Origin of the sequence: Wocania arenilitoris (assembly GCF_021728535.1) — a bacterium.
Taxonomy (GTDB): Bacteria; Bacteroidota; Bacteroidia; order Flavobacteriales; family Flavobacteriaceae; genus Wocania_A; species Wocania_A arenilitoris.
Genome location: NZ_JAKKDU010000020.1, coordinates 1 through 57,671, shown reverse-complemented (window position 1 = coordinate 57,671; position 57,671 = coordinate 1). Strand labels below are relative to the sequence as shown.

The window sequence follows — 57,671 nt, the reverse complement described above, 5'->3', positions numbered from 1 at the left end:
ACTGAGATAACTGGTTTGTGCCAAAAAACGAGTTGATTACAGACGATAAAGTCTTAGCATTAATCAAATCGATTGGCGTAAACACCTCATTATCACGCACATTCATTCGTTCTCGTATAGTACGCGCCATACGTGCTAAACCAACTCCAAATTGTTGTGATAATTGCTCACCTACTGTACGTACACGACGGTTTGATAAGTGGTCAATATCATCAATCTCTGCTTTTGAGTTGATTAACTCTATTAAGTATTTTATAATGGTAATGATATCTTCTTTAGTAAGCACTTGCTTATCCATCCCGATATCTAAACCTAATTTTTTGTTCATTCTGTAACGCCCAACTTCTCCCAAAGAGTAACGTTGGTCTGAGAAGAATAGCTTATCTATAATTCCACGTGCTGTTTCCTCATCTGGCGGCTCAGCATTACGTAATTGTCTATAAATATGTTCAACTGCCTCTTTTTCAGAGTTTGTTGGATCTTTTTGAAGTGTGTTGTGAATAATGGCATAATCACCCTGTTCAGACGTTTCTTTATGTAAAAGAATCGTTTTAACTTCAACTTCAAGTATTTCTTCAATATTTTCTTTATCAAGAACGGTATCACGATCAAGCACAATTTCGTTACGTTCGATAGATACTACTTCTCCTGTATCTTCATCAACAAAATCTTCATGCCATGTATTAAGTACACGTGCTGCTAATTTTCGTCCTAAATATTTTTTCAATCCAGATTTTGATACTTTAACTTCTTCAGCTAAATCAAAAATCTCTAAAATGTCTTTATCTCTCTCAAATCCGATTGCTCTGAAAAGCGTTGTAACAGGTAATTTTTTCTTTCTGTCGATGTAAGCATACATCACTTGATTGATATCTGTAGCAAATTCAATCCAAGAACCTTTGAACGGAATAACTCTTGCTGAGTATAATTTAGTTCCATTTGCGTGAAAGGATTGACCAAAGAATACACCAGGAGAACGGTGTAATTGAGATACTACAACACGCTCCGCACCATTAATACAAAATGTACCAGAAGGTGTCATGTAAGGTATAGTACCTAAATACACATCTTGAACAATGGTCTCAAAATCTTCATGTTCAGGGTCTGTACAATATAACTTTAATCTTGCTTTTAACGGAACACTGTAGGTTAAACCACGTTCAATACACTCTTCAATAGCATATCTTGGAGGATCTACAAAGTAATCTAAAAATTCTAAAACAAATTGATTACGTGAATCTGTGATTGGAAAATTTTCCATAAAGGTGTTGTAAAGACCTTCATCACCTCTTTCTTCTGATTTAGTTTCTAATTGGAAAAAATCCTGGAAGGATTTTATCTGAATATCTAAAAAGTCTGGATATTCTGTTCTATTTACAATAGACGAGAAATTTAATCTTTCAGCTTGTGTTGATAACATCAATGGACGGAATTATGATTAAAAAAATAGTGATAGTGCTTTTATACACTAGTAAAAAAACCAAAAAATTATTTGGTAATTACGAGTTTTTTTTTGTATATCATTATATACGCAAAATGGTTTAGGTCTTAGAGTGACATACTCCAGACCTAAACCTTTATGTTTTTGAGATGGTAAGCTTACTTAAGCTCAACCTCAGCTCCAGCTTCTTCTAAAGATGCTTTTAAAGCTTCTGCTTCATCTTTAGATACTGCTTCTTTAATAGCACTTGGTGCTTCATCAACTAAACCTTTAGCTTCTTTTAATCCTAAACCAGTTAATTCTTTAACTAATTTTACAACTGCTAATTTAGAACCACCTGCTGCTTTTAAAATAACATCAAATTCAGTTTGAGCTTCACCAGCGTCTTCTCCTCCACCAGCAGCAGGACCTGCAACAGCTACAGCTGCAGCTGCAGGTTCGATACCATACTCATCTTTTAATATAGTTGCTAACTCATTTACTTCTTTTACTGATAAGTTAACTAATTGTTCTGCGAAATCTTTTAAATCTGCCATTTTTCTATCGTTTTAATAATTTTTTAATAATATAATTGTAATAAAGTGCGTACTGTTTAATACTATCCTTCTTTTTCAGATAGTGTTTTAATTATTCCAGCTAATGTTCCTCCACTTGATTTAAGTGCAGAAATAACATTTTTAGCAGGAGACTGCAACAATCCAACAATCTCTCCTATCAATTCTTCTTTAGATTTGATATCAACTAACATGTCTAATTGCTCGTCGCCAATATAAACAGCTTCCTCAATAAAAGCCCCCTTTAATAAAGGTTTCTCTGATTTTTTACGAAAGGTTTTAATTAACTTAGCTGGTGCATTACCTGTTTCAGAATACATCACAGATGTATTTCCTTTTAAAACAGATGTAAGATCTCCAAACTCTTTATCTGAAGCTTCCATTGCTTTTTCAAGTAATGTGTTTTTAACTACTGCCATTTTTACGTTTGCTTTAAAAGCAGCACGTCTCAAATCTGAGGTAATTCCTGCATTTAATCCCGAAATATCTGTTAAATAGATATTGGTATTATTGGCTAATTCTGCAGTTAAGTCCTCAATTACTTGCGATTTTTCTTCTCTAGTCATAATTTAAAGTTTTAACTTAATTAACCAATTTTAGGATCAACAGCTATACTAGGGCTCATTGTAGAAGACATGAATATGCTTTTTACATAAACTCCTTTTGCAGTTGTTGGTTTTAGTTTCATTAATGTTGTTAATAATTCATTTGCATTACCTGCAATTTTATCAGCACTAAATGATGCTTTACCAATAGATGCGTGTACAATACCTGTTTTATCAACTTTAAAGTCAATTTTACCAGCTTTTACTTCGCCTACTGCTTTTGCAACATCCATAGTTACCGTACCAGTTTTAGGGTTTGGCATTAAACCACGAGGGCCTAACACACGTCCTAAAGGACCTAATTTACCCATAACACTTGGCATAGTAATAATTACATCTACGTCTGTCCAACCACTCTTAATTTTATCAAGATACTCGTCTAAACCCACGTAATCTGCCCCAGCTTCTTTAGCTTCTGCTTCTTTATCTGGAGTAACTAATGCTAATACTTTCACATCTTTACCAGTACCATGCGGAAGCGACACAACGCCTCTTACCATTTGGTTTGCTTTTCTAGGGTCTACTCCTAAGCGTACTGCTAAATCTACTGACGCATCAAATTTTGTATTAGTAATATCTTTTACTAATGCAGATGCTTCATCAAGAGAATATACTTTCCCTTTTTCTATTTTCGCTAAAGCTTCTTTTTGCTTTTTTGTTAATCTTGCCATTTTTTAATGTCTTTAATAGATTATGATGGAAATTTTCCTGTTACGGTTATTCCCATCGATCTTGCTGTACCAGCAACCATTCTCATAGCAGACTCAGTAGTAAATGCATTTAAATCTACCATTTTGTCTTCTGCAATAGTTTTAATCTGGTCCCAAGATACTTTAGCTACTTTTTTTCGGTTTGGTTCTCCTGAACCTTTTTTCACCTTGGCCGCTTCTAATAATTGTACTGCAGCTGGAGGCGTTTTTATAACAAAGTCGAATGACTTGTCTTTGTAAACAGAGATAACTACTGGTAATACTTTACCAGGCTTATCTTGGGTTCTAGCATTAAATTGCTTACAGAACTCCATAATGTTAACTCCAGCAGCACCTAAAGCGGGTCCAACCGGTGGCGATGGATTCGCTGCACCTCCCCGAACTTGTAACTTAACTACTTTACCTAATTCTTTTGCCATTTTTAATAATTTAGTTTGATATGCTTTTAATTGGAAGCAAAAACCATATCATTTATATAGTGTAACAATTATTATACTTTTTCTACTTGCATATAACTTAATTCTAACGGTGTTTTTCTTCCGAAAATTTTAACCATCACTTCAAGTTTACGCTTTTCTTCATTTATTTTTTCAATGGTACCATCAAATCCATTAAACGGTCCATCAATAACCTTAACAGTTTCTCCTTTAGTAAAAGGTATGGCAACATTTGCACTTTCTTCTACTGCTAATTCATCTACTTTACCTAACATTCTGTTTACTTCAGATTGTCTCAACGGCACAGGATCTCCACCTTTTGTTTCTCCTAAAAACCCAATTACATTGGTAACAGAACGTATAATGTGAGGAACTTCTCCAGTTAAATTAGCTTGAATCATAATATATCCTGGGAAAAACACTTTTTCTTTGTGTATTTTTTTTCCGTTACGAATTTGTATAACTCTTTCAGTTGGAACTAAAACTTGATCAACATAATCGCTAAGACCTAAACGAGCAATTTCATTTTCTATATAAGTTTTAATCTTGTTTTCTTGACCACTTACAGCACGAACAACATACCATTTTTTTTCACTTACTTCAGACATAATCTTTATTTATTTAATTAAATCAAAGTAAGCTGTTATCACCCTACTAAAAACTGTATCAACGCCCCAAATAGCAAGAGAAAATATAATAGAAAACACAGCTACTAAAACTGTTAAACTTTGTGCTTCTGCCCATGTAGGCCATGACACATTATTTTTTAGTTCTCCGAATGATTCTTTTATATAAGTTATAAATCCAGCCATTTTATTATTTTCTTTTAATTAAATTGAAATAATTTCAATCTATATTGCACGGGTTGGGAGACTTCCTTCGACAAACTTCGTTTGCGACTTTCAAAACAAAATATATTTTGCTTCTCAGTAATACTCAGTATAGACTTCTCGTCTCGCTTTTTCAATTTGCACGGGTTGAGAGACTCGAACTCCCGACACCTGGTTTTGGAGACCAGTGCTCTACCAACTGAGCTAAACCCGTAAATATAAGTCAAAAGGCATCACGTAAAAACGTGATACCTTGACTCTATATTTATTAAACTTTTATTTTAGTCTAAAATTTCAGTTACCTGACCCGCACCTACTGTTCTACCACCTTCACGGATAGCAAAACGTAAACCTACGTTCATTGCAATGGTGTTAATTAACTCAACAGTAATTGTTAAGTTATCTCCTGGCATAACCATCTCAACACCATCTGGTAATTGAATATTTCCTGTTACATCAGTTGTACGAACATAGAACTGAGGACGGTAATTATTATGGAAAGGAGTATGACGTCCACCTTCTTCTTTTTTAAGGATATAAACCTCAGCTTTAAATTTAGCATGTGGTGTTACAGAACCTGGTTTACAGATTACCATACCTCTTGATATTTGAGTTTTCTCAATACCTCTTAGTAGGATACCGGCGTTATCTCCAGCTTCACCTCTATCTAATATTTGACGGAACATTTCTATACCAGTAATAGTAGATGTTAATTTCTCTGCACCCATACCTATAATTTCTACAGGATCTCCTGTATTAGCAATACCTGTTTCAATACGACCAGTAGCAACAGTACCACGACCTGTAATAGAGAATACATCTTCGATAGGCATTAAGAAAGGCTTATCAACCTCACGTAATGGCTCTTCAATCCAAGTATCACAAGCTTCCATTAATTCCATAACTGTATCAACCCATTTTTGCTCACCGTTAAGTGCACCTAAAGCTGAACCAGAAATTACTGGACCGTTATCACCATCGTATTCGTAGAAGTTTAATAAGTCTCTAACTTCCATATCAACAAGCTCTAAAAGCTCTTCATCATCAACCATATCTACTTTGTTTAAGAAAACAACGATACGAGGAATTCCTACTTGACGACCTAATAAGATGTGCTCACGAGTTTGCGGCATAGGACCATCAGTAGCAGCTACTACTAAAATTGCGCCGTCCATTTGCGCTGCACCAGTTACCATGTTCTTTACATAATCGGCGTGACCTGGACAGTCAACGTGTGCATAGTGACGATTTTCTGTTTGATATTCTACGTGAGATGTATTAATTGTAATACCTCTTTCTTTTTCTTCTGGAGCGTTATCAATTTGATCAAAATCTCTCGCTTCTGATAAACCTGCATCAGCTAATACTTTAGTAATAGCAGCAGTTAAAGTTGTTTTACCGTGATCTACGTGTCCAATAGTACCAATGTTTAAGTGTGGTTTTGAACGATCGAAAGTTGCCTTTGCCATGTTTTTTAAATAATTTAATCTTAGTTATATAATAATATTAGTGTGTCCTAAATTTTAGCTTTAAAATAGAGCCAATGACGAGATTTGAACTCGTGACCTCTTCCTTACCAAGGAAACGCTCTACCCCTGAGCTACACCGGCGTAAAGTTTTTATTTCCTATCCTTTTAAAAAACAATCTTTAATTATTGATTGTACTATTTTAAAAGAAGAGATTCCTGCCTTCGCAGGAATTTTAGAGCGGGAGACCAGGTTCGAACTGGCGACATTCAGCTTGGAAGGCTGACGCTCTACCAACTGAGCTACTCCCGCATTTTTTTGATAAACTTACATTTACCAAGGTTTCAAAATTTCAACAAAAAATAAAAAAAAAAAAAATGGATTAACTCCTGTTAGTCGTTGATCCTGATTGGTTACCCAATCCAAATAATTTAAAAACATCATTTTACAAAAGCGAGCTTTTGACAACTCTTAATTTAAATTATTTGTGGGGAGAGCAGGATTCGAACCTGCGAAGACGTAGTCAGCAGATTTACAGTCTGCCCTCGTTGGCCGCTTGAGTATCTCCCCAATTATTTTTTACTTTTTTAAAAGAACGTTCTCAAAACAGGTTTTTTTTCTACTTTAAGACCCCTGCTTTTGCAGGATTTTAAGAGCCGATGGAGGGACTCGAACCCACGACCTGCTGATTACAAATCAGCTGCTCTAGCCAGCTGAGCTACATCGGCTTTTTTTACATTTTTTACGCATAAAAAAAGCCCGCTATTTCTAACGGACTGCAAATGTATAGATTTTTTATTTTATTCAAAACATTTTTTGAAAAATTTTATTATAAATGTGCTCTTAATTTTTCTTTTCGCTTTTTTAGCTGTCTTTCTAATGATGATACTGCCATATCTGCTCCTTCTTCAAAACTTTTACATTGTTTTTTTACTACAAAACTATCTCCTGGAACACTCACTCTTGCTTCAAATACTTTATTTTCTTTATCGCTAGTGTTCTCTATTTTTAAATAAACATCAGACTTTATAACTTTATCATAAAACAAATCTAACTTATCCATTCGTTTTTGAATAAAATCTATTAATTTTTGATCTGCACTAAAATTAACTGATTGTGTGTTTACCTTCATACTTTTATTTTTTGGTTAGACAATAAAACTCTTATTCTATTTTTCGCTTCTTGGGTGTGCTTTTACATGCACTTTTTTTAGTTCGGCTATACTATTGTGTGTATAAACTTGTGTTGCTGCTAAACTTGAATGCCCTAAAAGTTCCTTTACCGCATTTAAATCGGCACCTTGATTAAGTAAATGAGTTGCAAATGAATGCCTTAATATATGTGGACTCTTTTTTACCTTGGAAGATGCTAAACTAAAATACTCATTTATTATTCTGTAAACAAGTGTTTCATATATTTTAATTCCTTTTTTCGTTAAAAATAAAAAATCAACATCCATAATGTTTTCTAATTTATTTCTCGAAATTAAATACTTACTTATGGTTTGCACTACTGAATTTAATAACGGAACGATGCGCTCTTTATTTCTCTTCCCGAGCACTTTTAACGTTTTATTATCTAAATTAACACTTGTTAGTTTTAACTCTACTAATTCTATGCGCCTTATTCCTGTTGAGTAAAATAATTCTATGATGAGTTTGTTACGGATGCCTTCAAAATCATTTTCAAAATCTATATCATTTAAAACCGTCATTATTTCGTCTTCAGAAAAAGGCACTTGAATCTTTTTGCTTGTTTTTAGGGCTTTGTGTTTTGCAAGTGGGTTAGTTATAATATCACCTGTTTTTAAAAGGAATTTAAAATAGGTGTTTAAGGCTGAAACTTTACGATTTATACTTCTGTTGGAGAGTCCATTTTCTACCATGGAAACTATCCAACTTCTTATTTGAGGATAATTAACCTTATTGATGGTATTAGTTCCGTATTCGGTTTTTATAAATTCGTAGAAACTTTCTAAATCGGTTTTGTACGCATTTACGGTTAATGCAGAATAGTTTTTTTCTAGCAATAAATAATCTGTAAATGATTTGAAAGGCAAAGTTTAAATTGATTAGATCGTTAGACTAGATTAGTTAGATTTTCTCTACTCCAGATAAAAGTACAACCTTTTTATTTAATAATGAAGCAAAAAAAATCCCGCTATATGCAGGATTTTTGTTTTATAAGTAGCAGATGCTATACTTCTTCTGCATCTCTTAACCTTTGTATGTACTGTGCTTTTTGAATTTGAGCTCTACGTACTACAGAAGGTTTTTTAAACTGCTTGCGTTCTTGCAATTGGTTTTTAATTGTTGTTTTTACAAACTTACGTTTGTAACGTTTTAACGCTCTATCTATATTTTCTCCTTCTTTTACTGGTATTATTAACATAGTGTCTTAACCTCCTCTCTTTTAAAATTTTCAGGGTGCAAATATAAAAAGTAATTTAAATTTTACAATTATTTAGATTGATATTTTTTTGGTCAATTTTATATTTAAGTTTTGACTTTGTTAGAAAAAATGATAACTTCGTTTAACGGCTGATATAAAACATTAAAACGATTTCATATCAGTTGAACGTTAAACGAACCTTTCTAAAAAATAATTTCTTTTTGATTAATCACAAAAACTAGCAAACAAGTGCGTTAGGGATTGCAATGGAAATTCTTTTTGTGAAGCACGAGCAAAAAGATTGTAATGTAAAGCCCGACCCGTTAGGGTAACGCCCAACTTCTCGATAGTTCTGTTGAGCTTGGCGAAATACAATTTAGATAAAAAATAGAAATCACTCGAAGTGACGATTAATTAATAATTATAGACTTATTTAAGTTGCTGATTTATACTCCTTTTTATCGATAATAATTTTGGCTAATATCTCGCAGAGTATCTCTGAGGTTCCTCCTCCAATTGGTCCTAATCTGCTATCGCGTAAAAGTCTTGCCATTGGGTAATCTTCCATATAACCATAACCGCCTAAAAACTGAAGGCATTGGTAGATAACCGCGTCTGCCATTTTTGTAGATTTAAGCTTAGACATAGTGGCTTCTTTTACCGCATACTCGCCTTTACTTAGTTTGTAAGCTACTGCGTAGTTATACGTTTTACAGATTTCCATATCGGCATACAATTCAACTAGTGAGTGCCTTAACGCTTGAAACTTATTTATTGTTTTACCAAAAGCCATACGCTGGGACATGTATTGCTGTGCATACTCCAAAGCATATTCTGCTCGTGCATGTGCATTAACACCCATAACTAAACGCTCTAAAGAAAAGTGCTGCATAATGTATGGGAAGCCTTTATTTTCTTCGCCCAATAAATTGCTTGCTGGCACTTTTACGTTATCGAAAGCTATTTCTCCAGTATCAGATGCTCTCCAACCCAACTTATCTAATTTGGTTGCCGATACGCCTGGTGCTGCTCTATCAATAACAAAAATGCTAATCCCTTTATTACCTATTTCTGGAGTTGTTTTAGCTGCAACTACCAAATAATCACTACTAACCCCGTTTGTTATAAATGTTTTTGAGCCATTAATAATATAATGGTCTCCATTTTTAACAGCCGTAGTTCGCATACCTGCTACATCGCTACCGCCAAAGGGCTCTGTTATGCATAGGCAGCCTATTTTATCACCCGAAATACTTGGAGCTAGGTAACGCTCTTTAATATCTTGACTTCCTTCTGCGTTAAGATGCGTCATCGCTAAATAACAGTGCGCCCAAATTGCTGCAGCAAAACCACCAGAATTTATTTTTTGAAGTTCTTCTAGAAGAATAACGGTATAGAAAAGGTCTAAATTTAACCCACCATAAGCTACAGGATAATTGATGCCAAAAAAACCCATATCTCCCATTTTTTTCCAAATAAAGCGTTCAATATTTCCATCGTTTTCCCATTTTTCTATATGAGGAACTACTTCTTTACTTAAAAAATCTTGTAAACTTTTTCTAAATAGTTGATGCTCTTCGGTGAAGTACATTGAATTCATTTAATTTTCTTTTTCAAGATGCAAATATAATTTAATTATCTCTATTTTATTTACAGGAAAGTCTTTAACTTTTGTTAATTCATCTAATGCCTTATAGCCATCTCTCAATTTTCTTTGCTCAACTATTTGGTACGCTAAATCGTAATCGATATGTTGAATGGTAACAAGCTCTTCAATATCAGCTTTATTTACATTAATTTTTTTGATGCTTCGTGGTGTTTTAACGGTAAACTCCTCTGTGATTTTCTCTATGAGTTCTGGTGTTAACCCGTAAACATCTTGCAGCTGAATATCGGCTATAAAACCGCCGAGGAATTTATTCCTAAAGTTCACAATTCGTTCTGAGTAATATTCGCCAACACCTTTTACTTTTTGCAATTGCTTTACTGTTGCCGTATTTAAATCTTGTTTTTGGGCGAAGGTTTTTGGTGTATTATTATAGAATGTTGAATTGGTTTTAGACCTAGGATTTGCCACCCAATCTGGAAATTTAAAATATGGAGAAATGGCTTTTAAAAGCGAATCTGATATTTTAGTAATCTGCTGAAATTCTTTTGTAGAATTAATCCATTTATTATATTTTCTAAACGCATGTAATCTATCTATTTCTTCATTCGACATACCTAATGAAGCTCCTTTATAATCGGTAATATAATTGGGGTTAAATGAAAGTTGTTTTGGCTTTCTTTCTTGTAGTTCAATAACTTTTAGTGAATCAATTTCTTTTTGAAATTTGGCAAGTTCTTCTTGATTTATTACAATGTTTTTTGGCTGTTTATTAATAAAAAAACAAACACATTGCAATATTATTATAAGTAGTATTAATAAAAAAATCCCATTTCGTTGCTCTTTAGAAAACGTGAAATAGGATTTCATTTTTATTTGCTTTTTATGTTATTATTTCTCTTTGCTGGTTCTTATAGCTCCAAGATACTTCCCCATTTCTTCTCTTACTTTAGGAAATAAGAAAAATAGACCAATCATATTTGGGAATACCAATGCAAGAATCATAGCATCAGAAAATTTAATTACGGCATCTAACGTAGCTGCTGCTCCAATAACAATAAAAATTAAGAATAATACTTTATAAACAGTATCTGCTGTCTTCCCCTTTCCGAATAAATATTTCCATGATTGTAAGCCATAATAAGACCATGAAATCATGGTTGAAAATGCAAACAAAACAATAGCTACTGTTAGTATATAAGAGAATCCAGGAATTACAGAATCAAAAGCCATAGAGGTTAAATCTACACCTCCAATTGAACTTCCGTCCGAGTTTAAAACTACATTGCTAGCACCATCTCCTCCATATTGAAAAACACTTTGCATGTTTCCGCCATCAATATTAAAAAAGATAATAACTAAAGCTGTCATTGTACAAATAACAACCGTGTCAATAAATGGCTCTAGAAGCGCCACAACACCTTCTGATGCTGGGTAATTAGTTTTAACTGCTGAGTGTGCTATTGCAGCAGAACCTGCTCCAGCTTCGTTTGAAAACGCTGCACGTTGAAACCCTACTATTAAAACTCCAACTAAACCTCCAAGTCCAGCCATTGGAGTAAATGCTCCTTCAAAAATTAATGTGAAAGCTAATCCTATATCGCTTATGTTTGCAAAAATAATTACTAATGCAGCAAGCACATATATTCCTGCCATAAAAGGCACAATTTTTTCAGTAATACTTGCTATTCTTTTAATACCTCCTATAATAACTACACCAACTAAAATGGCTAAAATTACACCAATCACAAATCCCATAGAGCCTCCTTGAAGTCCTAACATTGATGTTAACTGAACTGTTGCTTGGTTAGATTGAAATGCGTTACCACCACCAAAAGAAGCTCCAACACAAAGTATAGCAAATAAGCCTGCGAGTACTTTACCTATTGCTGAAAAACCTCTTTCTTTAAGCCCTTTAGACAAATAATACATTGGACCTCCATAAACAGTACCATCTGCTCCAACATCTCTATATTTTACACCAAGTGTACACTCCACAAATTTTGTAGACATACCTATTAAACCACAAACAATCATCCAGAAGGTAGCTCCGGGACCACCAAGTGCAATAGCTACAGCTACACCAGCAATATTACCTAAACCTACAGTACCAGATACTGCTGTTGCTAAAGCTTGAAAGTGACTAACTTCTCCTTCTTTACTCTCATCACGAATAGTATCTGGAATATCACCATCAATTGCCATATCTGGATCTCCAGATGCATGCCCCCCTTCTATTTCATCAAATTTCCCTCTAACGGTATTTATTGCTAATCCAAATTTTGTAAAACTTGGAAACTTAAAAAATATAGTAAAAAAGGTTGCTCCGCCTACCAAAAGTAAAACAACAAAAGGCACATTGTAAGCCCCTATTGGCACCGTAGAAAGAACAAAGCCTTCCCACCAAGTAGCAACTGGCATAAACGCATCGTTTATCTTTTCATCTATACCTTTTTCTGCTTCTTGAGCAAATGTTAAAATTGGTAATATTAATGTAAAAACAGAAAGAAGGGATTTCTTCATAATTGTATATTGTTAGTTAGTTTTATTAAAAAATTTAGGTGCTTTAAGCTAGCAAGATGCTAAAAAAAAATCATTTTATAAAATATACCTCGTTAAAATAGAGAATCCTTTAATCTATATTGTAAACAGAATTAAGCTTATCTATTTGCTCTGGGCGACCTAAAACTATTATTTTCGAATTAGGTTCGAGTTTCATTTCGGCTTCTGGATTTACCAAATATTCTCCCAATTGATTTTTATAACCAATAATTGAACAACCCGTTTTTTTACGTAAATCTAAGTCCTTAATAGTTTTAACATCGTTAGTTAATTTTTCAACTGCTATTTCTTCTATGTTAATGTTAGATTTTCCAACTATTGAAAGATTATCAACAAATTCCATTAATCCTGGCACAACAACCAATGAGGCCATGTGGTCGCCTCCAATTTTATCTGGTAAAATAACATTATTAGCTCCTGCAAGTTTTAATTTTTTATAAGATGTTTCTTGAGATGCTCGACTTATTATATTTATGTTTTTATTAATTTGTCTTGCTGAAAGAACGACAAACAAATTATCGGCATCGCTTGGTAGTGCAGCTATTAAACATGATGCTCTATCAATACCAGCTTGCAATAAAGTTTCATCTTCACTTGCGTTTCCTAAAACAAAAGGTGTTTGGTTATTTTCAATTTTATCAACCAATTCCTTGTTCTTTTCTATAATAACAAATGGCTTATTATAGGCTAATAATTTAGTTGCAGCTTGTCTGCCATTTCTTCCGTAGCCACAAATTATAATGTGATTTTTTAAACTATCAATCATTTTCTGCATCTTTTTTTGTTTTAATTTTTCTAAATCATTTTTACTTAAAATATATTCGGTAATTACAGACAAGGCATACCCTAAAATAAAAACGCTTGTTAAAATTAATGATATTGTAAATATTTTAGTGGCATCGTCTAGCGGATGTACTTCTTTAAAGCCAACTGTGGTAATAGTTATTACAGTCATGTAAAGCGCATCAATCCATGTATAGTTAGACATAGATTTATAACCAACAACCCCAACAAGCAATAATAAAACTAGCAAAATTACTGCTGTGTAAATTTTAGTTCTAAAAATTTTAAATAGTGGATTCATAAATCAAAAACCGATGAGCGTTTTGTATAAACTAAATCTTTAATACGCATCCAAAATGCCAAAAATAAATATAGTGCAAAGCCAAAACCAACAGTTACAAAAGTAAGATACATAAAAGATGTACGTACCACTTTAGCTCTAATACCAAACCTATCGGCAATACGCTGGCAAACATAATACCCATGTTTTTGAAAAAATAATAATGGTTTGTAGATGTTATTCATGTTGCAATTTAACACTTACTTTTTTAGTTTAAAAGTTTCTAAGTTTATTTGTTTAAAAGTGTATTACCAACAGCACATTGTAAGCATGCATTATTATTACAATATTCATTTTTTAGTTGGAGTAACCCTTGCGATTGTAAAGCAGAAGCTGACACTTTTTTTAATGAATTAAATTTTTCGATAATGCTATTTTTTTCTGAAGTTATTTGCTGAATTAATTTTATAATATCTTCTTCTATTTGTTTACATTGATACTTTGCATAAGCAAATTTTATTGGAATAATGGTGTTAATCATCAATAAATCTATAAATGCTATTGTGAGTTGTTTTTTTGATTTTTTTGAAACCTTATCGAAGGTGTAATGAAACTCCCAAAACGGCGACGTTTCTATCGAAAAAAGCAAATAGAAATCTTTAATGGTATTTAATTTATTAATTTTTGAAAACAAATTTTGTTCTTTATAATACAAAGTTGCTAACTGGGATAAACGAATAGTTGGAAAATTTGATGGTCGTAGTCTAAAAAATTGAATAGGCGTAATGCTTTTGTTGGATAATTTAAATTTCTGTTTTAAAAATTGATATTCTTCAATTAAACTTTGTGAGTAAGGATCTTGAACTTCTGCATTTAATAAATCAGCTTGACCAAAAAATAAAGCCTCTAAACTGGTTTGATTGTTTTGTAATTTTCTAATTACTGAAAAATCTGTTGAATTTGCCAAACTTAAAAATGCATCAGCGTTAACTTTAAGTCCGAAATTTTTAGTAAGCATTTTAAACAAAACGGCTTCCCAATCATTTTTTGATGTTTTTAATAGTTTATCTATATCTTCAGCCTTTCGTTCTAAACGCTCAAAATACAAACGTTCTAACCAATTTTGGACTATAAAATCATCAACACTATTAAAATCATTTTCACAGTTAATCCATTTTTTAGTTTTAGAAAATAATTGCTGATAATTATTTAAAGCCGATTTAGAGACACAATTCTTTAATTCTAAAGTTGGAATTGTTGTGTTATCTTTTCTGTAAACATTAGTATCGTGTTCCCAAACCACATGTAAAATAACATTATCGTAAGCCTTATCTTGCTCATGATTATGTAAAAACCAATCGGAAGATTTTATATGAATTTCTACATTACCAGCCCAAAGTTGGTTATTAATTTTAAGTTGTGCATTAAAAAAATCTGGGCCAGAATTTGTGTTGTGCTGACCAACTGAAACTACAACAATATTCTCTCCACTTGTAGTTTTTAAATGATTAGTTTTAAATTTTTTAAGTTGCCATATATGGTTTAGAAAATCTTCTTGCATGCCACTAAAATAAAAAAATCATAGTAAAAAACGATTAGGATTTCCGTTATTAATTGTTAGTTTATTTTTTTAAGTTTTCAGATAATAAACAACAAGCTTCATTTGCTCGAATCTCCTAGAGCTATTACAAAAAATTATATTAACTCGGTTATGGCTTGGGTTCTGGTTACACAGATTCGTTAATCCCATTTCCTGATGCAAAAAAGAGAGCGAACTCCTTTTGATTTATGGAAATATGGAGGCAAAGGAAAATCTTCGTTTATAAATCCAAATTTTCCTATGGAATGGTAAGAATGGCTTAGTTTTAATAAAAAAATATGAAATGGCAAGAAATACAGGTTTATTTATTAGTAATGATGGTGTCATACTAATTAACAATCAGTGGTCAATACTTATTGATCGAATTAAGGAATTGATATCATCTATAAGAGTAAAGAAGATCAAAACCATAATCAAATCAAAAAATTGCAAAAAAAGACTATCTTTTCATACAGTCTCATTTCACTCACTTATAAACGAACCTGAATTTTCAAAAACTACAAAGCACTAATAATATCGTACTTAGTAATAATTTGATGAACTCCATCATCTAGCTTAACTAAAACCGCATTATTATCTCTGTTGAATAGTTTAGAAATATCTTCGATAGCTGTATTTTTACTAACTACCGGAAATGGTTTATTCATTACCTCTTTTATTGGCAAATCTGAAATATCTTTATTTTCAATATACATACGTAGCAAATCTGCTTCATCAATAGCGCCAACAAATCCTTCAGAATCTTCAACTGGTATTTGAGATATTTTATACTTTTTCATGCGCTCTATAGCATGTGATACTAACTCTTCTGTTTTTACAGTTACCAAATCTTGATTTTTAGTATTTTTAACAAGGTCTTCGGCGGTGGTGTTTTCATCTTCTATAAATCCACGTTCGCGCATCCACTCGTCGTTAAACATTTTACCTACATATCTGCTTCCATGGTCATGGAACAATACCACCACAACATCATCTTTTGTGAAATGTTCTTTTAATTGCAAAACACCTTTAATGGCAGAACCTGCCGAATTACCTAAAAACATACCTTCCTCTTTGGCTAATTTTTGTGTGTATATAGCTGCATCTTTATCGGTTACTTTTGTAAACCCATCAATAATAGAAAAATCTACATTTTCTGGTAAGATATCTTCGCCAATACCTTCTGTGATATATGGGTAAATTTCATTCTCATCGAACTCCCCTGTTTCATGATATTTTTTAAATACCGAACCATAGGTATCTACACCCCAAACTTTAATATTTGGGTTTTGTTCTTTTAAATATTTACCAACACCAGAAATGGTGCCTCCAGTACCAACGCCAACCACAAAATGCGTGATTTTACCATTGGTTTGTCTCCAAATTTCTGGACCTGTACTTTCGTAATGTGCTTTGGCATTACTAGGGTTATCATATTGATTTACATACCAAGAGTTTGGTGTTTCTTGGCTTAATCGTTTTGAAACAGAATAATAGCTTCGTGGATCTGTTGGTTCTACGTTTGTTGGACATACTATCACTTTTGCACCTACGGCTCGTAAAATATCCATTTTTTCTTTGGACTGCTTATCGCTAATTACAAAAACACATTTGTAACCTTTTACAATAGCTGCTAAGGCTAAACCCATACCGGTATTACCCGAAGTGCCTTCTATAATTGTGCTCCCAGGTTTTAAACGACCGTCTGCCTCTGCATCTTCAATCATTTTAAGAGCCATTCTATCTTTTGTAGAATTCCCAGGATTAAAGGTTTCGTATTTTGATAGCACTAAACACGGTAAGTTTTTAGTTAGAGTATTTATTTTAACCAGTGGCGTATTACCAATAGTTTCTAATATATTTTTTGCGTAATCCATGATATATTTACAGTGCAAATTTAAGGTTTTACTACGATTATTTTTATAAGTTAATGTTAATAATGCGAGTTCTAGTTTGCGTTAACGATTGAAAGGTTTGACTGCGCTCATCGCAGGCTAAATGTTTGAAATCCTTTTTGCTTTTTTTTTGCAAAAAGATTGAATAGTAAAAGCGTGTTAAAACGCCCAAAAAGATTGCCTCTTTCCCTTAAACTACAGGTTAATAATTTTCTAAAATATTAATTTTCAGAAGTTTTCTTTTAAATTATTCAAACCGCATTGCTTTTACTGGCGATATTTTTGTAATAATGTAAGATGGCACTAAAAGCATGAGCAAACAGAGTACGAGTGTGCCAATGTTTAAAGCTACAATATAGCCAAAACTAATAAACACTGGTGCTTCGGTAACATAATACACACTTGGATCGAGCGGAAATAGTTTGAAATATTTTTGGGCAAACAATATGCCTAAACCTAAAATATTACCCCACAACAAACCTAATAAAATAAGGTATGAGGCGTTGTAAATAAATAGTTTACGAATACTAAAATTAGTGCTACCTAAAGCCTTTAAAACACCTATCATTTGGGTGCGTTCTAGTATTAAAACAAGCAAAGCAGTTATCATATTAATACCCGCCACAAGTATCATGATAACAATAATACCATAGATGTTTTTATCGAAAATTTTAATCCATTCTAAAATTGAATAGTATTTTTCGGCTATGGTTTGTGTATTTAATGTTGATGGCGTATTTTTATAAATTTCGATACCTTTTTGTTGCAACTCACTATAATCGTTAATAAAAACTTCGAAACTACCAATTTGATCCTTTTCCCATTTATTAATGCGTTGTAAATGACGAATGTTTCCTATTAAATATTGTTTATCAAATTCTTGAAATCCCGAATTATAAATACCAACTACAACGCATTTAACCCTACTTGGTATATTATAAGGGTCGTCTTTAGTAAATAACATTTGAAAGTCGTCGCCTATTTTGTATTGCAATCTATTTGCTAAATATTGAGATATTAAAACTTCTTCACTCCACTTTTTGCTAAAATCTGGTAATCTTCCTTCTACTAAAAAATCTTTAAAATAGCTCCAGTTGTAATCTAATCCAACCCCTTTTAAAATAGCAGCTTCCCAAACGTTTTCGTCTCGAATAACACCATATTTTGTTGCTACAGCTTGAATATGATTAATCCCTTCAACCAATTTAAAATCTGGATAAAACTCTTGGTTTTTAGATATTGGGACTGCGCTTTCTTGCGAATTATTACTATCGTAATTTGTTATTGTAATATGCCCGTTAAACGCCACTACTTTATCGCGTATTTTTTGTTGCAAACCAATACCTGTAGCTATAGCAATCATCATTACCACAATACCAATGGCAATAGCTGCAATACCAATTTTTATTATTGGAGCAGATATGCTACTTTTATACGCTTTACTTCCAATAATGCGTTTAGCTATAAAAAACTCGTAATTCAATTTATATGGTATCGTTTAATGTTTTCAAAAATACAGTTTTATTATTTGTTTTAGTAATGATTTCTTGCGGAAGTAAATCGAAACCTAAAGATAATTTAGGTACTAATCAAGATGAGATTCTGAAACAAGTTAAGAATGACAAAAAAATTATTGTTGGTGCAAATCAAACTAAAAATTATTTAACCTTATTAAAAGGAAAGCGTGTTGGTGTTGTTGCAAATCAGACTTCAGTAATTTTTAAAGATGAATCTAATAAAATCTACACACACCTTGTTGATTCTTTAATGGCTTTAAATATTGATATTAAAAAAGTATTTGCTCCAGAACATGGTTTTCGTGGTAATTTTGATGCTGGCGAATCTGTTAAAGATGATATTGATACAAAAACTAATTTACCTCTTATTTCACTTCATGGCAAAAGCAGAAAACCATCTAAAGAACAACTTGAAAATATCGATATTATGATTTTTGATATTCAAGATGTTGGTGTTCGTTTTTACACATACATTTCTACATTACACTATATTATGGAGGCTTGTGCTGAAGCTAGTACTCCGTTATTAATTTTTGATAGACCAAATCCTAATGGACATTATGTTGATGGCCCAACCTTAAAGATTGAAAACAAAAGCTTTTTAGGCATGCACCCCATCCCTTTAGTACATGGTATGACAATTGGCGAGTATGCAAAAATGGTAAATGGTGAAAATTGGTTAACAAAAGCATTAAAGTGTGACATTACCATTATACCTGTTAAAAACTACACACACGATACCTTTTACAGTTTGCCTATAAGACCTTCACCTAATTTACCAAACGATCAATCTATAAAGCTATATCCAAGTTTAGGACTTTTTGAAGGTACAACTGTTAATGCTGGTCGTGGAACAGAGTTTCAATTTCAACGTTATGGCGCACCTTTTTTAAATAAAAAAAAGCTTAAATTTACTTATACACCTGTTGAAAATTTTGGTGCTAAAAATCCAAAACACAAAAACGCATTATGCTATGGCGAAGATTTAAAAGATGAAACTATTAATGGTTATATGACCTTAAAATGGATTATAAAAGCTTATAAAAATTCAACCGATAAATCTTCATTTTTTCTTACTAGCGGATTTACAAGACATGCTGGAACAGACAAACTACAAAAACAAATTGTTGATGGATGGACTGAAGAAGCCATAAAAGAAACATGGCAAGATGACTTAAAAGCGTTTAAAAAGGTTAGGGCAAAGTATTTAATTTATAATTAACTTCTCGATAGTTCTGCTAAGTTTGTCGAAGTACAATTTCGATAAAAATCGGAATTACTCTAACTGACAATTTTATTATTTAAGTAGATTTATCAATCTATCTGGGTAATCTGTGATTATGCCATCTACTTTAAAATTAATCATTTGCTGCAAATCTTTTACATTATTGACTGTCCAAGGAATCACTTTAAAATTTTCAGCTTGCAAGTTTCTTACCTTTTTTTTATCTAAGAGTTTGTAATCTGGACTTACTATTTCTGGACAATAACTCATTAAAGCTAGTTTGTCCCAAATATTCTCATTAGCTTCAACCAAAAGCGCAATTTTCATTTTTGCCGATTGCTTTTTAGTTTCTTCTAATATTCTTAAATCGAAGCTCTGAATATTAGTGTTTTTAAAAACCTTATTATCATTTACTACTCTTAAAACAAGAGCAACAAATCCTTTTGGATTTGGTGTAAATATGTTGTCGTATTCAGGGTTAGATTTAAGCTCTATATTAAATTTAATATTTGGATTTATTTTTTTAGAAATTTTTATAACTTCATCTAAAGACGGTTTATACGTTTTAAGTTTTTGTTGATTTTTAAATCTCGGATGAAATTTTGTGCCACAATCAAACTGCTTTATACTATCAAAAGTCATTTGATAAAGATTGTACTTTTTATCGTCTTTTTGGTGTATTTCAAATCCGTTTACGTCCAAACAAGTCGTTCTACTCATGAAAGGTTCATGAGATACAACAACAATGTTATCTTTAGAAACTGCCACATCTAATTCAATGGTATTTACACCTAGCTGTATGGCTTTTTCAAAAGCTTCAATGGTGTTTTCTGGCATCAAACCACGACAACCACGATGTCCTTGAATATCTATAGCTTCATTGCAGTTCATAAAAAAATTACAAAAAATAATAATTAAAACAATTCTTAATTTATTAATCATCAAATTTAATTATTGGGTTTTCTATATTTCTGAAAAGGTTGTTTCAATAAATCTTTAATATTGTTGTTTTCTTTTTCATCTGGAAACACATCAACACCATATACAATTTTATTGGTATCTAATTCCATATACGTTCCAAATAATCTATCCCAAACTGAAAAAATATTGCCATAGTTAGAATCAGTAAAAGGCATTTTATAATGATGATGTACTTTGTGCATATCAGGTGAAACTAATACATAACTTATTAATTTATCTACTTTTTTAGGTAGTCTAATATTGGAGTGATTAAACTGGGTTGCTATAATTGATAAAGATTGATACAACATAACAATACCAATAGGTGCACCTATAATAACAACACCTATTAAAGTAAAAATATAACGAATAATGCTTTCAATAGGATGGTGCCTGTTAGCTGTTGTGGCATCTACTTTATGATCGGAATGATGCACCAAGTGTACCATCCACAAAGGTGGTACTTTATGCTCTATTAGGTGTGGCAAATATGCTCCAAAAAAATCCATTAATAACACCCCAAAAACTGTATATAATGTTAAAGAGATGTCTGGCAACCAATTTAAAATGCCAAAATTATTAGCAATTACCCAATCGGACGACATTAATAAAAGAAATGCCATTGGCAAATTAACCAAAATGGTCGTTATTGTAAAAAAGATATTAGGAATCGCATGTTTCCATTTTTTATAGTTAAAATTAAACAATGGAGTCACACCTTCTAAAAACCAGAAAAAAGTTAAACCTACAACAATTATAAGTCCGCGATGTAGCGGCGGAATGGTTTCGAAATATTGTAACAATGTTTCCATGAACAAAGATTTTTTTTTTAAATATAGGAAAAATAAAGATGTTCTCGAAAAACGCTTAGACGCAAAGTATTACACACTAAATTGCAGGAGGTGAAACTAGAAACTAAATCTTAATTTTCTTTTTCATGCCCTCAACAATATTAAAAGCCGCAGGACATATAGCCACATTTTTTAATGTTAAATTAGAGATTTGCTGAAACTTTTTTCTATCCGTATGCGGAAATTCTCTACATGCCTTTGGTCGTACTTCATAAATGGAGCAATAATTATCCCCTCCCAAAAAGGAACACGGTACTTTTTGTAACACATAATCGTTATCCTCGTCTATTCGTAAATACTGTCCAATAAATTGTTGTGGTTTCTGTCTAAAATGTTTCGAAATTCTATCAATATCTTTATCGGTAAACAATGGCCCTGTAGTTTTACAACAATTAGCACAAGTTAAGCAGTCGGTTTTTTCAAACGCTTCGTCGTGCAATTCTTGCATCACATAATCTAAATTTTTTGGTGGTTTCTTTTTAAGCTTCGCAAAGAATTTTTTGTTTTCGTTATGCTTATCTTTGGCTTGCTTTGGCAGGCTTTCTATTTTGGATTCAATATTCAATATTCAATATTTATTATTGGAGCTAAATTACGAAAACTACTCAACCCATAATTTTAAACTTTAAACATTGAATTTAAAAGACCTTTTCGGAAACGCATTGTTAGATTACCAAAACGGAAATTACACTGAAGACATTATTACTTCAACCAGCATTTCTGATGAAGATGTATTGCCTATCCCCTATTTATTTAGGGGTTTTAAGGATATGCCAAAGTTGGAAAAAAAAGCACTTAAATTAGCAAAAGGTTCGGTTTTAGATGTTGGCTGCGGAGCAGGAAACCATAGTTTGTATTTACAAGAAAAAGGTTTTAAAGTGAAAGCTATCGATATTTCAAAAGGTGCTATTGAAGTAGCGAAACAGCGTGGTATTTTGCGTGCCGAAGAAAAAAATATTTTAAATGAAACTGATACGTTTGATTCCATTTTATTACTAATGAATGGCACAGGAATTTTTCAAGAATTATCACAAGTTTCAAAACACTTATCACATTTAAAAAATCTTTTAAAATCAAACGGACAGATTTTAATCGATTCGTCAGATATTAAATATATGTACGAAGATGAAGATGGTGGTTTTTGGCAAGATATGAATGCGAATTATTATGGCGAACTCGATTATTTTTTGAGTTATAAAGATAAAAAAGAAAGCCCAATGAAATGGTTGTATTTAGATTTTAATACGCTATCAACTGCTTGCACTTCTGTTGGACTTAAATGCGAGTTAATTTTTGAAGGTGAGCATTTTGATTATTTGGCTAAATTGAGTTAGTCTGATAATGCCCTATAATTTTAAAGTTAAAAAGACAATCTTCTATAACCTGACCTGCACCAATATTATGAACGATTAAGTTACGCTTTCCGTCTTTTGATTTTTTATTTACTACAATACCAATGTGTGTTGTTGCTCCTCTTAAATTCCAACACACCACATCACCAGGTTTATAATCGTTGGCATTTTTAGTAATTGGCTTTTCTGCACCTTGGCGTTTAAAATACACCATTAAATTTGGCACGCGTCTGTGGTCTATATTTTTATCGGTAGTTTTTAACCCCCATATTTTTGGGTACACATTAAAGTTAGCTTTCATATCCTCGTGTACTTCCTTTTGTAAATCGATACCTAATTTTCTATACGCTCTAATTATAACATCGGTACAAACGCCTTTATCACTTGGCACATCGCCATTTGGATAATCTATTGAGAAATAACTTGGGTCGTAAGTCACTTTTTGGTTTGTTAATTCTAAAGCAGCATCATAAAGATTTAATGTTTGAACTTCACTTTGTGAAATACAAAGATTGAAACAGAAAAGAAGTAGAATAAATTTTATCTTTTTCATGTGTTTATATTTATTGTTATTCAACGGTCACATGTAACATCCTAAATAATCATTTGGTTGTGTGATTAAATATTAATCATGGATGTTTTATTAAACTATTGATTTCAATTTGAAAAATTACAGCGTCGTTACACTCCTCGTAATGACTTTAGAAATCAAACTTAAAAGTAGCACCAGCTAAAAACTGGATACTTTGCACCGGGAAATTTTGCCAACGTTGATACGCTTTATTATTTATATTATTAGCCTTTGCGAACACCGAAATTTTGTCATTTATATGATACCCTAAGTGTGCATTAGCATCAAAATAGCTATCCAAAACCATTGTAAAAGGTGTAGTAATAGTAATTCCATTGTTTAAAAAAAACTGGTCTTTCCGTTCTCCAATATAAAACAAGTTAGCACCTGCAAACCAATGCTCATTTATTTGATAATCTAAAAATAATGAGCCCTTTACATCGGGTAAATTCCAAGCTTCTGTTTCGGTATCGGTTGTATATTTAAAATATTCGGCTTTTATGCCTAATTTAAAGTTTCGGTTTACATCAACATTAATTTCTCCAGCAACTCCAAAGGTATCAACATCATCATAAACAATTCCAAAAGAATTTCCGTAGGAATAGTTTTGACTTGTTAAAGTAACATCGTTGTTTCTATAGAGCGCTTTATTTCTATCAGCTAAATAACGTCCACTAATATTGTAGCTCATATTACTTGAAAGCTTACCTTTTAAACCAATGTGCGCATTGTACTGCTGATCTGTCGGCATAACCATTAAAGTTGGTGATACAAATGGATTTTCGGTTGCAAAATCGTGATATGAATTTTGAATTAATTCACCTTGAATACCTCCATAGGCAATTAAAACATCGTTAACCAATCTGTATGTGGCGGTTATATTTGGATATAAATAGATGCTGTTTTCTTTAGTTTCAGAATCTCTTAAATATGAAATTGAAGCCCCTAAATTAAGCGTTAAGTCGTCCTCCTTTAATTGATAAGTTGGAGAAACGCTTATTTGAAAGTTACTATGTCTTAATTCATTATTAAAAAAATAGCTCCTATCAAATGTTCCGTTTATATAATCAAATTTAAAATCAGTCGAAATTTCTTCACCTTGTATTGGCATATCTATTTTGGCTTTGGCAATAAACCTATTTTCACCAGAACCTTGATTATCTCCAAAGCGCCTAAAAAATAAACTTCCAGAATTAATATATGTGTTTTCGAATGAAATATCACCGCCAAAGTACGCACTGTAAAACGAATGATCTACATCAATATTATTAGTTTGTGCTTGAGCAATTTGAGATTGCGGCACACCATACCAATTAAACATTTGTTGCTGAAAACCACCTTCAACATGCCACGCTAAATCACGCAATCTGCTTGAATAATTAGCATTTATTTTTGTAGTTGAAAAATTATCATCAAAAGATAGATCTTCTATACCACCTTGCGATGAATGATGGCTAACATAACCACCTACACTTTCGGTTCTACTAATAGCATGATTTAAATACACTTCTCCTAAAATTGTAGTGTAAGTTCCAAAACCTAAAGTGGCATAATTATCATATAATTTAGCAGGTTTAGCTTTTTCAACTACAGCTGCCTTTCCTTTTGCAGGTGTAAATGTTGAAGCCACTGGAAATGAAAAAATGTTATACTTAATTTCTTTTTTTGTCGCTGTTTCTTCATCATCTAAAGACGGAATCTCTTTTACCTTAAAAGCATCAGAAATTGAAGGTGTATATGGTTTCACAACATCAATAACACCTGTATTAATAGTATCGTTTTTTCTGCTTTGAGAGAAAACAGTTGTAACGCTTAAAGTAACAATGGCTAATAAAATATATTTTGTTTGCTTACGCATAGCTTTTGATTTACGATTGATGTTTTTAATTTTCTTCGGTTTCAATTGATGAATTTGTTTTGGCTTCTTCTGCTTTTATTTGACGTAATTCTTCTTTAGCTTCATTAACAACATCATCAAGCTCAGCAAAATTTTCAATAACACTTTCCAAAATATAAGTAGCTTGAAACGCATCTTTTAAAGCATAATAATTTTTAGCCATTAGCACTAAACCTTTAGCACTGTAGTATTTATAGCCTGAAAAATCTTTTGCCAGTTTTTGCACCGTTTTGTTTGAGGCTGCATGCTTACCTTCTTTATTTTTAAAGTAAGCGTTATAGTATAATGCCTCGGCTGCCATTTCTCCTGTGGCTACTTTTTCAACTTTCGTATAAGCTATTTTAGCTCTATCTTCATAGCCTGTTTTTATGGCTGAACGTGCTATTATAATATGTGCATCACTTTTAATCTTATTATCAATTTTAGAGTTTTTTAGCACTTTTTCGGCATAAGACACAGCTTCACCATAATTTTCTAATTGGTAATTAGTTTTCATTAAATTAGATTGTGCAAATATCACATTTTGCGAAAAATTAGCCTCTTCTTCTAAACGCAATAATAATGGAATGGCTTTATTCCAGCTTTTACTTTCTAAATAATATTGCGATAATCGAGATAAAGCTTCTTCAGTATATTCGCTTTGCGATCTTTCTACAATATATTTATAATGTGGTGTAGCATTAGCTAGTAAATCTTTTTTGTAATATAATTGAGCTACGTAAAAATGAGCTTGTAATGCGTGAATTCCGTTAGGGAATTCGTTTAAATATCCATTAAATTGTTTGATTGCCTTATCGGTATTATTATCTAAATATTGTTTTTCGGCAGCTTCGTAAGTAGCATTGTCTAAATCGGCATCGGTAACCTCAACATAATCCAAGGTTTTTACCCAACGTGCATAATCGTCTACACGACCTAAATCAATATAAATTAAGCGCGCCGTTGCAACCGACTGAACTGCTTCTGGTGTTCCTGGGTAATCTCGGGCTACTTTTTTAAACTTGTTTAATGCTTGTTCATTTTCACTACCATTATAATATACCAACCCTTGCCTTAACAATGCTTTTGAAACAAAAGAACTCATTTTGTACTCGCTACTCAAACGATTGTACATTTGCATCGCTTTTTCTGTTTCATTTTCTTTTACATAAGAATTTCCAAGTTCGTACATGGCATCATCACGCAATTTTGACTTTGGATAAGCTTCAATAAATTCTTCTAAATCCTTTATTTTTTTTGAAGACTGGCCAATATAACCTACACTTATTGCTTTTTGGAAAAACGGATAATCTGAAGCAAACTCATTAATTTCAATGGCATTTTCGTATGCTTTTATTGCTTTGTTATATTGGCTTAAAACGAAATAGCCATCACCTAATCTTAAATAAGCATCGTTTGCTCTTACACGATCTACATCTCTACGAGAAGCAAACTGATTAAAATAAATGATAGATTGATCGTATTTTTTTTGCTTGAAATAAGTATATCCTAAATTATAATCAAGATTAAAATATTCTGGTGTTTCTGATGCGTTGCTTATTGCATCAAATTGTTTAAACCCAACTAAAGCATCATCATAGTTTGTTAAATTGTAATCGGCTTCGGCTTTCCAAAAGGTGGCACGCGCTGTATATTTAGGGTCTCTTGGTTCGCTTAAAGATTGATCGAAAAGCGTTTCGGCCTCTAAGTATTGTGTATCATTATACAACTCAATGCCTCTGTAAAATGCTACTTTTTGATAGGCTACTTTATTTTCAAAACTCTTTTTACCTTCTAAAAGTTTCAGTGCTTCTTTATAATTTTTAGAAGTAATATACGAATCGATTAAAAGCGTTTCAATTTCTTCCTTATAAGATGTTTCGGGGTATTTATTCAAATAATCTGCTAATACTTGTGGCGCAGACTGATAAGGGTTACCAATTTCGTAACTAATTTTAGCATAATTTAACCACGCATCTTCTTGAATTTTTAAATCGAAACTCATTTGCGACGCATTTCTAAATGCATTTAAGGCCTGTTGTTTTTTATCTAAATGAATATAACTTTCTCCTAAATGATAATATGCATTTTGAGCGATTGCGTTATTTCCCCCAACAATTTTATTAAATTCTGAAATTGCATTTTCGTAATCTTTCTGCTTGTAATAGGCGTAACCTAATTGATAAAAATCGGTATTATTCCACTTTGCATTTCTATCTCGTTTTCCTTTTTTACCTTTATATTCAGCTAAATACGGAATAGCCTCGGCATACTGTTCTAAATTAAAATAGCTTTCACCTATAATTTTTGAGAGCTCAGATACTTCAGCTTCATCACTAGATTCTAATCTTTCTTTAGCTAATTCGATAGCTTTTTCAAATTTACCTAGTTTAAAATGAAGATCGGCTTGATAATACGACAGCTTTTCTTTGTAGCGTTCTTGATCGCTTACTTGATCGAAATACTCATTCGCCTCATCATAATCATCACCTTCATAAGCCATAAAACCTATGTAATATTTTGCTTGCGACCCGTATTCTTGAGAGTTTTCAACACGCTTTAAATATTTTTTGGCTGTTTTATATTGTTTAACCGCAAAGGCAGAATATCCATTGTTAAAATTGAATTTTTCTTTTTCTTTTTTAGCTAAAGCCTCTTCATTTACTTTATCGTACCATTTTCTAGCATGTGGATATTTTGAATTCTCGAAATAATAATCGGCAACATCAACAAAAGCGGTATTCCGTTTTGTACTTGTTGGATAATCTCTTACAAAATCTTGAACTAACCGATCTGCGGCTTGCTGATTAAGTCTTACTGCACAATTGGCTATGTAATAAGCACAATCGGATTGTAAAATATCTTCTTTTGCATTCTTTTTTACGTTTCTAAACAAAGACTGAGCTGCAAGATATTGTTGATTATTGAAGAGAGAGAGCGCTTTTTGATAGTCTACCAAATTACTGGTGTAAGTTGCAGACTGTTGCGCCATGATTTGGAAACTAAAACTTATGGCTACCAAGAGGGAAACAATACTATTTTTAATCATTAACGATTCGTTTTTTAATTTAATCAAATATAGATATAAGGTTTGAGATTCCCACCTTTGTGGGAATGACAATTTCAAATGAAATCAAGATAAAATATCTTGAAGAATTATTTTACTTATAACGTAATAATCGTGCCATAATTATAAACCGAGTTATTAAATGTTAAAAAAGCTGGAAGTTCTGGCTACAACTATTTCAAACTTTTTGCGTTTAACTTTTAACTTTTAACTTATTAATAATACATTTACAACACTTAAATTTTACATCTATTTTTTATGTCTAATCCTATATTACAATTAAAAGAAGCGACAATTTACCAAGACAAAAGTTTAGTACTTGCCAATGTAAATGTAGAAATTAATAAAGGTGATTTTGTTTACTTAATTGGTAAAACGGGTTCTGGTAAAAGTAGTTTTATGAAAACGCTTTATGGTGATTTACCATTAACAGAAGGCGAAGGACATATTGTAGATTATAATTTAAAAACACTTAAAGAAAAAGATATCCCTTTTTTAAGACGAAAGTTAGGTGTAGTTTTTCAAGATTTTAAATTATTAACTGATAGAACTGTAAACGATAATTTATTGTTTGTTTTAAAAGCTACAGGCTGGAAAGATAAAAGTGACATGGAAGCTAGAGTTGAAGAAGTTTTAACGAAAGTAGATATGAAAACCAAAGGGTTCAAATTTCCACACGAGCTTTCTGGTGGCGAGCAACAACGCATTGCTATTGCCAGAGCTTTACTAAACAACCCTGAATTAATACTTGCCGATGAGCCTACTGGGAATTTAGACCCTCAAACAAGTGTTGAAGTTATGGAGGTTTTGCAGGATATTAATAAAAATGGCAACACTATTTTAATGGCTACTCATGATTATGCTTTACTTTTAAAATACCCAAGTAAGACATTGAAATGTGATGATAACGCTGTTTATGAGGTGGTGCAACGTAAAAGTTAATCTTCCTTTTTATAAATATGCGGGTTTTTCCTAATCCCTTTTTTAAAAAATTTCCTAATTAGCATTCTCATTTTTGCATCAAAATCAAGAATTAAATTTATAAAAGTATCCTCAGGTCTTCCTCTAAATTTTGTAACATGAAATTTATCTGAATCTTTTAGTGGCGCATCACTAAAATAATAATTTGAAATACAACATCTGCTTTTATCTGTCAATACTTTATTTACCGAATGCCAAGATTTATCATGAGTTGCCATTACAACTAACCTATTGAATTTACTTTCTATAACTATTGGCTCTTTTTTAGGACCATTTGGCCATAATTCTAAATGTCCTCCGTTTTCTTCCTTCCAATCGGGAGATACATAATATAACAAGTTTAAAACTCGCCATCTTTCTCTTTCAGCATCATGAGAATTGTCTAAATGTGGATGTAAAAAATTATTTTCCGTCATTAATGACAAACCACCCGCATACAATAAATCATCAGCATACAAAGATTCTATTTGACATATTTTACCAATTAATTTTACTATTTTATCATCTTGAAATGCATAAAGTATTTCTTCCAGAAACTGATGATGCAAGTTCATTTGCGCTGATACATATTTATATTCTCGCAAACTTTTTTTTAGTGTCATTTCAGATGCATATGGAAAAACTTCAAAACATTTTTGTGCTATTTCTATCGGGAGTAAGTCATCAATATAAAAATAGCCTATTTTATCTTCAGTATTATTAAAAGAACGGATTAGACTTGTCTGATTTTCTTTAATTTTATTGTAAATTAATTCTGAGATTTTTTTAGAATACAAAACACAATATTTTTATATCGTTGATTGCAATTTAAACTATTTTAAATAAAATTTAATTAATTTTAAAATGTATTTTTACAGATAAGTTTGTTATAATGCTATCAATTCTCATACCTACATATAATTACGACATACTACCTTTAGTAAAGTCAATTAAAAACCAAGCAGTTAAAGCAAATATTTTATTTGAAATAATATGTATTGATGATGGCTCTTCATCAATTTTAAATAAAAAAAATAAAAAAATGAATACGCTTTCTAACTGCTCCTTTAAAGTAAATAAATTTAATCAAGGGCTTAGTATTAATAGAAATACTTTAGCTGAAGCATCAAAATATAAGTATTTACTTTTCATTGATGGCGATTCAGTTTTAATTCATGATAATTTTATAAACAATTATCTAAATGCAATTCCTAAAGGTTACGATGTTATTTACGGAGGTAGAATTCATCCAAAAAATGCTATACCTCAAAGAAAATTAAGATGGAAATATGGAAAATCTCATGAAGATAAAAATTATTTGGATAGAAGAAAGAATAAATATAAATCGGTATTGTTTAACAATACAATAATTAAAAAAGAGGTTTTTAATAAAGTATATTTTGAGACGAATATAACAGAATATGGACATGAAGACACAATTTTTGCATATAAATTGAGTAAAATAAAAGCTTCTATTTACCATATAGATAATACTGTTTTACATGGAGATGTAGATTTAAATAAGGTTTTTTTTAGTAAAATGCATAAATCGTTAAATAATCTTGATAAAGTATATAAAAATAAACTAGTTGACCCAAATTTCATTACTTTTTTAAAAATCTTTAATAAGCTTAAATTTTGGAAATTAAATTATTTACTAGCATATTCTCATATAATATTATATCCAATATATAAAAGACAACTCATATCGAACTACCCTTCTTTATTTCTATTTAACCTGTTTCGGCTAAGCTATTTTTGCAATATAAATTTAAAAAAATGATTCCATATTTTTCTGTTGTAATTCCACTCTATAATAAAGAAAATTTTATAAAAAACACTATCAGTAGTGTTCTTAATCAAACGTTTAGTGATTTAGAAATTATAATAGTTGATGATGGAAGTACAGATAAGAGTTTTGAAATTGTTTCAAAATTTCAAAACCCTTACATTACATTATTTAAGCAAAAAAATCAAGGTGTTTCTGTTGCAAGAAACTTTGGTATCGAACAAGCAAAATCAAAATTTATAGCCTTAATTGATGCAGACGATTACTGGCATAAAAACCATTTATCTGAATTGAAAAAACAAATAGAATTATTCCCAGATGCCGGTTTGTACTGTAACAATTACCAAATATATTACACAAAAAACATGTGTCGTCCCGCAAATTTCAATTTTGGTTTTAAAGAAGATTGTTTAATTGTTGCTGATTTTTTTAAAGCCAGCATTATAAACTCAATTGCGTGGACTTCTGCCGTTGGGTTTGCAAAGGATAAATTTAATTCCGTTGGAGGTTTTAACACCAAATTAAAAACGGCTCAGGATTTGGATTTATGGATTAAAATGGCTTTAAAATATAAGGTTGCATTTAACCCAACTATAACTATGTCTTACAAATTATATGTTGATAACAGCTTATCTAAAAGCGAGTTTAATGATATAAGATATGAATTTATTAATAGCTATTTAAAAGAAGAAAAAACTAATCCCTCATTAAAAAAGTACCTAGATATAAATAGATTTGCTTTGACTATTAGATGTATCTTAAATGATGACAATAAGCTTTATAAAAAGATAAAAAAGGAAATAGATTTTAATAACCTAAATTTTAAACAAAAAGTGCTTTTATATTTTCCAAAACTTGTGCTTAAACTCATTAAACAATTTCAAAAATTTTTAATTAAAAATCGGATTTATGTAACATCTTTTAAGTAATGGTAAAGTTTAATTATTATCATCCTTTAAACCAAGTATACTAAAAAAGAAGCTAAATAAAATTAATTGAATTCCTAACACCATAACTACTGTAGCAGGCACTATAGTTTTTAATGTTTGTTGGATATTTATTCCCTCTTTAAAACTTAAATAATACAATATAATACTAACAAAAGTAAAGAGTGCTCCTACTAACAAACCTCTTTCTAAAGTAAAATAGTAAAAAAGCTTATTAAAGCTTTTTTTTCTTGGTATCAATCCATGGTTAGTAGCATAAATTTTTGTCAGTGCATAAAACACAACAAATTGAAAACTAATTAAGAACAAGCCAGCAAATAGTGGCATCAAATTTAGGCTTCCATTATCGTCATTAAACAGGATATAAAGTGTTCCAACAACACCTATTAACATGCATAATATCCCTGGAATTAAGAACAACCATTTTGGGCTGTATAATAATAAAAATCTTAAATGCCTCCACCCATCTGGAAATGTTCTTAAATGTGCTTTTCTATTTCTTCCAGAAGGAAAAACTGTAGTTGCCACTTCAGCAATACTAAGGTTTAACAACGATGCTTTTACAATAATTTCTGAAGCAAATTCCATACCTGTTGTTGACATATCCATTTTATTATAAGCTTCTCGTGTAAAACCTCTTAACCCACAATGAAAATCACCTAAATCTGTTTTAAAGAACAGGTTGCCTAAAAACGTTAAAATAGGATTCCCTAAATATCGATGCAAAAAAGGCATAGCATCTTTTTTATTTTCACCTTTAAAGCGATTACCCATAACTAAATCGAATCCATCTCTTAGTTTTTCAACAAATGGGTTGAGGTTAAGAATGTCGTGACTGTCATCTGTATCGGCAGTAATTATGTATTTCCCTTTAGACGCTTCAATGGCACCTCTTGAAGCGTTTCCGTATCCTTTCCTTTTAACATTTACAACAATAGCTCCCTGTTTTTCAGCTATTTCTTGCGAGCCATCTGTACTGCCATTATCGCCAATAATAACTTCGCCTCTAATATTGTTTTTCTTCATAAAAGCTTGAGCTTTTTCTACGCAAATGGCAATAGTTTCAGCTTCATTTAAGCATGGCATTACAATAGATAGTTCAGGATTCATTTAGTGTTTCCTTTTTAAAAATTTCGTTGAATAAAATTATAAACGTTGCAAAAACAACCCAATCAAAATAAAATATGTAACGCTTTATTGAGTGAACCACTAATGCAATAAGTGTGTTATTTGCAAGCATAAATAAGGTTGCTATTACTATAAATTTATAAATATCTCTGTTGGTTTTAAACAAGTTAATCAAACCATAAAATAGTAATACCATAAAGAAAAGCATTTGTTTTGATGACCCAAATGAGTTTTTAAGGTTTTTACTAAATAACTTAAACCAAATTTTAAAGTTCTGCTTTATTAATGGATAAACCATTTTTGAACACAATTTGTTTAAGGCTATGTTTTGTTCTATAAAATTATGACCCTTTTCTTTATAAAAATTAAGACCTAAATCTAATATTCTTCTATTACAGATTTTAGGGAAATTATTTTGGTAAAACATATAATCGTCTTCATCCAAATTTTGATTTCGTGTTAATTTTGCTTCTTTTAAACTGTTATGTATTAATTTAAAATATGCTTTTTCATCTTCATTTGTAAAAAGGTTGACATCGCTTTCGTTGGAAATATAAAATGGCGAACTTATTAAGTGCACATAATTCATGGCGTTATTTATAAAATAACCAAATACCGCTTTATTGTAAACCCTTTCACTTAAACTTGTTACAAAAGGAAGTGCAATAAGCATTACTAAAAAATAAAAGTTTTTAGCTAAGGATTTTGTTTTAAAAACCACATACCCAACAATTAAAAGCAATACTGGAATTAAAGCTAAAAACTGACCTCTGGTTAAAATTAAAACAAACAGTAAAGCACAAATTTTATATAGGTACTTTAAGTTTTCCTCAACAAACAGTTTTAAAGTAAATGCGAAAATCACCAAGAAAATGGGATAGGTTAAGGCTTCACTTAAAATAGCACTACCAAGATTATGTACATATACACAAGGTGCTAAACTTATAAGTTGTAAAATTATAAAACCTGTATGGTGTAGGTTGAAAACAGTGTTTAGCGTTTTAACAAAAAAGTTAACTCCAAAAACTATAATTATGTATTGTATAATAATTAAAGGCAACTCAAAATAATCTCCAAAAATACTTGTTATTATTTTTAGAAAAATACAGTAAAATGGACTGTGGTTTAGTGCCATATCTAAAAATGTATAGCTGTCTGGGTAGTAAATAGCACCTGTACTAATTATAAAAATACCAACAACAAAATATATAGCATAATAAACTATATTTAGTGCATTTATACGATTGTTTAATAGTTCCATTTTTTAGTAAGTTAAAACGACTAATTATTTTTTAAAAAAAGTATCATAATTAATAGTATCCTTTATTATCCTTTTTCTTTCTTTAAAATATTTACTAAAAATACTTCTTGTTGTATCTACTTCATTTGCCTTAATACATAATAAATCTGCCAAGGAATGAAATAAATCATCAACCATATAATTTCTTTCTTTATCAAAAAAAAGGTTTTTTTGTTGTTTGTATTTTTCTGATTGCCAAAGTAAAAATGGTATATCGAACATTTGTTTTGAATAAATATCTTCATTATGCCCTGCCATATTTAAATCATTAAACATTTCTTCTCCGTGGTCAGACAAAAAAAGCACTGTACCTTTTGTTTCTAAACTGTCTACCTTTTTTATGATTTTTGATATTATAAAATCATTGTAAAGTACTGCATTATCATAATGATTTATTTTTTTAAAGCTTTCGGTTGATTTAAACTTTGTTTTTGGCTGGTTTTCAAATTTAGCAAAAGCCAGTGGATACCTGTTCTCGTAATGATGATGAGTACCCATTAAATGGATAAAAATCACCTTTCTTTTTACATTATTGTTTAGTGCTTTATTGAATTCTGGAATAATTGTCTCGTCTAAAACCTTGCTGTTACCTGCAATTGTGGTGGTTAAAAATTTACTGGTCTTTGCAGATAAACTAATTTTAGTAATCATGCTCTCATAGGGTCCAATAGGTCTTTGGTTAGATAACCAATACGTTGTGTAATCTGCGCTATTAGCCAACTGTATTATTGAACCTTCAGAAACTTTTTCGGGGCTTTCATAATTGCCTAAGGTTAGCATTTTGGTTAAAGAGCCTACTGAATATGCATGCGGACTTATAACATCGTTAAACACTAGCAATCTGTCTTTCAGTCTATTAAGCCCAGGCGTTGTTTCTCTGTAATAATTGTAGATTCCTAAATGAGAACGCGTTGTAGATTCTCCTAAAATTACAACATGCACCTCTTCTTCGTCTTTTTTAGATTGAAATACATTGGTAAAGTTTCCATTTTTATTTTTTTTATAATCACCTAACTTTTTAGATTCTATGTGATACTCAAAACTAGATTTTAAAATTAAATAAGGAACATTAAAAACAATAAGTGTGGTTAGCTTTAAAAAAGTTAATATTAGAATAAATACACTTAATAATTTAATTTTCTTTTTTGTAGTAACAGTTGACGATACAAACGAACTTATCTTTTGTTTTTTTAAAACAAAAAGTACTATTAAAGCAATAATTAACAAAAAAGCAATTGCAGGTTTATTTATATAAAAACTACTAAACTCTTTGGCTTCATTAGTATTAGACTCCAGAATAACAAAAATAGCAGACGAACTAAAATAGGTTTTAAAAAGATAGAAATATACAGTTTCAAATATTATACAAAAACTAAAAACTAAATAAGAAAAAACAAAATAGGCTCTACTAATGATTTTCTTTTTAAAAAAATATAAAGGAATTATTAGTGCTATAGCAAATAAAATATTTTCTATAAGATTATGAAATGCGTTAACCTTAAGAGAATTAAAAACTGTCTCAAATATAAATGCCACCAGAATAAGCAAAAAATATCCAGAAAATATTTTAAAAAATTTATTCATATAATCTTTTTAACTCTTTAAATTTGTTAATACCAGCCACACCTACTTTATATTTTATAGTAAACTGTTTAAACGATATTTTTTGTTTTCTTAAAAGAAAGAAAATAAACTTAAATAAAAACGCATAGCTTAAATTTTTATAATTATAATAATAAAGTGCCGCTTTAGTTTCAACAAAATTATCGCTTGCAACATTACTTGTCGACCTTTCTAATTTGTGTTTTACAATAAACAAATTTTCAAAATAAACTTCGAGATTAGTTTTTAAGGCTTTTTTAAAAAACAAATATTCTTCACCAGATTTAAAATAACTACCTAAGCCAAAAAGAGGATTAAATAAAATATTTTTTTCTATAATTTCTTTTCTTTTAAATGCTATTTCAATTGAAGATGCACTTATTAAATCTTTATTCCTTGTCAATCTTTTAGATAATTTCGGATAATTTTTATAAGCTACACCACTAAAAGTTTTAATTTTAAACTGAATTATTGAGAAGTGTTGTAGTTTTGAAAAAGCTTCAAAAATCTTGCACTCAAAGTTTGGTAAATATTCCACATCATCATCGGCAATTAAACATATATCTCCTATTGCGTTTTTTATGGCTATATTTCTACTTATTGAAAGTCCTTTTTCATATGAATTAATAATTCTAATATTTTTATAATTTGAATTTAACTCATCTCCTTTTTCTGTTTGATTTATTATAAGAAGATTCAGTTTTTTTAAATCATGATGAGGAAACATATTATCAAGAAAAGACAATGATGTTTTATACATTGTTGAAATTAAAATTTCAAGTTTTAAATCATTATCAAAAATGTTTTTATTCATTTAAAATTATAAAACTCTGTTTTTACCAATAAAATTATGCCTTAAAATAAAAAGCACAACGACTAAATATATAACATATCTAACAAAATGTGCCAAAACAATACCTTCTGTATTATAACTATGTATAAAACAATTAGAAAAAACATAAAACATTATTACCGATAACAACTCGGTGAAAACAAAATTACTTATCTGCCTTTTTGCAATAAACTGATAAGACAACACCAATGCTGTTAACTTTACAAAATCACCTAATAATTGCCATTTGAATAAAACGGACATACTTAAAAAATCTTCTGTAAACAAAATCTCAATAAGTATATCTCTAAAAAAGTAAACTAGTAACAAACCAATGGCGAAAATTGGTAACAATAACTTATAAATTTTTATAACTTCTTTTCTGAAATCAAAACTGTTATTAATTTTTGCATACTGCGGAAGAATATATAAAGAAAAAATTGCTACTAAAAATTGCATATAATTTTTAGAAATTGAGCCTAATGCTGTCCAATATCCAGCTTCATTAACACTTACGTTTTCTATAATTAAATTTCTTATTAATACATCTGCAACATTAATACTAATTACAACTATCACTGTCATAAAACTATAGGACAACAACTCATTTTTAAAACTTAGTTTAAATGATATATTCTTAAAATTAAAATATGCCCTAATCTTTTTAGAAATAAAAACCAGATAGCTAAAAAACTGAACTAGAGGAATCAAACAAATAGCAAGCAAACTACCATTAAGTCCGTCATTTAATGTAAGAATTACTATTAATAATGTACTAAGTATAATAGCCCCAAAAGCGATTTTCGAATATAATTTATACGCAGAAATTCCATTTAAAACTGAAAATAAAAACCTATTCATCCCCATAAAAGGTATAACAAATGCTAACACCTTAAATATATAGACGTAGTTACTGTTTTCTCCAAAAATAATATTGTTAAGAGAATTTGACCAAAAAAATAAAATCACAAAAGAAACTACTGATGCGGTAGCTTCAAAAACAATAGCCGTAGAAAACAATTCATTGATTTTCTTTTTGTTACCTCGGAACTCAGAAATATATTTAACCAATCCATTTGAAATCCCTAAAATAGAAAACTGATCAAAAAAACTAGTAACATTTTTTAAATTCCCAACCAAAGCAATCCCTTCAGCACCAATGAGTATGGCTAATACTTTTTGTGTAATTACCGAAAAAATCATTCTAATAAAAACTACAATGGTATTGGCAGAAGTAACCTTTAAGAGCAAGTTGTTTTTTATATAGTTAGGTATATTCAAAAAAATATTTTAAAAAATAGGAATAATTGCATTACACTTTCTTTTCATCAACTCTAAAAAGTGAGCTTCCAAAAATTAACAAAATAACACCATAATACATTAAGTAACTTACAAAATGCCCTATTACAGCTCCTTTTACACCAAACATTTTAATAAAATAAATACTTGTTATGTATAAAATTATAATTAAAAATGATTCTGTTACCACATAATGCCAAAACATTTTTTTTGCTAAAAATTGGTAAGCTATTACTAATGATAGTACCTTTAAAAAATCACCCAAAAGTTGCCATAAAAACAAATCTTCAACAGGTTTAAATTCATCAGAAAAAACTAGCGTTACAATAAATGGCTTTAATAAATATATTAATAATAAACCTAATGCCAATATTGGCATTACGGTTTTATAAAACTCAAAAACTTCTTTTCTAAAGGCTTTAACGGTATTAATTTCAGTAAATCGCGGTAAAATATAAAGCGCCATTAAAGAGCTAACTAACATTAAATAATATTTCGAAATACGTGTCATAGCTTCCCAAAAACCAGCATCTTTATAGCCTTCTGATTCAATAATATATGACCTGATAGCCAACGCTACTAAAGGCAACAAAACAGCCGAAAACAAAGCCATAACGGAGTATAAGCTTAATCGTTTAAAGTAATTAAAGCTCACGTATTTTACTTTAATAAGAGGCGTTAAACTACGCCTGTTTATAATACCTACCAATGTGATTAAAAATATTAACGATTCAGCAATTGCTACCGAAATTAAAGCACCATCAATATTGCTTTGATAGATTAAAAGCAACGCGATAGAAACCCCTAAAATTTGCCCGATGATATTTATTACAATAAGTATTTTATACTTTGAAAATCCGTTCATTATTGAAAATGAAAACATATTTAAAGAATAAAAAGGGAGTACTATAGCAAATATCTTTATTACATATGCGTAGTTACTATAATTCGGAAATATAATATTACTAATATTGTCTGCATTAAAATAACATAAAAGAGACACTAAAATTGATGACACAAAACCAATATAATATACTGTAGAAATGGTTTTACTTAGCCTAACAATATTCTCTTTATATTCAGCTATATATTTTACAGAACCTTTATAAAAACCAAGTATTGCAACTGATTGAACAGACCCTATAAAATTGCGTAAATTACCAATTAAAGCCAATCCTTCTGGCCCAATAAAAACAGCAATAGCTTTAGAGGTTAATATGCCTGCAATTATTCTTGTGAAAATGGCAGCGGTTTTTAACGAAGTTACCTTTATTAAAACATTATTATTTATATAGTCTATTAATTTTTTCAATTAATATGAATTTTCTTTCTCTTATGAGTGATTAATTTTAATGCAATTTTTAAATAGAACACAGCAAATAAATTGTGTTTTCTGAATGAACCAAATATACAAAATCATTTAACGCATTTAGCTTAACATTAGTATAGGTAAAAAAATACAATTTCGAGAAGCACTACTCTTGTTTTAAAAACAAATAATATAAATTAACCGAGAAAATTGCAACATTAGCAATAATTATTGGTAATCCAATCCTTATAGTAGACATTAAAAACCCATAAATTATAAACAAAATACATCCTGCCATATTTACTAATCGCAATGTTTTTACACGTTTCATTGTAAAAGATATGAGCACCATTAACGATGCTAAATAGCCTATATATTCAGTTCCAGTAAGTCCAAATAATTCCATATTAAAAAATCATAAAAAAAAAAGAGAAATTCTAATTGAACTCCTCTTTAAAGAATTTTACTAATTTAATAAAATTAGATTGATTTATTTCGCTTTCTTTCAACCTCTGTTAAAAATATTTTACGTAAGCGTAAGTGCTTTGGGGTAACCTCAACATACTCGTCTTTTTGAATATATTCTAGAGCCTCTTCTAAAGAAAACTTAATAGCAGGAACTATTTTAGCCTTATCATCAGCTCCAGAAGAACGCACATTACTTAACTTTTTAGTTTTCGTAACGTTTACAGCCATATCATCACCACGAGAATTTTCGCCAATAACTTGACCCTCGTAAATATCTTCACCTGGATCAACAAAAAACTTACCTCTATCTTGTAATTTATCAATAGAATAAGGGATAGCTTGTCCTTTTTCCATAGATACTAAGCTCCCGTTTTGTCGTTCTGGAATACCACCTTTTAACGGTTGATATTCTTTAAAACGGTGCGCCATAATTGCCTCCCCAGCAGTAGCAGTAAGCAACTGATTACGTAAACCTATAATACCTCTTGATGGTACAATAAACTCACAAACCATTCTGTCACCTTTAGCTTCCATACTTAGCATTTCACCTTTCCGTAAGGTTACCATTTCTATGGCTTTCCCTGAGACTTCTTCAGGCAAATCAATTGTCATTTCTTCAACAGGTTCGCATTTTACGCCATCAATTTCTTTAATAATAACTTGTGGCTGCCCTATTTGAAGCTCGTAACCTTCGCGACGCATTGTTTCAATTAAAACCGATAAATGCAATACACCACGGCCGTAAACCATAAATTTATCAGCACTCTCAGTTTCCTCAACACGTAATGCTAAATTCTTTTCAAGCTCTTTTGTTAAACGTTCTTTTATATGGCGAGACGTTACATACTTACCGTCTTTTCCGAAAAATGGCGAATCATTAATAGTAAACAGCATACTCATAGTAGGCTCATCTATAGCAATCGTTTTTAAACCTTCAGGATTTTCCCAATCGGCAACCGTATCGCCAATTTCAAAACCTTCTAACCCAACAATTGCACAAATATCGCCCGCTTTAACCTCATCTACTTTTTTACGCCCTAAACCTTCAAAAGTATGTAACTCTTTAATTTTAGATTTTACTATACTGCCGTCTCTTTTTACTAAAGAAATATTTTGACCAACTTTTAATTCGCCACGAGTCAAACGACCTATAGCAATTCGACCTGTAAACGACGAAAAATCTAAAGATGTAATGAGCATTTGCGTTGTACCCTCTTCAATTTTTGGCGACGGAATGTGATCGATTACCATATCTAGCAATGGCTCAATATTTTGGGTTTCATTTTGCCAATCATCACTCATCCAATTGTTCTTTGCAGAACCATATACCGTTGGAAAATCTAACTGCCATTCTTCAGCACCTAACTCAAACATTAAATCGAACACCTTTTCATGCACCTCATCTGGTGTACAATTTTCTTTATCAACTTTATTAATAACCACACATGGTTTTAAACCTAAATCAATGGCTTTTTGTAGCACAAAACGTGTTTGAGGCATTGGTCCTTCAAAAGCATCAACTAATAATAAAACACCATCAGCCATATTTAAAACACGCTCTACTTCGCCACCAAAATCGGCGTGACCAGGAGTGTCAATAATATTAATTTTAGTGTCTTTGTAAATAACAGAAACATTTTTAGACGTTATGGTAATACCACGCTCACGCTCTAAATCGTTGTTATCAAGAATTAAATCACCAGTATTTTCGTTCTCACGGAATAATTGGCAGTGATACATAATTTTATCTACCAAAGTGGTTTTACCATGATCTACGTGCGCAATAATTGCAATGTTTTTAATATTAGTCATAATGTATGCTCCCTTATTTTAAGCGTGCAAAGGTACTTATAATTAATTGATAAATGGAATAAATAATTTTATTTGGGCATTCCCCTTTATGGCAATTAAAACTAGGATTAAAAATAAAGGTAAATAACTCAGCCACAAAGGGTCGGGCTTTCACAAGTCGCAATCAAAGATGTGCTCCAACAATTGTTCAATCGCTAATGCAGCTAGCCAACTAAGGCAAATTATTCAATAAAAAACTGGGTATATTTGTTTCGGTCATTAATTCTATATTTGTAATTCAAAATCAGCAACATGAATCTTCAAGAAATTCCAAAAATTAAACATACAAACTCCAACAACTTTTTTCTTTTATGTGGCCCCTGTGCTATTGAGGGAGAAGATATGGCTATGCAAATTGCAGAAAAAGTGGTCTCTATTACAAACAAACTAAAAATCCCTTACATTTTTAAAGGTAGTTTTAAAAAAGCAAATCGAAGTAGAATTGATAGCTTTACGGGAATAGGGAACGAAAAAGCTTTAGAGATTCTAGCTAAGGTTTCTGAAGAATTTGATGTACCAACAGTAACAGATATTCATGAAACCAGCGATGCAGATTTAGCAGCACAATATGTTGATGTCTTGCAAATCCCTGCGTTTTTGGTTCGCCAAACCGATTTGGTAGTTGCCGCTGCAAAAACAGGTAAAGTTGTCAACTTAAAAAAAGGACAGTTTATGAGTCCTGAGGCTATGAAACATGCTGTACAAAAAGTAAAGGATGCTGGTAGCGATAAAGCTTGGATAACCGATAGAGGCACCATGTTTGGGTATCAAGACATGATTGTAGATTTTCGTGGTATCCCAACTATGCGCCAATTTGCACCAACTGTTTTAGATGTTACACACTCATTACAGCAACCTAATCAAAGTGCTGGAGTAACTGGTGGACGACCAGACATGATTGAAACCATTGCCAGAGCAGGCATCGTTAATCATGCAGATGGTTTGTTTATAGAAACGCATTTCGATCCTGCAAATGCAAAAAGCGATGGCGCAAATATGTTACATTTAGATAACTTGGAAAAACTACTTACTAATTTGGTAGCTATAAGAAAAACTGTAAATAGTTTCTAATTATTTATTGTAAAACGATTTTCCCTTTTGCTTTTTGGCTTCTTTTAAAATGGCTATAAATATATCGTCGTCTATATCTTCTAAGGAAATGTATCGAAGTGATTTTACAACTTTTCTATTCTCACTAACAAGGTATTCATCAAATTCTGAAAGGTAGGCTGAATGCCAAAAACCAACATCTACAAATTGCTTTTTATGGCTTGCATTTAAATAGCATACAGGTGTTTCTCCTAAATAATAACAAGGAATTCTCCATTTATATTTTAATTCCACATTAGGAATGGTATGCTCAATAATCACTTGAATATGCATTAAAATAGAACGATAAGGTTCGGGTTGATTAAGTATATATTCTTCTGCTGGATTCACTATTAAACAAATTCAATTATTTTCAAACTTAACAAAAATTTATAATGCCTATTTAAAAAATATTTATTTACTTTGCAATTCAAAGTACTTTTACATGGAATCAAAAGATTATTTGAAAGACATTACCGAGATAAAAGATTTAATGAATAAATCATCTCGTTTTATTTCATTAAGTGGTTTATCAGGAATTTTAGCAGGGGTTTACGCCCTAATTGGAGCTGCCATTGCCTATTGGTTAGTAAAAACTTATAGTAATGGTGTTTTAATTCTTGATGGCTGGGTTTTCGAATCTTGCTTGTTTACACTATTTGCAGTAGCAGCACTTAGTGTTGGTACAGGTATTTTTCTAACCACAAGAAAAGCAAAAAAAGATGGCGCTAAAATTTGGGATGCTACATCCAGACGTTTAGTTTTCAATTTTTTAATCCCATTAATTGTTGGAGGTCTATACATTTTAATCATTTTAAGTCAAGGAAAATATGGGCAATCGGGTGGTTCAATGCTAATATTTTATGGCTTAGCATTAGTAAACGCTTCAAAGTATAGTATAGGAGATATTCAGTATTTAGGGTACGTTCAAATAATTCTTGGGCTAATTGGAGCTTTAGAACCTGGATATGGATTTTGGTTATGGGTTTTAGGTTTTGGTGTTATGCATATTATTTACGGAACTTGGATGCATTTTAAATATGATAGAAAATAGTTCTTAGTTTTCAATTGATGTATTCAGTAACTTTGAATTATTAAAAATGAGCATAATTAACAACATAAATAAAGCTTTTGATCATCGCATTAGATTAGGCATCATGTCTGTTTTAATGGTAAATGAATATGCCGATTTTAATATGCTTAAAGAATTGTTAGGAGCAACCGATGGTAATTTAGCTAGCCATACCAAAGCATTAGAAAAAGTAGAATATATAAAAGTTGAAAAACAATTTATAGGTAGAAAACCAAATACGCGCTACTCTACTACAAAACTAGGAAGAGTAGAATTTAAAAAACACATAAACGCATTGGAAAAATTAATAAATAAGCAGTGATATTTCGATTAACTAAAAACAAACTATTTTTTTATCAATTTACTTTGTAATTCAAAGTACTTTAAATATAATCATTATGGAACATTCAAACAAACAGCATCAAAACAAACTCGGAAATTGGATAAAAACCTCAATAACAGCTCGTATGCTCATGGTAGGTTTTTTAGTCATAATTTTATTAATCCCATTATCATACATAAATAGTCTGATAAATGAGCGAGCTTACAGACAAAAAGATGTTGTAAACGAGATAAACGATAAATGGGGAAACAATGTACTTGTTTATGGCCCTGTACTAAAGCTCCCTTACAAAACCTACAAAGAAACCACTATTTACAATAAGGAAACAAAAACTTATTCAACCGAAACTCAAACAAATATTAAGTACGCTTATATTTTTCCTGAAAATTTAAACACTAATGTTTCTGTAGACTCTAAAACTTTAAAACGTGGCAATTTTGAATCGGCTGTCTACACATCAAAAATGAATTTTTCGGGAGATTATATAAAGCCTCAACTCAAATTAAAAGACATAAAAGATGAAGACATTGTTTGGAAAAAAGCCACAATAATCATTAAAACATCAAATTTAAAAGGTATTAAAAACGAGGTTGTTATAACATTAAACAACTCAAAATATGCTTTCGAAACCAATTTTAACAACTCAAATAATTCTTATTTAAACGAATTAGAATCTGCATTTATAAAAAAAGAAGACTTACCTATAAATACAATTAAAAACTTTGATTTTAGCATGACTTTCAACGGAAGTGAACAAATAGAAATAATTCCAATTGGTAAAACCACTACAATGAAAATAGAATCCAATTGGGCAGACCCTAGTTTTATGGGTAACTATTTACCAAACGACGAAACCAAAGAAATAACAACAAATGGTTTTAAAGCAGACTGGAAAGTATTGCATATAAACAGAGCGTTTTCGCAATTACATTTAAACAAAATACCAGACCTAAATCAGTTTGCTTTTGGTACAAAATTTATGGTTATGGTAGACGAATACCAAAAAAGCGAACGTTCAGCCAAATACGGGTTTCTTGTTATCGGACTCACCTTTTTAATTTTCTTTTTAATACAAACTATGAGTAAAATTAGCATTCATCCTTTCCAGTATTTAATGATAGGGTTAGCGCTTACCATGTTTTACACCCTTTTGGTTTCAATATCAGAACATAGTAACTTTTTAAAAGCCTATTTAATTGCAGGTATTTCGGTAATCATACTCATTACTCTATACTCAAAATCCATTTTAAAAACATTTAAGTTTCCCATATTTATCGGGCTATCGCTAAGTGCTTTATACACCTTTATTTATGTTATTATACAATTAGAAAACTATGCGCTTTTAGTAGGTAGTATAGGCTTATTCCTAATCCTTGCCATCGTTATGTTTGTATCTCGAAAAATAGATTGGAGCAACGGTTAATTTTATTAGTTAGTGATTGTGTTGGGCGTTACCCTATTTCGTTTCGAGAACCTCAACGAACATAGGGTCGCGCTTTCACCACTGGCTTCCTCTCCCGATAGCTATCGGGGCGCTAACACACTTACTTGCTATGATTTAATCAAAACCCGCAATCAAAAAAACATGCCTGGAAAATAATATCATTTAAAATGAAAGATTTAATAACAACAATTAAATCCTTAGCCCTTATAAGTTTTATAATTGGCACAATTTTATTTGCGCTTCAATTATACTTTAGAACATCAGATTCTCTAATATATTCAGGAGTCATATTCATTATTATAGCTACACTTATAAACACCATATCGTTAATAGCTTTAATATTTTCATTATTAGGTAAAACCAATCTTAAACTTGAATTATTAAAAACTTGTGGTATCGTTTTATTAAATATTCCAATTGCCATTCTTTACTTCTATATCTTAATTGTAATCTTATGAAGCTTAACAAAACCTATTTAACAATCACCATAGCTCTATTTGTTATAGAAGTACTTATTGCAGTGTTTTTTAAAAGCGGTTTTATCCGCCATACGCTTGGTGATTTTCTTGTGGTTATTCTTATTTACAGTTTTGTAAAAAGTTTTATAAAAATAGATTCACTAATCCTAGCTATTGCTGCTTTATTGTTTGCATTCCTTATTGAATTTTTACAACTAGCCAACATTTTAAAACTACTCAACTTAGAGAATAACCATTTAGCAAAACTTATTTTAGGAAGCACATTTCACCTATCAGACCTTATAGCATATACAATAGGAATAATCTGTGTTTTAATAATTGAAACCAGACTTGTCAGGTTTATAAAACCTAACAGGTCTCATTAAAATCATAACTCATGGACAACATTAAAAAATTTATTTTTAAACGGTTTAAAATCTTTTCAATCATAACTGTATCAGTAGTATTAAGTCTTACGTTACTTATGTTTAGAATGAAAATCTCACATTCATTCTTTTATATATTCCTAGTTTGGAATTTATTTTTAGCAGCTGTACCCTACACCATTTCAACATATTTATTAAGCAATCCCAAGTTTAATAAAGTTGGGCTAGCATTTGGTTTTGGGTTATGGCTGCTTTTTTTACCCAATGCCCCATATATTGTTACAGATTTAATTCATTTAAAACTTAGCAATTCTTATTTTATTTGGATTGATATTTTAATAGTAAGCTCTTTTGCTTTTAACGGTTTATTGCTGTTTTACTTGTCTGTTTTAGACATGAAAACTATCTTAGAAAAACACATTAAAAAAGTCATCGTCAAGCGCAGTATAATACCAATTTTGCTGTTATCTGGTTTTGGGGTGTATCTAGGCAGATTTTTACGCTATAACTCTTGGGAAATTTTAAGTAATCCTAAATATTTAATAACTGATATTTTTAATATTATTACACAACCAATAGCCCATAAAGAAGCGTGGTTATTTACACTACTATTTGGTGCGTTTTTAAATGTTGGGTTTTGGATGTTTAAACAGTTTTACTCAAAACCATCAACATAATCTTGTAAATAAGAAAACGCTTTTGTTAGCTTTCCGTTTTCGGTAATTTTAGCACGTTGTAAAATACCATCTGCATCGTTATTAAAAAAAGCAGGAATAACATGCTCTAAAAACATATCACCAAAACCTTCGCTGGCATCTTTTGGGAGTTCGCATGGTAAATTATCGACTGCCATAACGGTAATAGCGTTTGGTGTATTAAAAGCCACTTCACTTTCGGTTTGTGCATCATAACCATAAAACGGATCTGCAATGGTTGAAGCACGTAGTGTTGAGGCTACAGGACCATCAATATCACAAGAAATATCAGCTACTAAATTAATTTTAAAATCTGGATGTTTAGCATCTTCTCTGGTATACAGATAAGGCGCATTGTTACCGTAAAAATGGCCAGCAATAAAAAAATCGGTTTCTTTAGCATAGGGCATAAAATTACTTTCGTAACCTGTTGGATCTTTATAAAACTCCCACTTATCACCAACTTTACCATCTTTACGTCTACTATATTCCATAACATCAACCATGCAATACACGGGCTCTGTAAATTTTGATGTTAAATACAAAGCATCACTAACTTGCTTTATTTTTAAATAGTCTAAAATTTCTTTTGCTCCATGGGCTACCTTTCCTATTCCTGAAAGTAATATTTTAATATTTGGAAGATTAATTTTATCTAATTCTGCTTTAACAGCTTCTAAATCAGCAAGTGTTTCTACTTTTGGTAAATCAAATAAATTATCTCTTAAACCTAGAGCTCTAAAACCATTATAAGCACCAACTAAACCTGCATATCGCCCAAAACCTATTAGCCTAAATCCTTTTTGATTTATAATAGTTTCGTGGTCGTACATCTCGATATTTTTATCAAGTATGGCTTTTAGCAACTTTCTATTATAGGGTTGTTTTTTTATGGTATGCGAAAAGAAAAAGTATTTTTTATTGGGTATTAAATTTTCAATAGGAACCTCTTTTACACCAATTAGCACATCGCAGTCTGACACGTTATTTGACACCTCAAATCCTTGGTTTTTATATTGATTATCTGAAAATATTCTAATATCTGAAGCTTCTACCTTAAAGCTTACCTGAGGAAATTGCTTTTTAGCTTCTGTTAATTTTAAAGGCGAAAATACAACGCGTCTGTCGGGTGGATTTTTACGCTCTTTTATAATAGCAAACTTCATAAATTTTGGTATAAATTTTGCACAAAAATAAGAGTTAATGTAGGCGTATACAAACTTTTTTGATAACTTTGCGACCCGCGTTAAGGATTGAAGCATTTATTGAAGCTCTTTTTTGTTTTTTACAAAAAAAAAGCGACTGCCGAAAGCCTGACCCTCTTTTGCCATTAAAAGCAAAAGTGAGTAACGCCGTAATAATTATTATTTAATTGATGAGTTTTCGATGTAAGTTCGGAATTAATTAAATTACGCAAATTAAAATTTACTATTTTATTAAGGGGTCGACTGGTTTTGACAGCGAGATTAATTGAACGGTAAGCATGTCGTGTAATGGCATTGAAAACACGTAAAAGGCTATGTCAAACTTTTAAACGGCGAGAATAACTACGCTTTAGCTGCTTAATCTGAATCACAGTAAGATCAGGCCTCGTCCTACTAGGTAGGAAAGCTAAATGTCTCTTGAAAGCCTTGGTTTATGGCGTTCTAATTAGAGGCATCGTAAAAGTAAACCTAGAAAATGTAGTGCTTTGATACATTTTTGAAACTAAAAAAGCTAAGTAATACATAGAGTGTTTTTAATCAGTGTATTAACAAAAATCATGAAAAAACTAAGTATGTAGAAAGCCTTTTGGTAGCTTGTTTGGACGAGGGTTCGATTCCCTCCGACTCCACAATTAAAAACCTCAATATATTGTAAATCAATTAGTTGGGGTTTTGTTTTTTATAGAATTGTACGATTATTGTATTGTCAAAAAAAATAACCCTGTTTTTAGAGTTATTTAGATAAAAAAATAAAGTTGTTTTTAGGGCTTCATTTCGTGCATTTCGTACATCAATACAAATCAATTATTGATTCTCTTTTTTATGGTGTTCAAAAATTAATAGGAATCAACTATTAATTCTAACTTATAGAATAAAAACAACTTGAAAAAAATTGATTAATCAAATCAAAAAAGTAATTATTAATGAATTGAAAAAAGCATTGATTAATATAATAGTTAGATTTTATAAATATCTTTAATATTAAAATCGTTTCCTATTTGCTCTAAAAATAAAGGTCGCTCATTATTATTGTCTTTACAAAAGGTCTTAATATAATATTCAGTAGATTTTATAACCTCATCTTTACTCATATCAAACAAACAATATACATTTAATGCCTTACTAACTATTGTAATGGCTTCTTTAGATTTAACAAAGTCTTTTTTTATAAAATCCAGTAAATCGTTATAACTTCTTATTTCTGTTTTCATTATTCTTTTATCTCTCTTACTATGGTTACTGTAATAGGGTTAAAACCGTTTTCGGTATCGGTCGTTAATTCGGTGGCTCTTAAAGTAGGTACTACAAATTTTGATAACTCTATAATCATTTTAAGCCTTTGTAATGGCTCTAAACTTTTTAAGTCTTCATTTAGTTGCTCTAAATTATTAGAAACCAAATTTTGAAAATGCTCTCTTATCTCTTTAGTCGTTTTGTTTACCGCTCCTTTTGGTCTTCCGTTTATGTTTCTTACTCCTTTAAATCCTGACATATCTATTGTATTTAATTGTTATTTACTATTGTATTTTCGATTAAATAATAATCTGCTAAATCAAAACCATTATTAAAATCGGTTTGCTCTAATATGTTACTTACAGCTATGTTAAACCCCTTTTTACTTAACTCACTTGCTGTTTTATTCCAGTTGATAAATTCGCCTTTATCAGGAAATGCAAAACAATTTCGCCTTTTTAATGGCTCTAATAATTTATACTTAAAGTTTCCTTTGCTCCCTGTGGCTAACCAAATATAATCGGGTAAAAATAAACTCATTATAATAGCTGTTTTTTCACTCTCAACTATGGCAATATCTTTTATGTAGTCTTCATAAATTAAGTGCAAACCAAATAAGCATTGATTAAGATTAAAATCAGGCTGTTTAATAGCTTTATGCAACCAGTTAATATGATTATAAGGTTCTTTTATTCTTTTGCCTGTATGCTTATCGTATAGCATTATTTTAGCCCCTCTTATATTCTCTTTATGGTCTATTTGCCAAAATACAGTTGCATTATTCCAAAAATGATTTGTACCAGTACCGTAATAATTTAAAATTCCATTATTTACCTCATCTTTACTAAATACAGTCTTTAAATACTCGGTTAAATTATCTTGTATAGGGTTATTATTATACATCTCATCTAACAACTCTAATTTATGATAACTAGGTTTAATCGCATCGGGTGGCTTTATGTTTTTTACTTCATTAATAATACTATCATTTTCAGAATTAAAATACTTAAATTCATTACATTGATAGTTTATGATTGAGGTCTTTAAATACCATTCTGTAATATAACAACTATTCATATTATGCTCTAATATTTGCGAGGTAGGAATAATTGAAATAAGCCCGTTTATATCAGTTAATTTAACCGCCTTACTACTAATTTGCTTTAATAGTAAAAACTCAATTAAATAAGCCTTTTTACCTTTTGGCGGTGCGTTATGATAACTACAATTTTGCTCTCGGTCGCATCTACCATATTGAGAGGGCAAATATTCGCCCGATGCTGTATTAAAGTAAAACACAAACGTTTTTTTATTACAGTTCGGGCAAACATATTTTTTACTACTCTTATCTAATGAATATTTAAAAGTTTCCATTTGATAAGAATTTATTATCAGTTTTAATAAAGGCTACATTACCAATGCTTTTACGCTCAACTAAAACTTTAAAATGCCTTAAACGTTTCATGAAATTAGACTTGTTTACTTTATGAAAACCGTCTTCAATACAATAGGCTTTATATTGGTTGTACAGGTCGCTTATTGGCGTGTATTCCGTTGAGGTTTTATACTCAAAGTCTTCAATAAACATTTTTACGCTGTCGCTGTGTTTTTCGTAATCACTTCGGGCGTTTTCTATGGCTTCGCACTTACTAAAATTCTTTTGACTTAATAACCTGTCAAGCCCTTGTAATATCCAATTAAAAACGCCCGACAATTCATTATTTATTATCTTATTAGAGAGTTCCTTATCTTGTTTATTTTCGGGTATGGTAACATCAAAACCAATAATTAAAAACCGTCTGAAATATGCGTTTGTATGCTCTACATCTTTTGGCAAATCATTACAATTAAATATAAGCTTTGCATACTCATTTAATATAAAAGGCTCTCCATAAGGCAAACGTACACTTATAGGCTCTCCCGATGCCATTTGTTTAAATATATCTGTTTCAAGTTTACCGTTTATCTCACTTGCATAGTTTACCAACTTGTTACCTATTTGCGCCCTGTAATAACCGTTATCATTTGTTAAATCTTGTAACGAATAACTACTAAAATTTTGAGTACCTAAAAGCGCATTTAGTATGTCAAAAAACACACTCTTACCATTTGCACCAGTACCATAAAGAATAAGCATTTTTTCAAGCTTTAAAACACTCGGTTTTATAAAAATGTAACCGCAATACTCGGCAAAAACTTTTTGCTTATCCTTATTGGGCAAAACCTCATCTAAATACTTACCAAATAGCGGTGCGGTGGCTTCACTATCATACTCAAAAGGTAATTGATGCGTTAAAAAATCGGTTCTTTTAAAACCTCTTAACTCTCGCTTACTGGGTGTTATTTCATAAGTACCATTTAGCAAATTAATTAATACACTCCTTTTATTTGCTTTTGGCGTGGGTAAATACGCATCTGACATAAATTGCTTAAACAACTCATCTTTGAAAGTATGTATTTTGCACTTGAATTTTTCAACCCCCATTTTTAAGGCTACATTACCCAAAAAGGACTGAAAACTCTCTTTGTCAATTTCGCTCCAGTAACAACCGTTATACAAATAAATAAAACCGTTTTTTTTACATAAGCCCCAGTTATTAACCTTTGCTATTTTTAGAAGTTGCTCAATACACAATACTAAATAATGGTTTTTGGTTAGCTTATAACTACTTAACTGCTTATTAAGTTTATTGTATTGGTCGTACTCGGTTTTATTAGCCTTGTTAATACTGCCGTCTTCATTATAAACAAATGGTTTTAAGTCTTCTATTTGCTGTTTTAGATTTTCAATATCAGGAAATGCCAATATTTTAAAATCTATTTGCCCGATGCTGTCGGTTAGTTCCTTTAAAATGTCATCAGTTGTTTTTTCTAATGACTGAAAACCCTCTTTAAGCTTTAAAACATCATTTTTAATAAGCTTTTTTAAATTTTTCTTGTCATGCATAGCCTAAAACAATTTTAATTGGTTAGACTTAGGAAATAAATCGGGGTTTGCTGTGTATTCATTTACATAAGGATAACCAGTAATAGAACATTTGCGTTTTCGTATAATAGCAATTTTATTTTGCTCTAAAAGAGTGTCAATATATCTACAAATATTTTCACGCATTACACCTGTAAATACATCAACTTCTTTCATAGTCATAGGCTTATACATTAATGCCTTGTAAACCATTTTTAATTGCGCTGTAAAATGCTTATATTTAGCCTGTCCGTTACCAAAAGAATTAAGGCTATGTTTACTTTTTTTTGTACTCATAGCTTTACTTTTTTAGAGGTTTGATATTCTCGAATAATTCTGACCGTTTGTAATAGCATTTATTAGCAAACTTGTAAACGGTAATCTTACCTTTGTTTTGCCAATGCCATAAAGTACTCGAATTGATTTGTAGAAGTTCCAAAACTTGCTCTCGACTTAATAAGTCTTCTTTGTCGTTTTGAAAATTAAGTTCTTTTTTAAAGTCATCTAACTGACTTTTAACACCCTCTTTTATTAGTTCTGCTAATGCTTCGGGGGTTACATTTTGTAGTAAGATTGAATTTTGCATATTGCTAACATTTTTAAATTGTTTAGCAAAATTGCATTGATTTTCAAGATATTAAAGACACAAAAAGTTGCTTAAATTGTGCTTTTTTTGTGCTTTTTTTGTAATTGGTCTTTAATTGAGTTGTATAGCTTTGACTTATTATTACCGCTTAAATCTAAACGCCATTGTCTGCTATCAATTTTGTTGATATTCCTATCGTAATTTTCACTTTGTAAAAAATTAACAAAATCAACTTGACTACAAACTAAAAAATCTTTTTTCATTGCAAAAAACAGAAAACTAAAATTTGCATTGTCTTTATTTTCGTCTTTATACAATTCAAACATTTTAGTAAACAACGTAAAACCTAAATCATTTTTGAAAATTTTAGGCTTACAGTTTTTTAATAATACCTCATCATGTTTATTAGTTTCAGTTTCTTGAGATTCATCTATTTTTCTTTTTAAATATTGGATATAGGCTTCACATACTATAATCTCTTTTTCTCTATTCTTATATTTATGATACTTATGTTTTAAAAGATATTCTTTTTGAGCTTCAATACGACTTTGCATAAATTTAATTTGAACATTTACAAACTTTTTAAGCTGGTCGCTCTCATTGTATAGTTTACCTAAAATTTGTTTTTGTTCTTGCCTATATTCATTTAATGCCAAATCAAAGTATTCAGGGAATAAATTAGGACAATTAAAAGGAAATTTTAATTCACCATTATTAAAACAAGTTTGTCTAAAAAACTCAATACCTGTATAAACTTTGTTTTCCATTACAAAAAAATTACCCTCATCACATTGCAAAGTTCCTTTTGCTTCATAAAATTCAATTGCTTGAATAGAAGATAAACCATAATTTTTTAAGTTTTCAATAGTCAACTCAAATATTTCATTTTTAGAAACTTGTTTATTCTCTATTTTATCAGGAGAAAAAAAAGTAAATAACCCTTTAAATAACTTATCTAAATAAGAATTTAAACGTTCAGGTTTTGATAAATAATTAATTTTAGTACTTAGCCTATATTCAATATACTTGCTTTCACATTTTAATATTTCATTAATATCATTCTCATTAAAATCATATTTTAACTTATCAATTTCTGAAATATTCCAGTTATAAATTGTGTTTAAATTTTCAAAATCACAAACATTAAGTTCATTTATTTTAACCTCTATTAAATCAATAACATTATTCTTTAAAATCTTATACTTTTCATCAATTTCATTAGCCAGTTTGTTATATTGAATTTTATCCGAATAATCTTGTTCATGATTTAAATCATTTGCTTGTTTAATCAATACCCTATAATCGTTAATAACCTCATCGTACTCTTTAAAATTACTAATATTAGCATGTAAAAAATCAATAAAACTGAATAGGTTTTTTATTTTGTCTGAAATCATAATTTAAAAATGAATGTACGAAATGCACGAAATGAAGTAATAAAAATAACTTTATTTTTCTATTTAAAAATATTTAAAAGTTTCTTTCGCTAAATCTTTATTGCTTTTGCCAACGTATGAAAGGAATTGACTCTCGGTTGCATGATTGGTTATATTTATCAAATATGATGTTGGTATTTTACCGTAAAAGTTAGTTGCAAAACTTCTGCGCCCGATATGACTTGTTACCAGTTCCCATTTTTTATAAATACCTGTTTTTTTTCTGAATATTCCGCTATCAGTTTCGGTTTCAATTAACTTACTCCCTTTGGTTGGCTCGTTAAGTTCTGCCAATTTGCAAACCTCTTTTATGTAATCGTTATACTTTTGGTCTGAAATTGAATAAGGGAATTTACCGTTTCTTTTATTGAGTATTTCAATAACCTTTGGATGTACTGGTATAGTGGTTAATTTGTTTGTTTTCTTTTGAGTAAACTCTAATAAGTGTTTGCCGTCTTCAACTCTTATTTGCTTATCAGTAAAATGCATGAAATCTGAAATTCGTTGCCCTAAGTACGCCGAAATTATTAACCAGTCTTTAGTATTGTTTAGGCTTTCAGTTAATTTATCTTTGTCGATATTTTCAATTTTGATTAAGTCTTCAAAGGTTAAGTATATTTTTTGAATATCGTCATCCCTCTCTAGGCTTAGGCTTTCAAGTTGAGGATTAACTTCAATACCTTTAAATTTTGCGTGCTTACAGAACGTTTTAATAAAAACAAACTCTCTTTGCCTTGTGTTTTTAGAGTATAATTGTTCTTTTTGATAGTCAACAAATTCATTCTTAAAATCATCGTCAATTTCTATTATTAATATTTGCTTTTTACGATAAATTTCAAAGCGTTCTAACTTGTGTTTAATAACCTTAAATTTTTTGATTGAGGTTTCTTTTAATTCATCCTTACGACAATCAATATAGTAATCTATGTAATCAATTAAATTGGTTGGTATTACGCTTTCTTTTTTAGGTGGGTTGTAATAATAATCAATTTGCATTTGTAACCATTCTTTAGTAACCTCATCAGGACTAACAGAATTGAAAGCAGTTAAAATATGGTTTTTAATCTTATTAAGTTCTTTTATAGTGTCTGTTTGAAAGTTCTCTAAATCTACATCATTAAGCCTTTTACGGTTATGCTGTTTAGTCCAGTAGTGTTTTGTAACTTCATATTTAGTTTTAGCTCCAATAACAAAATCAGTATAAGGCACATCAATTAATAATCCTGTTTCTTTGTCTTTAATTTTAGAACTAATATTTAAATTTCTAAACAATAATCTCAAATTTAGATTTGCTTTGTCTTTAGTAGAACGATATAAAAAATTAACAGTAGCCATATTTAACGCATTAATACAATACAAATATAATTTATTTGTACGGTAATTGTACGGTAAAATGCAAATTGTTAATAACCACAACAAACAAAAACAAAAATAAAAACTTAACAAATCAATGTTAGATATTGTTTTTATTGATATTTTAGAGAATATTAAAGGTTTTATTAAAAATAGTAGTTTGCAATAATAGTACTCCCTCCGACTCCACTTTTTGAGTATCAAAATTCACCAAAAACCCTGTAAATATATGATTTACAGGGTTTTCATTTTATTTGATATCATTTAATTGCACACTAATTCATCTAAAAAGTGTGCAATTCGGTGCCTATAGGTCTCCCTTAAAAATTGCACACTAATTCATCGTAATTACCTGTATTTCAAACATTTGAAATGATTTAAAATTTGTTTATAATTACTTATTTGTGTACATTTAGTGTGCAATTTAATAGTAATATTATGGAAGATCGTTTTAGCAGTACTTTTTTTATCCGAAAAAGCAGAAGTAAAAAGCTAACGGCTCCAGTCTCTAAAAAATAGATTCCTAGACGGTCACCACCATAAATGATTTTTTGCTTATCCGTTTGTTTCCCTATTTAATTTTTCGTATCTTGAAGGTATGAAGCTAATAGAATTCACCAAGCACTTTCCAGACGAGGAGAGTTGCAAAGAGGCTTTCAAGGCCTACAGGCTAAAACAAGGGGTCAGGTGCACCAAGTGCGGCGGCATGTCCCACTATTGGAAAGGGTACCGCGAGCAATGGGAATGCAAAAAATGCAAGCGCCGCACGACCCTCAAGAGCGGCACGGTCATGCATGGCAGCAAATTACCCTTTCAATATTGGTTTATCGCCATGCACCTTATCACAAGCACGAAAAAGTCGTTTTCAGCCAAAGAGATACAACGCCAGTTGGGGCATAAGCGCTATGAGCCCATATGGGCCATGATGCATAAGCTGAGAAGCGTCATGGGGCTCAGGGACGGTGAGTACAGGCTAAAGGAAGAGATAGAACTGGACGAGGGCTTTTTCGAGACCGTTTCAGTAGCGAGGGACAAATCCGAACCCTTGAAGCGTGGTCGCGGCAGCCAACGCCAGACCACGGTTTTGGTGAGCGTTGAGTCCAAGGACGCTGGAGACGGCCACAACCCCAAGAAACATGGCAAGAAGAAAAAGGTGGGATACCTGAAGATGAAGGTCGTTGAGTCCTTGAAGAAGGAATGCATCTACGATAATGTAAGCACATCAGTTGAGAAAAACACGAAGATATAGCTAAATCATTGTAATTTGTCATATTTTTTGTATTTTGCAGTATGGCATATTCATTAGATTTCAGGAAACAAGTCTTTAAAGTAAAGCAAAAAGAAAAGCTTACTTTTGAGCAA

Annotated in this window: 56 protein-coding genes, 5 tRNA genes, 1 other RNA gene and 1 pseudogene (1 of these 63 running past the window's edge); 13 read left to right on the top strand and 50 right to left on the bottom strand. The window is 30.8% G+C overall.

What is annotated here, in order from left to right; all coding sequences use genetic code 11:
- The 24 genes from rpoB to L3X37_RS14240 form a co-directional block, all read right to left on the bottom strand.
- Window positions 1-1,420 carry the 5' end (the start) of a DNA-directed RNA polymerase subunit beta gene (gene rpoB, locus L3X37_RS14355; RefSeq protein ID WP_237240857.1) on the bottom strand. It extends 2,393 nt beyond the left edge of the window, so 1,420 of the gene's 3,813 nt are visible here — the first part of the coding sequence; it begins with the start codon at window positions 1,418-1,420; its stop codon lies beyond the left edge, outside the window.
- Between the two features lie 179 nt (window positions 1,421-1,599).
- Window positions 1,600-1,977 carry a 50S ribosomal protein L7/L12 gene (rplL, locus tag L3X37_RS14350; protein WP_237240856.1) on the bottom strand — a complete coding sequence of 126 codons (378 nt, stop codon included), beginning with the start codon at window positions 1,975-1,977 and terminating at the stop codon, window positions 1,600-1,602.
- Window positions 1,978-2,039: 62 nt separating this feature from the next.
- Window positions 2,040-2,561 (bottom strand): 50S ribosomal protein L10, encoded by a 522-nt coding sequence (gene rplJ, locus L3X37_RS14345; protein WP_237240855.1) that lies wholly within the window; start codon window positions 2,559-2,561, stop codon window positions 2,040-2,042.
- Window positions 2,562-2,581: 20 nt separating this feature from the next.
- Window positions 2,582-3,271, bottom strand: a complete 690-nt coding sequence (gene rplA / locus L3X37_RS14340) for a 50S ribosomal protein L1 (protein ID WP_237240854.1) — start codon at window positions 3,269-3,271, stop codon at window positions 2,582-2,584.
- Window positions 3,272-3,291: 20 nt separating this feature from the next.
- Window positions 3,292-3,729 carry a 50S ribosomal protein L11 gene (rplK, locus tag L3X37_RS14335; protein WP_237240853.1) on the bottom strand — a complete coding sequence of 146 codons (438 nt, stop codon included), beginning with the start codon at window positions 3,727-3,729 and terminating at the stop codon, window positions 3,292-3,294.
- Window positions 3,730-3,800: 71 nt separating this feature from the next.
- On the bottom strand, window positions 3,801-4,355 hold the full coding sequence (nusG, locus tag L3X37_RS14330) for a transcription termination/antitermination protein NusG (RefSeq protein ID WP_237240852.1): 555 nt from the start codon (window positions 4,353-4,355) through the stop codon (window positions 3,801-3,803).
- 9 nt (window positions 4,356-4,364) lie between these two features.
- On the bottom strand, window positions 4,365-4,559 hold the full coding sequence (gene secE, locus L3X37_RS14325; RefSeq protein WP_237240851.1) for a preprotein translocase subunit SecE: 195 nt from the start codon (window positions 4,557-4,559) through the stop codon (window positions 4,365-4,367).
- A 159-nt stretch (window positions 4,560-4,718) separates the two neighbouring features.
- Window positions 4,719-4,791, bottom strand: a tRNA-Trp gene (locus L3X37_RS14320).
- 67 nt (window positions 4,792-4,858) lie between these two features.
- Entirely contained in the window at window positions 4,859-6,046 is a 1,188-nt protein-coding gene (gene tuf / locus L3X37_RS14315; RefSeq protein ID WP_237240850.1) for an elongation factor Tu, read from the bottom strand.
- A 69-nt stretch (window positions 6,047-6,115) separates the two neighbouring features.
- Window positions 6,116-6,187, bottom strand: a tRNA-Thr gene (locus tag L3X37_RS14310).
- Window positions 6,188-6,283: 96 nt separating this feature from the next.
- Window positions 6,284-6,356: transfer RNA gene (locus L3X37_RS14305), tRNA-Gly, on the bottom strand.
- Between the two features lie 176 nt (window positions 6,357-6,532).
- Window positions 6,533-6,614: transfer RNA gene (locus L3X37_RS14300), tRNA-Tyr, on the bottom strand.
- A gap of 84 nt (window positions 6,615-6,698) precedes the next feature.
- Window positions 6,699-6,772 (bottom strand) — tRNA-Thr (locus L3X37_RS14295).
- 101 nt (window positions 6,773-6,873) lie between these two features.
- On the bottom strand, window positions 6,874-7,176 hold the full coding sequence (gene hpf / locus L3X37_RS14290) for a ribosome hibernation-promoting factor, HPF/YfiA family (protein ID WP_237240849.1): 303 nt from the start codon (window positions 7,174-7,176) through the stop codon (window positions 6,874-6,876).
- A gap of 36 nt (window positions 7,177-7,212) precedes the next feature.
- Complete coding sequence (locus tag L3X37_RS14285; RefSeq protein ID WP_237240848.1) at window positions 7,213-8,103, bottom strand: tyrosine-type recombinase/integrase; 891 nt, start codon at window positions 8,101-8,103, stop codon at window positions 7,213-7,215.
- Between the two features lie 137 nt (window positions 8,104-8,240).
- A complete protein-coding gene (gene rpsU, locus L3X37_RS14280; RefSeq protein ID WP_237240847.1) occupies window positions 8,241-8,435 on the bottom strand; it encodes a 30S ribosomal protein S21 in 195 nt (64 codons plus the stop codon).
- 433 nt (window positions 8,436-8,868) lie between these two features.
- Window positions 8,869-10,035 (bottom strand): acyl-CoA dehydrogenase family protein, encoded by a 1,167-nt coding sequence (locus L3X37_RS14275; protein WP_237240846.1) that lies wholly within the window; start codon window positions 10,033-10,035, stop codon window positions 8,869-8,871.
- Complete coding sequence (locus L3X37_RS14270) at window positions 10,036-10,911, bottom strand: ComEA family DNA-binding protein (protein WP_237240845.1); 876 nt, start codon at window positions 10,909-10,911, stop codon at window positions 10,036-10,038.
- A 21-nt stretch (window positions 10,912-10,932) separates the two neighbouring features.
- Window positions 10,933-12,564, bottom strand: a complete 1,632-nt coding sequence (locus tag L3X37_RS14265; protein ID WP_237240844.1) for an alanine/glycine:cation symporter family protein — start codon at window positions 12,562-12,564, stop codon at window positions 10,933-10,935.
- Window positions 12,565-12,673: 109 nt separating this feature from the next.
- Window positions 12,674-13,687, bottom strand: a complete 1,014-nt coding sequence (locus L3X37_RS14260) for a potassium channel family protein (protein WP_237240843.1) — start codon at window positions 13,685-13,687, stop codon at window positions 12,674-12,676.
- Window positions 13,684-13,911 carry a PspC domain-containing protein gene (locus L3X37_RS14255; RefSeq protein WP_189360545.1) on the bottom strand — a complete coding sequence of 76 codons (228 nt, stop codon included), beginning with the start codon at window positions 13,909-13,911 and terminating at the stop codon, window positions 13,684-13,686. Before L3X37_RS14255 ends, L3X37_RS14260 begins: the two co-directional genes overlap by 4 nt.
- Before the next feature lie 44 nt (window positions 13,912-13,955).
- Entirely contained in the window at window positions 13,956-15,227 is a 1,272-nt protein-coding gene (locus L3X37_RS14250) for a DUF2851 family protein (RefSeq protein WP_237240842.1), read from the bottom strand.
- A 536-nt stretch (window positions 15,228-15,763) separates the two neighbouring features.
- The gene (locus L3X37_RS14245) at window positions 15,764-17,122 is read right to left on the bottom strand and encodes a pyridoxal-phosphate dependent enzyme (RefSeq protein WP_237240841.1); all 1,359 of its coding nucleotides are present in this window, start codon (window positions 17,120-17,122) and stop codon (window positions 15,764-15,766) included.
- A 265-nt stretch (window positions 17,123-17,387) separates the two neighbouring features.
- Window positions 17,388-18,623, bottom strand: coding sequence for an ABC transporter permease (locus L3X37_RS14240; RefSeq protein WP_237240840.1), 1,236 nt, complete (start codon window positions 18,621-18,623; stop codon window positions 17,388-17,390).
- Window positions 18,624-18,628: 5 nt separating this feature from the next.
- Here L3X37_RS14240 and L3X37_RS14235 point away from each other — a divergent pair, with 5 nt between their 5' ends.
- Window positions 18,629-19,879 (top strand): exo-beta-N-acetylmuramidase NamZ family protein, encoded by a 1,251-nt coding sequence (locus L3X37_RS14235; protein WP_237240839.1) that lies wholly within the window; start codon window positions 18,629-18,631, stop codon window positions 19,877-19,879.
- Window positions 19,880-19,954: 75 nt separating this feature from the next.
- Here L3X37_RS14235 and L3X37_RS14230 read toward each other — a convergent pair whose 3' ends face one another.
- The 3 genes from L3X37_RS14230 to L3X37_RS14220 all read right to left on the bottom strand — a co-directional run bounded on the left by L3X37_RS14230 (window position 19,955) and on the right by L3X37_RS14220 (window position 22,252).
- Entirely contained in the window at window positions 19,955-20,773 is an 819-nt protein-coding gene (locus tag L3X37_RS14230) for a glycerophosphodiester phosphodiesterase family protein (RefSeq protein WP_237240838.1), read from the bottom strand.
- Between the two features lie 56 nt (window positions 20,774-20,829).
- A complete protein-coding gene (locus L3X37_RS14225) occupies window positions 20,830-21,654 on the bottom strand; it encodes a sterol desaturase family protein (RefSeq protein ID WP_237240837.1) in 825 nt (274 codons plus the stop codon).
- Window positions 21,655-21,757: 103 nt separating this feature from the next.
- A complete protein-coding gene (locus L3X37_RS14220; protein ID WP_237240860.1) occupies window positions 21,758-22,252 on the bottom strand; it encodes a YkgJ family cysteine cluster protein in 495 nt (164 codons plus the stop codon).
- 73 nt (window positions 22,253-22,325) lie between these two features.
- On the opposite strand from L3X37_RS14220, the gene L3X37_RS14215 reads away from it, so the two are divergent.
- The gene (locus L3X37_RS14215) at window positions 22,326-23,027 is read left to right on the top strand and encodes a class I SAM-dependent methyltransferase (protein ID WP_237240836.1); all 702 of its coding nucleotides are present in this window, start codon (window positions 22,326-22,328) and stop codon (window positions 23,025-23,027) included.
- On the opposite strand, the gene L3X37_RS14210 is transcribed toward L3X37_RS14215, so the two are convergent.
- From L3X37_RS14210 to L3X37_RS14200, 3 genes are all read right to left on the bottom strand, one after another.
- A complete protein-coding gene (locus tag L3X37_RS14210; protein ID WP_237240835.1) occupies window positions 23,014-23,598 on the bottom strand; it encodes a DUF1287 domain-containing protein in 585 nt (194 codons plus the stop codon). The genes L3X37_RS14215 and L3X37_RS14210 overlap by 14 nt on opposite strands.
- A gap of 148 nt (window positions 23,599-23,746) precedes the next feature.
- Entirely contained in the window at window positions 23,747-25,474 is a 1,728-nt protein-coding gene (locus tag L3X37_RS14205) for a TonB-dependent receptor (protein WP_237240834.1), read from the bottom strand.
- 25 nt (window positions 25,475-25,499) lie between these two features.
- The gene (locus L3X37_RS14200) at window positions 25,500-28,541 is read right to left on the bottom strand and encodes a tetratricopeptide repeat protein (RefSeq protein ID WP_237240833.1); all 3,042 of its coding nucleotides are present in this window, start codon (window positions 28,539-28,541) and stop codon (window positions 25,500-25,502) included.
- Window positions 28,542-28,817: 276 nt separating this feature from the next.
- Here L3X37_RS14200 and L3X37_RS14195 point away from each other — a divergent pair, with 276 nt between their 5' ends.
- Entirely contained in the window at window positions 28,818-29,501 is a 684-nt protein-coding gene (locus L3X37_RS14195; RefSeq protein ID WP_237240832.1) for a cell division ATP-binding protein FtsE, read from the top strand.
- On the opposite strand, the gene L3X37_RS14190 is transcribed toward L3X37_RS14195, so the two are convergent.
- Entirely contained in the window at window positions 29,498-30,316 is an 819-nt protein-coding gene (locus L3X37_RS14190; protein WP_237240831.1) for a 2OG-Fe(II) oxygenase, read from the bottom strand. The genes L3X37_RS14195 and L3X37_RS14190 overlap by 4 nt on opposite strands.
- Before the next feature lie 95 nt (window positions 30,317-30,411).
- On the opposite strand from L3X37_RS14190, the gene L3X37_RS14185 reads away from it, so the two are divergent.
- Window positions 30,412-31,302 carry a glycosyltransferase family 2 protein gene (locus tag L3X37_RS14185; RefSeq protein WP_237240830.1) on the top strand — a complete coding sequence of 297 codons (891 nt, stop codon included), beginning with the start codon at window positions 30,412-30,414 and terminating at the stop codon, window positions 31,300-31,302.
- Window positions 31,299-32,237, top strand: coding sequence for a glycosyltransferase family 2 protein (locus L3X37_RS14180; RefSeq protein ID WP_237240829.1), 939 nt, complete (start codon window positions 31,299-31,301; stop codon window positions 32,235-32,237). Before L3X37_RS14185 ends, L3X37_RS14180 begins: the two co-directional genes overlap by 4 nt.
- A gap of 9 nt (window positions 32,238-32,246) precedes the next feature.
- Here L3X37_RS14180 and L3X37_RS14175 read toward each other — a convergent pair whose 3' ends face one another.
- The 8 genes from L3X37_RS14175 to typA all read right to left on the bottom strand — a co-directional run bounded on the left by L3X37_RS14175 (window position 32,247) and on the right by typA (window position 42,005).
- On the bottom strand, window positions 32,247-33,365 hold the full coding sequence (locus tag L3X37_RS14175; RefSeq protein WP_237240828.1) for a glycosyltransferase family 2 protein: 1,119 nt from the start codon (window positions 33,363-33,365) through the stop codon (window positions 32,247-32,249).
- Window positions 33,355-34,644 carry a hypothetical protein gene (locus L3X37_RS14170; protein ID WP_237240827.1) on the bottom strand — a complete coding sequence of 430 codons (1,290 nt, stop codon included), beginning with the start codon at window positions 34,642-34,644 and terminating at the stop codon, window positions 33,355-33,357. The genes L3X37_RS14175 and L3X37_RS14170 overlap by 11 nt, the downstream gene beginning before the upstream one ends.
- A gap of 24 nt (window positions 34,645-34,668) precedes the next feature.
- Entirely contained in the window at window positions 34,669-36,267 is a 1,599-nt protein-coding gene (locus L3X37_RS14165; protein ID WP_237240826.1) for a sulfatase-like hydrolase/transferase, read from the bottom strand.
- Window positions 36,260-37,099: a glycosyltransferase gene (locus L3X37_RS14160; protein ID WP_237240825.1), complete on the bottom strand. Its 840-nt coding sequence runs from the start codon at window positions 37,097-37,099 to the stop codon at window positions 36,260-36,262. The genes L3X37_RS14165 and L3X37_RS14160 overlap by 8 nt, the downstream gene beginning before the upstream one ends.
- Before the next feature lie 6 nt (window positions 37,100-37,105).
- A complete protein-coding gene (locus L3X37_RS14155; protein WP_237240824.1) occupies window positions 37,106-38,398 on the bottom strand; it encodes an O-antigen translocase in 1,293 nt (430 codons plus the stop codon).
- A gap of 31 nt (window positions 38,399-38,429) precedes the next feature.
- Window positions 38,430-39,728, bottom strand: a complete 1,299-nt coding sequence (locus tag L3X37_RS14150) for an O-antigen translocase (protein WP_237240823.1) — start codon at window positions 39,726-39,728, stop codon at window positions 38,430-38,432.
- Between the two features lie 163 nt (window positions 39,729-39,891).
- Window positions 39,892-40,131, bottom strand: a complete 240-nt coding sequence (locus L3X37_RS14145; RefSeq protein WP_237240822.1) for a uroporphyrinogen decarboxylase — start codon at window positions 40,129-40,131, stop codon at window positions 39,892-39,894.
- Window positions 40,132-40,205: 74 nt separating this feature from the next.
- Entirely contained in the window at window positions 40,206-42,005 is a 1,800-nt protein-coding gene (typA, locus tag L3X37_RS14140; protein WP_237240821.1) for a translational GTPase TypA, read from the bottom strand.
- A 291-nt stretch (window positions 42,006-42,296) separates the two neighbouring features.
- On the opposite strand from typA, the gene kdsA reads away from it, so the two are divergent.
- Complete coding sequence (gene kdsA, locus L3X37_RS14135; protein ID WP_237240820.1) at window positions 42,297-43,115, top strand: 3-deoxy-8-phosphooctulonate synthase; 819 nt, start codon at window positions 42,297-42,299, stop codon at window positions 43,113-43,115.
- Here the strand turns inward: kdsA and L3X37_RS14130 are convergent, their stop codons facing one another.
- On the bottom strand, window positions 43,116-43,484 hold the full coding sequence (locus tag L3X37_RS14130; RefSeq protein ID WP_237240819.1) for a DUF1801 domain-containing protein: 369 nt from the start codon (window positions 43,482-43,484) through the stop codon (window positions 43,116-43,118). It abuts the gene before it with no gap.
- A 94-nt stretch (window positions 43,485-43,578) separates the two neighbouring features.
- Between L3X37_RS14130 and L3X37_RS14125 the strand changes: the two genes are divergently transcribed.
- From L3X37_RS14125 to creD, 3 genes are all read left to right on the top strand, one after another.
- Entirely contained in the window at window positions 43,579-44,187 is a 609-nt protein-coding gene (locus L3X37_RS14125; protein ID WP_237240818.1) for a hypothetical protein, read from the top strand.
- Between the two features lie 46 nt (window positions 44,188-44,233).
- Window positions 44,234-44,527 carry a winged helix-turn-helix domain-containing protein gene (locus L3X37_RS14120; protein ID WP_237240817.1) on the top strand — a complete coding sequence of 98 codons (294 nt, stop codon included), beginning with the start codon at window positions 44,234-44,236 and terminating at the stop codon, window positions 44,525-44,527.
- Between the two features lie 76 nt (window positions 44,528-44,603).
- Window positions 44,604-45,971, top strand: coding sequence for a cell envelope integrity protein CreD (gene creD, locus L3X37_RS14115; RefSeq protein WP_237240816.1), 1,368 nt, complete (start codon window positions 44,604-44,606; stop codon window positions 45,969-45,971).
- 262 nt (window positions 45,972-46,233) lie between these two features.
- Here creD and L3X37_RS14110 read toward each other — a convergent pair whose 3' ends face one another.
- The gene (locus L3X37_RS14110; RefSeq protein ID WP_237240815.1) at window positions 46,234-46,416 is read right to left on the bottom strand and encodes a hypothetical protein; all 183 of its coding nucleotides are present in this window, start codon (window positions 46,414-46,416) and stop codon (window positions 46,234-46,236) included.
- Window positions 46,417-46,446: 30 nt separating this feature from the next.
- Here L3X37_RS14110 and L3X37_RS14105 point away from each other — a divergent pair, with 30 nt between their 5' ends.
- Together L3X37_RS14105 and L3X37_RS14100 are read left to right on the top strand one after the other, a co-directional pair.
- On the top strand, window positions 46,447-46,836 hold the full coding sequence (locus L3X37_RS14105) for a ribosomal maturation YjgA family protein (RefSeq protein WP_237240814.1): 390 nt from the start codon (window positions 46,447-46,449) through the stop codon (window positions 46,834-46,836).
- Between the two features lie 107 nt (window positions 46,837-46,943).
- Window positions 46,944-47,513, top strand: a complete 570-nt coding sequence (locus L3X37_RS14100; RefSeq protein WP_237240813.1) for a DUF1361 domain-containing protein — start codon at window positions 46,944-46,946, stop codon at window positions 47,511-47,513.
- On the opposite strand, the gene L3X37_RS14095 is transcribed toward L3X37_RS14100, so the two are convergent.
- Window positions 47,492-48,697, bottom strand: coding sequence for an NAD(P)-dependent oxidoreductase (locus tag L3X37_RS14095; protein ID WP_237240812.1), 1,206 nt, complete (start codon window positions 48,695-48,697; stop codon window positions 47,492-47,494). The two genes, L3X37_RS14100 and L3X37_RS14095, sit on opposite strands and share 22 nt — an antisense overlap.
- A gap of 274 nt (window positions 48,698-48,971) precedes the next feature.
- Here L3X37_RS14095 and ssrA point away from each other — a divergent pair.
- Window positions 48,972-49,368: a transfer-messenger RNA gene (ssrA, locus tag L3X37_RS14090) on the top strand.
- Between the two features lie 324 nt (window positions 49,369-49,692).
- Here ssrA and L3X37_RS14085 read toward each other — a convergent pair.
- The 8 genes from L3X37_RS14085 to L3X37_RS14050 form a co-directional block, all read right to left on the bottom strand.
- The gene (locus tag L3X37_RS14085) at window positions 49,693-49,947 is read right to left on the bottom strand and encodes a hypothetical protein (protein WP_237240811.1); all 255 of its coding nucleotides are present in this window, start codon (window positions 49,945-49,947) and stop codon (window positions 49,693-49,695) included.
- Entirely contained in the window at window positions 49,947-50,228 is a 282-nt protein-coding gene (locus L3X37_RS14080; RefSeq protein ID WP_237240810.1) for a hypothetical protein, read from the bottom strand. Before L3X37_RS14080 ends, L3X37_RS14085 begins: the two co-directional genes overlap by 1 nt.
- Before the next feature lie 11 nt (window positions 50,229-50,239).
- Window positions 50,240-51,343 (bottom strand): DUF6371 domain-containing protein, encoded by a 1,104-nt coding sequence (locus L3X37_RS14075; RefSeq protein ID WP_237240809.1) that lies wholly within the window; start codon window positions 51,341-51,343, stop codon window positions 50,240-50,242.
- Complete coding sequence (locus tag L3X37_RS14070; RefSeq protein ID WP_237240808.1) at window positions 51,330-52,916, bottom strand: DNA primase family protein; 1,587 nt, start codon at window positions 52,914-52,916, stop codon at window positions 51,330-51,332. Before L3X37_RS14070 ends, L3X37_RS14075 begins: the two co-directional genes overlap by 14 nt.
- 3 nt (window positions 52,917-52,919) lie before the next feature.
- Complete coding sequence (locus L3X37_RS14065; protein WP_237240807.1) at window positions 52,920-53,231, bottom strand: hypothetical protein; 312 nt, start codon at window positions 53,229-53,231, stop codon at window positions 52,920-52,922.
- 4 nt (window positions 53,232-53,235) lie between these two features.
- On the bottom strand, window positions 53,236-53,520 hold the full coding sequence (locus L3X37_RS14060) for a helix-turn-helix domain-containing protein (protein WP_237240806.1): 285 nt from the start codon (window positions 53,518-53,520) through the stop codon (window positions 53,236-53,238).
- A gap of 71 nt (window positions 53,521-53,591) precedes the next feature.
- Entirely contained in the window at window positions 53,592-54,917 is a 1,326-nt protein-coding gene (locus tag L3X37_RS14055; RefSeq protein ID WP_237240805.1) for a hypothetical protein, read from the bottom strand.
- A 63-nt stretch (window positions 54,918-54,980) separates the two neighbouring features.
- Entirely contained in the window at window positions 54,981-56,291 is a 1,311-nt protein-coding gene (locus L3X37_RS14050; protein WP_237240804.1) for a tyrosine-type recombinase/integrase, read from the bottom strand.
- Between the two features lie 616 nt (window positions 56,292-56,907).
- On the opposite strand from L3X37_RS14050, the pseudogene L3X37_RS14045 reads away from it, so the two are divergent.
- Window positions 56,908-57,555, top strand: a pseudogene (locus L3X37_RS14045) (IS1595 family transposase); the annotation flags it as partial.
- Between the last annotated feature and the right edge of the window lie 116 nt (window positions 57,556-57,671).

Coding starts and splice junctions, on each gene's coding strand:
- rplL (WP_237240856.1), bottom strand. CDS start 1,977: ATGGCAGATTTAAAAGATTTCGCAGAACAATTAGTTAACTTATCAGTA.
- rplJ (WP_237240855.1), bottom strand. CDS start 2,561: ATGACTAGAGAAGAAAAATCGCAAGTAATTGAGGACTTAACTGCAGAA.
- rplA (WP_237240854.1), bottom strand. CDS start 3,271: ATGGCAAGATTAACAAAAAAGCAAAAAGAAGCTTTAGCGAAAATAGAA.
- rplK (WP_237240853.1), bottom strand. CDS start 3,729: ATGGCAAAAGAATTAGGTAAAGTAGTTAAGTTACAAGTTCGGGGAGGT.
- nusG (WP_237240852.1), bottom strand. CDS start 4,355: ATGTCTGAAGTAAGTGAAAAAAAATGGTATGTTGTTCGTGCTGTAAGT.
- secE (WP_237240851.1), bottom strand. CDS start 4,559: ATGGCTGGATTTATAACTTATATAAAAGAATCATTCGGAGAACTAAAA.
- tuf (WP_237240850.1), bottom strand. CDS start 6,046: ATGGCAAAGGCAACTTTCGATCGTTCAAAACCACACTTAAACATTGGT.
- hpf (WP_237240849.1), bottom strand. CDS start 7,176: ATGAAGGTAAACACACAATCAGTTAATTTTAGTGCAGATCAAAAATTA.
- rpsU (WP_237240847.1), bottom strand. CDS start 8,435: ATGTTAATAATACCAGTAAAAGAAGGAGAAAATATAGATAGAGCGTTA.
- L3X37_RS14275 (WP_237240846.1), bottom strand. CDS start 10,035: ATGAATTCAATGTACTTCACCGAAGAGCATCAACTATTTAGAAAAAGT.
- L3X37_RS14270 (WP_237240845.1), bottom strand. CDS start 10,911: ATGAAATCCTATTTCACGTTTTCTAAAGAGCAACGAAATGGGATTTTT.
- L3X37_RS14265 (WP_237240844.1), bottom strand. CDS start 12,564: ATGAAGAAATCCCTTCTTTCTGTTTTTACATTAATATTACCAATTTTA.
- L3X37_RS14260 (WP_237240843.1), bottom strand. CDS start 13,687: ATGAATCCACTATTTAAAATTTTTAGAACTAAAATTTACACAGCAGTA.
- L3X37_RS14255 (WP_189360545.1), bottom strand. CDS start 13,911: ATGAATAACATCTACAAACCATTATTATTTTTTCAAAAACATGGGTAT.
- L3X37_RS14250 (WP_237240842.1), bottom strand. CDS start 15,227: ATGCAAGAAGATTTTCTAAACCATATATGGCAACTTAAAAAATTTAAA.
- L3X37_RS14245 (WP_237240841.1), bottom strand. CDS start 17,122: ATGGATTACGCAAAAAATATATTAGAAACTATTGGTAATACGCCACTG.
- L3X37_RS14235 (WP_237240839.1), top strand. CDS start 18,629: ATGGTATCGTTTAATGTTTTCAAAAATACAGTTTTATTATTTGTTTTA.
- L3X37_RS14230 (WP_237240838.1), bottom strand. CDS start 20,773: ATGAACTGCAATGAAGCTATAGATATTCAAGGACATCGTGGTTGTCGT.
- L3X37_RS14225 (WP_237240837.1), bottom strand. CDS start 21,654: ATGGAAACATTGTTACAATATTTCGAAACCATTCCGCCGCTACATCGC.
- L3X37_RS14210 (WP_237240835.1), bottom strand. CDS start 23,598: ATGAAAAAGATAAAATTTATTCTACTTCTTTTCTGTTTCAATCTTTGT.
- L3X37_RS14205 (WP_237240834.1), bottom strand. CDS start 25,474: ATGCGTAAGCAAACAAAATATATTTTATTAGCCATTGTTACTTTAAGC.
- L3X37_RS14200 (WP_237240833.1), bottom strand. CDS start 28,541: ATGATTAAAAATAGTATTGTTTCCCTCTTGGTAGCCATAAGTTTTAGT.
- L3X37_RS14195 (WP_237240832.1), top strand. CDS start 28,818: ATGTCTAATCCTATATTACAATTAAAAGAAGCGACAATTTACCAAGAC.
- L3X37_RS14185 (WP_237240830.1), top strand. CDS start 30,412: ATGCTATCAATTCTCATACCTACATATAATTACGACATACTACCTTTA.
- L3X37_RS14180 (WP_237240829.1), top strand. CDS start 31,299: ATGATTCCATATTTTTCTGTTGTAATTCCACTCTATAATAAAGAAAAT.
- L3X37_RS14175 (WP_237240828.1), bottom strand. CDS start 33,365: ATGAATCCTGAACTATCTATTGTAATGCCATGCTTAAATGAAGCTGAA.
- L3X37_RS14170 (WP_237240827.1), bottom strand. CDS start 34,644: ATGGAACTATTAAACAATCGTATAAATGCACTAAATATAGTTTATTAT.
- L3X37_RS14165 (WP_237240826.1), bottom strand. CDS start 36,267: ATGAATAAATTTTTTAAAATATTTTCTGGATATTTTTTGCTTATTCTG.
- L3X37_RS14160 (WP_237240825.1), bottom strand. CDS start 37,099: ATGAATAAAAACATTTTTGATAATGATTTAAAACTTGAAATTTTAATT.
- L3X37_RS14145 (WP_237240822.1), bottom strand. CDS start 40,131: ATGGAATTATTTGGACTTACTGGAACTGAATATATAGGCTATTTAGCA.
- typA (WP_237240821.1), bottom strand. CDS start 42,005: ATGACTAATATTAAAAACATTGCAATTATTGCGCACGTAGATCATGGT.
- kdsA (WP_237240820.1), top strand. CDS start 42,297: ATGAATCTTCAAGAAATTCCAAAAATTAAACATACAAACTCCAACAAC.
- L3X37_RS14125 (WP_237240818.1), top strand. CDS start 43,579: ATGGAATCAAAAGATTATTTGAAAGACATTACCGAGATAAAAGATTTA.
- L3X37_RS14120 (WP_237240817.1), top strand. CDS start 44,234: ATGAGCATAATTAACAACATAAATAAAGCTTTTGATCATCGCATTAGA.
- creD (WP_237240816.1), top strand. CDS start 44,604: ATGGAACATTCAAACAAACAGCATCAAAACAAACTCGGAAATTGGATA.
- L3X37_RS14110 (WP_237240815.1), bottom strand. CDS start 46,416: ATGGCAATTGGAATATTTAATAAAACGATACCACAAGTTTTTAATAAT.
- L3X37_RS14105 (WP_237240814.1), top strand. CDS start 46,447: ATGAAGCTTAACAAAACCTATTTAACAATCACCATAGCTCTATTTGTT.
- L3X37_RS14100 (WP_237240813.1), top strand. CDS start 46,944: ATGAAAATCTCACATTCATTCTTTTATATATTCCTAGTTTGGAATTTA.
- L3X37_RS14095 (WP_237240812.1), bottom strand. CDS start 48,697: ATGAAGTTTGCTATTATAAAAGAGCGTAAAAATCCACCCGACAGACGC.
- L3X37_RS14085 (WP_237240811.1), bottom strand. CDS start 49,947: ATGAAAACAGAAATAAGAAGTTATAACGATTTACTGGATTTTATAAAA.
- L3X37_RS14080 (WP_237240810.1), bottom strand. CDS start 50,228: ATGTCAGGATTTAAAGGAGTAAGAAACATAAACGGAAGACCAAAAGGA.
- L3X37_RS14075 (WP_237240809.1), bottom strand. CDS start 51,343: ATGGAAACTTTTAAATATTCATTAGATAAGAGTAGTAAAAAATATGTT.
- L3X37_RS14070 (WP_237240808.1), bottom strand. CDS start 52,916: ATGCATGACAAGAAAAATTTAAAAAAGCTTATTAAAAATGATGTTTTA.
- L3X37_RS14065 (WP_237240807.1), bottom strand. CDS start 53,231: ATGAGTACAAAAAAAAGTAAACATAGCCTTAATTCTTTTGGTAACGGA.
- L3X37_RS14060 (WP_237240806.1), bottom strand. CDS start 53,520: ATGCAAAATTCAATCTTACTACAAAATGTAACCCCCGAAGCATTAGCA.
- L3X37_RS14055 (WP_237240805.1), bottom strand. CDS start 54,917: ATGATTTCAGACAAAATAAAAAACCTATTCAGTTTTATTGATTTTTTA.
- L3X37_RS14050 (WP_237240804.1), bottom strand. CDS start 56,291: ATGGCTACTGTTAATTTTTTATATCGTTCTACTAAAGACAAAGCAAAT.